Below are 55328 nucleotides of genomic sequence, written 5' to 3' on the forward strand. Positions count from 1 at the left end.
GCGCTGCCGTGATCACGACGCCTGACGGCAAGGGCCTGGTGAATCCGCGTCATCCGCTGTTTCGCGGCGTATTCGGTTTCGCCGGCCACGCTTCTGCCGAGACGGCCTTGCGCGACAAGTCGGTGGATTTGATCATGGCGATCGGCACCGGCATGGGGGAGTGGAGCAGCGGCGGCTGGAGCGACGGCTTGCTCAATTCACGGCTGGTGCATATCGACGATACAGAGGAGCATCTCAGCCAGAGCCCGATGGCGCGTTTTCACATGCGCGGACGGATCCTGTCGATCTTCAATCGGCTGATCAAGCATATGCAGGACGTTCGCCGCTCCGGCAATTTCGAGTATGAACAGAGACGCTTCGTTCGCAAGCAGCATAGCGACCATTGGGAGCCCGAGACGATGCTGATTGCGCCCAAAAAATACGAGAGCAGCGTCATACCGATCCTTCCGCAGCGGCTGATGCGTGAGTTAAGCAGGTTATTTCCGCCGACCACGCGTTTCCTTGCCGATACCGGCAATAGCGCTGCCTGGGCGATTCATTATTTGCAACCCCGCGACAGGCGCATATCCGAAAGGCGCCAGGGCGGAGGAGGCAGCGCGCGCGCGCCGGGACGGCGCAAGACCTATGGCGGCTGGTTGCGAGTCATCATGAATTTTGCGCCGATGGGCTGGGCTATCGGCGGCGCGATCGGCACCGCCATCGGCAATCCGAAAATGCCGGTGGTGTGCATTACCGGAGACGGCAGCTTCCTGATGAACGGTCAGGAAATATCGGTAGCCGTCGCCGAAAAGCTGTCCGTCATTTTCGTCGTCCTCAACGACCAGGCCTTGGGAATGGTCAAGCATGGCCAGCGGCTGGCCGAAGCGGAGCCTATCGGCTGCGATCTGCCGCCTACCGATTTCGCTGCCATGGCGCGCGCCATGGGCGCGGCAGCTTATACCATTCGCGCGCCTGAAGATCTGGTCAAGCTGGATATCGCCGCGATGTGCGTACGGCCGGGGCCGACGCTGCTGGACGTGCTGATAGACCGCGACGAGGAGCCCCCGATCAATCTTCGCATGCGGGTTCTGGCCGGCAATCTATAGGGAACAGACATGGGCAAACTGAACGGCAAGACAGTACTCATCACAGGCGGTTCCAGCGGCATCGGTTTGGCAAGCGCCAAGCTTTTCCTGGAGCACGGCGCCCGCCTGGCGATTACCGGGCGTGATCCGGATGGCCTGGCGCGCGCCCGGGATGAGTTAGGCGGCGACGTCCTGATGATCCGCAGCGATACCGGGAACCTGGCCGAAATCGCATCCTTGATGCAGCAGGTAGAACGCCGCTTCACGCGCCTGGACGTGCTGTTCGTCAATGCCGCCGTTGCCGCGGCGGCGCCCATGGAACTGGTCTCGGAAACCCTGTTTGACGACATCATGAGGACCAATTTCAAAGGCGCATTCTTCACTATCCAGAAAGCGCTGCCGCTGTTCAGCGCCGCGGCATCCATCATTGTCACCACCTCGATTGCCAACCAGCTGGGATCGCCGAATTTCAGCGTCTACGGCGCCAGCAAAGCCGCCTTGCGCTCTCTGGTGCAATCATTGGGACTGGAACTGGTCAGTCGCGGCATCAGGATCAATGCGATCAGCCCCGGACCCATCGCCACCCCGATCTTCGATCGTTTCGGCTTGCCGCCCGATGTCGCCGACAGCATAAAAGCCGAGATTGCGCAAAAGTCCCCGAGCAAGCGTTTCGGCCATCCTTCGGAAGTCGCCAAGGTTGCCCTGTTTCTGGCTTCGGACGACGCGGCCTATGTGCTCGGCGAGGAAATCGTCGTCGATGGCGGCATGAGCCTGCTGTAGGCGTTTCTTTCGAATAGGGGATCAGATGAGCGATAAAGAAAGCCGGCACAGCATTCGCAGCAGCGTCTGGCAAGAAGAAGCTGAAGCGGACAATCCTTTCGCCGCCGCAGCCTGCTATTGCCGAGGTTACGATGTCTACGGCGATTTGCTCGGCAAGATCACTTATGTCGAATATCTGTACCTCCTGTTCAAAGGCGAACGCCCGCAACCGGCCGTGACCGCAGTCCTGGAGATATTGGCCGTAGCTTTGGCCAATCCCGGCCCGCGCGATCCTTCCGTACACGCGGCGATGGCAGCCGGGGTCGGCGGCTCGACCGCTGCCTCCGTGCTCATGGCCGCGCTGGCGGTCGGCGCCGGTTCGCACGGCGGCGCAAGAGAAATCTTCCTGGCGCTGGAGGCATGGAAGAATAATGGGACCGAACTTGCAAGCTGGCGCTCCGCTCTTGCCAGTCCAGCCGCGCCGACCCGCCTGCAAGTATGGCCGGAGCCGGAGCACCCCCCTGGCTTCGATCTCTATGGAAAACGCTGCGCGAATCCGGTGCGCCAGACCCTCTCGCATCTGGTCGCGCTGATGCCTGCGGGGCGCCTGGCGTGGTTGTCGCAAGAAAGAGAGGCGCTGGAAACGATCGCCGGCCATCCGCTGGCAATGACCGGCGTGGCCGCCGCTGCGCTTGCCGATATGGATTTTTCCGCCAGCGAAGGTGAGATGCTGGCCTTGCTGCTGCGGCTTCCGGGAGCCGCCATCCACGCCCTGGAACAAGGCAGGCAGGGTTTCCGTCAGTTTCCTTTCTTTGAACTGGATCTGGAAAACGATCCCGGCCCCGCTTTCCGTGAGGAGCAAGCATGAGCAACATCCTGCTGGACTATGAAGGCCCTTTGCGCACCAGGATGGGCGCATGTTTTCCGGGCGAGCGAGCGGTATTTCGCGGACACGATCTGCATGCGGATCTGAAAGACATGGATTGGATCGCGCTGTATACCTTCGGTATTACCGGCCGTCGATACTCGCAGGAGCAAATAGCCGTCCTGCATGCTCTCTGGACTTATACCAGTTACCCGGATCCGCGATTGTGGAACAACCGTGTTGCCGCCCTGGCGGGGAGTGCCCGCAGTACCGGTGCGCTCGGCGTCGCCGCCGCCATCGCGGTTTCGGAAGCCAGCATCTATGGATGGCAGCCGGAATTTGCCGCGGCGGATTTCCTGGTCCGTGCCCATGGCCGCATTAATGCGGGCGAGTCGCTTGAAGCAGTGCTGCAGCAAGAGTTGCTGCAGCATCGACGCATCCTGGGATATGGCCGCCCTGTGGCGACATTGCAGGTGGATGAACGCATTCCGGCGATTCTGGCGCGCATGGAAGGCGAGAAAATACCGCAGGGTCCGCATCTTCGACTGGCCTTTGACATAGAACGGCAGCTGCTGCGGATGGGACGGCAGCTGCCGATCAACTATGCCGCCGTAGTCGTGGCGATTCCGCTGGATATGGGCTTCTCGCCGCGAGAGTGCTACTTATTCCTGCTGCCCTCGTTCATGGCCGGCATGCCTCCTTGTTACCTGGAGGCCAGCGAACGCCCTGCAGGAGCGACATTTCCGCTGCGTTGTTCACAGCTGCGTTATGAAGGACCCGGACGGCGGCTCTGGCAGCAAGAACAAGGTAGTTGATGGGAGGAGGCGAGGGATGGCGACGCGACATCTTCTGATGATATCCGAGCTGCATTAAATGGAGCAACAATGAAAAACCGCTGGCAATCTCGAATTCCATGTGCTGCCATCCTGTTGTTGAGCGCCGCAGCGGCTGCGGCACAGCAAAATGCCGACGAAGACGACCTGGTGCTTTCATACGGGAACAAAGCGTTCGTCAGCATAGCCACCGGCAGTCAGCAGGATATTTCCCGGGCGCCGGCGGTGGCCTCGGTGATCACCGCCCAGGATATCCAGGCCATGGGGGCGACCAATATGAACCAGGCGCTGGAAAGCGTGCCGGGCTTGCATGTGTCTTACTCCGGCCTCTACAACGATCCGATCTATTCCTTCCGCGGCATCACTACGCAATACAACCCGCAGACATTGATGCTGGTGAACGGCATCCCCATCAACGATGCTTTTCTCGGCAACCGCGACTTTGCGTGGGGCGGCGTGCCGGTCCAGAATATAGCCCGCATCGAGATTATCCGCGGCCCTGGATCCGCGCTGTATGGCGCCGATGCTTTTGCCGGGGTCATCAATGTCATTACCAAGACTGCGGCCGATATCAATGGCACCGGGTATGGCGCAAGGGCTGGATCGTTCGATACGCATGAGGCCTGGTTTCAGCATGGCGGGAAAATGGGGCCGCTCGATGTGGCTTTCTACCTTGGCGCGGGCCACACCGGCGGCGCGAATAAAACGATAGACGCAGACGCGCAAACCGGCCTCGACAAAATCTTCGGAACGCGCGCTTCGCTGGCCCCTGGACGCGAGCAACTCATGCGCAACAGCCTGGATATGCAGGTCGACGTCGCCTATGAGTTATGGCGTTTGCGCGCGGGCTACCAGGATCAGGAAACCGGCACCGGCGTGGGGCTGGCCAACAGCCTCGATCCCAGTGCGCGGGTGCGGGCGCAACGCTGGAATGCAGACCTGACCTACTCCAACCCCAATTTTTTCCGCAATTGGGATGTCACGGCGCAAGCGTCGGTGAAAGACGTCAACGAGCTGCCGGCGTCGCCGCCGACCGTGCTGTTCCCGCCAGGCGCTTTCGCGGGAGCTTTCCCGAACGGGGTGATCGGCAATCCCGGGCATGCTGAACGCGACAGTCAATTCAGCCTGTCTGGTTTTTATACCGGGTTCGACAAGCATCGGATCCGGCTCGGCGCCGGCTATCGGATTGAAAACCTGTACCAGACCAGCGAGAGCAAGAACTTCAAGATCGTGGCGGTTCCCGGGGTTGGGGTCGAATTCGTTCCGCTTGCAAGCGTCGTCGATGTCAGCGGCACCAGCGACGTTTATCTGACTCCCCACAAACGCACCATCAGCTATGTGTTCGCGCAGGACGAATGGACTCTGGCGAAAGACTGGACGCTGACTTCCGGAGTACGAGAGGATCGCTATTCCGATTTCGGCAACACCGTCAATCCGCGCCTGGCGCTGGTGTGGGACGCTGCGTACAATTTTTCAATCAAGGCCTTGTACGGCAGCGCGTTCCGGGCGCCGTCATTCACCGAGCAGTACAGCATCAACAATCCGGTCACCATAGGCAATCCTAGCCTCAGGCCTGAAACGATCACTACCCGCGAACTGGCGTTCTCTTGGCAGCCGACTCAGACGCTTCAAACCAATCTGAGCCTGTTTTACTACCGCATGCACAACATTATTCAGTTTGTGCCGAACCCTGACCCTTCGACCGGCTCGACAGCGCAAAATACGGGCGATCAAACCGGCCGCGGCCTGGAATTGGAAGCAACCTGGGATGCGACGCGCAATCTGCGCTTATCCGGCAGTTATTCGTTGCAACATTCCACAGACCAGACGACCGGCCAGGATGCCGGACTGGCGCCTCGTCAGCGTTGGTTCGGCCGCGCCGACTGGCGTTTCGCATCGCTATGGCAATTTGGCAGCACGATCAATCGCGTCACTGACCGCAAGCGGCAGCCGGGCGATACCCGTCCCCAGCTTCCCGATTACACCACGCTGGATTTGAATGTGCGTAAGGAAAAATTGATTGGCAACTGGAGTGCCAGCGCGATGGTGCTGAACGTGTTCAATCGAGATGCCAGGGAACCTAGCTTCGCCCCAGGCAACATTCCTTTCGATTTCCCGTTGCCAGGCCGTACTTTCTATGTGCAGTTTCAGCACAAACTGTGAGTCGTCCGTGCTGATTCAGACGCTCAGGATATCCTTGGCAGCCGCCTTGCGGAGCGCAGCCGGCCTGCTCCTTGCGCTGGCATGTGGATTCGGCTACGCCGCTCAGGGAAGCGCCGGCCAGGATCCTGGCCGGCGCGCCGGCGCGGTCGTCGACCGCTTGCCTGACTGGCGTGAAAATACTGCCGAGGCGCGCGTGGTGCGCCGCGAACTCCAGCCGTTGATCATCGCCGCCATGGCCACGCTGGATGCGCCAAGGCGACAGGAGATATTGGATGGCAAAGGTGCGATCGCCGTCATTTATCCGGATATCGGCGAGCCTTATCGCAGCATCTTTTCCAAGATAATCGAAGGCATTCAGGAGCAAGCCAAGGTACAGATAAGCATTTATCCCGTCGGGCCAAACAGCAATGCCGGCGATCTCAGCGCGCAATTGACACGCGGCGGCGTCAAGGTGGTGATTGCGCTAGGGCGTCAAGGATTGAAGGCTGTATCCGGGCTGACGCCGGACATAGCGGTGGTGGTCGGCGGTGTGCTGTCGGTGCCGGAAAGCGAAAGCCGCAACCTGACCGGCATCAGCCTGACGCCGGATCCGGCCCTGCTGTTCGCGCTATTGAAAAGGCTGCTGCCCGGCATAAAAAGGGTGACCGTGATCTACGACCCGCAGCATAACGACTGGCTGATCAAGCTGGCGCGTGAGGCAGCCAAGGCGCAGGGGCTGGAACTGGTGACCCGCGAAGCGCACGACCTGGCCTCGGCGGCGCACCTTTACGACGCTGCCTTCGCCGTCGCCGACAGCCGGCAGGACGCAATCTGGCTGCCTCAGGATGCCACCACGGTAGATGATGAAACCATCTTGCCGCTGGTCCTGAAGGAATCCTGGAGCAGGGGCTTGCCTGTGTTTTCCAGCAGCTTCCTGCATGTCAAGAAAGGCGTCATGTTCGCCTTGTATCCCAATAACCTGGGACTAGGGCGCGACCTGGCCAGTTCCGCATTGAGCGTGCTTTCGGGAGAGTCGCGCAAGCGCGGGGTGTCGCCGTTGCGCGAGGTGCTGACGGCGGTCAACCTGCGCACCGCCAGCCACATCGGATTGAATCTCGATTATCAGCAGCAACGCAGTTTTGATTTTGTCTTTCCAGAGCCTTAGTTGACGATATTGCTCATGCAATGCAGATGCAATCCGCGCGGCCAGCCAGTATGTGATGCCTTTTTTCCCTCATCTTGACGAGTTCATCATGCTGCAATCCTATTTACGTCGCACCGGATTTCGCCGTCAATTGATGGCGATTGTCACCATCTCGATCCTGGGCCTGGCATTGTTTTCTTCCTTGATGAATTCCTGGCAAACCAACCGCAGCGTGCGGGGCTATCTGATTGAGCAAGGGCTGCATATTGCAGAGAATCTGGCGCGCCAGAGCACCCTGGCCTTGCTTTACCATTCCGCGGACAATGTCCGTGAAGAGGTCGCCACCACGCTCGCGTTTCCTGACGTGATCCAGGTGGAAATTACCGACACTGCGCACAAAGTCTTGTTGTTGGAAACCAAGGCGGGACGGACAGTCAAGCCGACCGAAAACCTGCGGCCTGGTGTTGTCCTGAGCAGGGCCACGCTGGAACAGGAAAACGATAAGGAATGGCGCTTCGGCGCGCCGGTCTATCAAGGCCGTGAAGCAGTCTCGCCGTTCGAGCTGCAGGAGAACAAGCCGCAACTCCTTGGGTATGTCTATATCGTGCTCGGCAAGGGAACCATGAATCAGCTGGTGTTCTCCTTGCTGATCGTCAATCTGGCCATTACGCTTTCCTTTGCGCTCATCTTGCTGGGAGTCATGCGCCTTTTGGCGCGCAATCTGTTGCGGCCTTTGAATGCCTTGTCCGAGCTGATGGGACGCGCCGAGGCGGGCGAATCCGGCATGCGTGCAGTGCGCGAGGGGCCGCGCGACATCATCGACATGGCCCAGGCTTTCAATAAGATGATGGCGGTGCTGGAGGAGCGCGAGCTCGAATTGAAGCAGTCGCGCGACCAGGCATTGCACGCGGCAATGATGAAGGCGCAATTTGCGGCCACTGTCAGCCATGAAGTGCGCACGCCCTTGAGCGGCGTGGTGGGAATGCTGGACATGCTCAGGGAAATGCGGCTCAGCAAGCCGCAAATGGAATGCGTCGAGGTGGCCTGGAGCTCGGCCCATACGCTCATCGATCTGATCAACGACGTCCTCGATTTTTCCAAGATGGAGGCGAACAAGCTGGTGTTGGAAGAGATCGATTTCAACTTGCGCAAGCTGGTGGAAGAAGTCCTCGAGCTGCTGGCCAGGCAGGCCCAGGAAAAAGGGCTGGATCTTGGTTATCTGCTGGCAGCCGATGTCGCGGACCGGATCAAGGGCGACTCGATGCGCTTGCGGCAGGTCCTGATCAACCTGGTCGGAAACGCGTTGAAATTCACCGGGACCGGCCAGGTGGCGGTCCGCATCTCCCGCAATCCGGATAGCGGCGAACGCTTCGGCCTGAGGATCGAAGTCAGCGATACCGGCATCGGCATGGACCAGGAAGCGATTCGCCATGTATTCGATTCGTTTGCCCAGGCCGACAGCGCCACCGCGCGCCAATACGGCGGCACCGGCCTCGGCCTGGCGATTTGCAAGCAGCTGGTGGAACTCATGGGAGGCGAGATCGGCGTGGTCAGTGCGCCGGGCCAGGGCGCCACATTCTGGTTCACGATTGTCTGCCAGCCAGGCGAGAATCCAGTCATGGTCGCACCGGAGCCGGACTTGCATGGGATGCGGGTCCTGATTTCAGCCAAAAGCGAGATCGTACGCAGCTTCCTGGAGCAGAGCCTGGCCAGTCGCGGGATCCATTGCCGCATGGCCGGCAGCGCCGCGGAAGTCCGGAAAGAACTGGCGCGGGCGGCGTCAGCGCCATATACGCAACTCATCATTGAAGGCAGCCAGGTAGAAGAGCAGGATGCGGACTTGTTAAAGCATATCCGCGCCATACCGGCGCTGTCGGCGACGCGCCTGTTGCTGTTGCAGCACCATGGCGCATCGAAAGGCGTGCAGTTCGAGGAGGTCGATGCCTATCTGGATAAACCGTTGCGCCTGCAGCGCCTGTTGGAAGCGATCCGGCAGCCGCGGGCAGATCGACAGCCAGACGCCGCCGGCGACCTGGTCGCACATTTGCCGGACGCGCTGCCTGCCAAGACAAAAAAATACAGCGTGCTGGTGGTCGACGACAATCGCACCAATCAAGTGGTGGCGACCGGCATGCTTGTCATGAGCGATTGTCTCTGTGAATGCGTCGACAACGGCTGGGAGGCGATCGACACGGTTCAGCGCAACCGTTTTGATCTGATTCTCATGGATTGCAACATGCCTGAGATGGACGGCTATGAAGTCACTGCGCGCATTCGCAAGATGGAAGAGCTTGAAGGACGGCATACGCCGATCGTTGCCATGACTGCCAATACCCAGAGCGGCGACGTGGAAAAATGCATGGCGGCAGGCATGGATGATTATCTGGCGAAGCCGATCACCCTGATCGAGCTGCGGCGCAAGCTCGAGCGCTGGCTGATGCAAGCGGCCGGAAGCAAGGCCGGGGAACCTGAAACGGCATTGGCGGCGGTGAACCTGGCCGAGAGTGAAGGCCGTCCTTTGGATCGCCTGGTATTCGACAAGCTGCGGGAGATACTGGGGCCGAGCCTGCAGCATGCGATAACGCCCTACCTGGAAGATACGCCGCTTAATCTTGAACAGCTGACGAAGGCGGTCGAACAGAAGGATGCGGAGGCCGTGCGGTCTTTGGCCCATACCATCAAGGGCAGCAGCGGCAACCTGGGGGCAACCAGCATGACCATGCTGGCCAAGAAAGTGGAGGAGCTGGAGCAGGCCGGACAGATCGATGACATCCACCCTTTGCTGTCGCAGTTGCGTTCCGCGTTCGATGATGTGGCAGCCTTGCTGTACAGCGAGGTGTCAAGCGAAAACTATTTCAGCACCAAGCCGACGGAAGGCAGCGCCCTGGTGCTGGTGGTCGATGATGACCGCAGCACCCGCAGCGCCCTGCGCTACACCTTGTTAAGAGACGGCTTCCGGGTGGCGGAGGCGGAAAATGGCGCCCAGGCATTGCGTGTCCTCAAGCGTATCAAGCCGGACGTCATACTGATGGATGCGGTGATGCCGGTGATGGACGGCTTTACCGCCTGCGCTCGCATGCAAGAGCTGCCCGGCCGCCAGCATATCCCTGTACTGATCATCACCGGACTGGAAGACAACGTGTCGGTAGAGCGCGCGTTCGCAGCCGGAGCCAGCGACTATATCCCCAAGCCGATCCACTTCGCGGTCCTGCCGCAACGGGTGCGCCGCATCGTCGAAGCCAATCGCGCGGAGAAGCGGGTGCGCAACCTGGCCTTCAACGATTCATTGACTGGCCTGCCGAACCGGGCCATGTTTTTCGATCAGCTGAAGCGCTGCATCGAGCAGGCACGGCAAAGCGGAAATGGCGCGGCGGTGCTGTTCCTGGATCTGGATCGCTTCAAGTACGTGAACGACACCCTAGGCCACGATATCGGGGATCAATTGCTGATTGCCGTGGCGCGCCGAATCCAGCGCAGCGTGCGTGTGGTCGACTGCGTGGCCCGCTTGGGCGGGGATGAATTCACCGTCGTGCTGGCGGATGTCATGACAGCAAATACAGCTACTATCGTGGCGCAGAAAATCTGCCAGGCCTTGGCAAAGCCTTTTCTGATCGCAGGCCACGGTATTGTCGTCAGCGCCAGCATCGGTATTTCGCTCTATCCTCAGGACGGCGCCGATGTGGGCACCTTGCTGCAGCATGCCGATACCGCAATGTACCGCGCCAAAAAGGCCAGTTCCGGTTTCATGTTTTTCGAAGCCTCCATGGAACATTCAATATCGGAACGCATGCGCTTGGAAAGCGACTTGCGCGAAGCACTGCATCGGAAGGAATTGGATGTGTTTTATCAGCCCCAAGTCCAATTCGACACAGGTCGCATCGTTGGCATGGAAGCGCTGATACGTTGGCATCACCCGACCCGGGGCATGCTGGCTCCCAAGGAGTTCATCCCGCTTGCGGAAGAAACCGAGCTGATCAACATCATTGGCGCCTGGGTCATGCGCACCGCGTGCTTTCAATTGCAGAGCTGGATCAAAGCGGGCATGCCGGCCATGAGGATGGCCGTGAATTTTTCCGTTAGGCAACTAAGATCCGATTTCACTGCAGCCGTGGAGCAGGTCCTGGTAGAAACCGGTTTGCCGCCGCACCTGCTGGAGCTGGAGATCACTGAGAGCACGCTCATGGAAAACGCCGAAGATAATTTGCAGGCCTTGCATCGGCTGCATACCCTCGGAGTGCGCCTGACTATCGACGATTTCGGCACCGGTTATTCCTCGCTTGCTTACCTCAAACGCTTTCCTGTCGATATCATCAAGATAGATCAGTCTTTCGTGCGCGACATCCCGCATGACCTGGACGACGTCGCCATCGTTAAAAGCATTATTGCGCTGGCGCATAGCTTACGTCTGGAAGTTGTTGCCGAGGGAGTGGAAAACGAATCCCAACTTGATTTCTTGAGAGAAAATTCGTGCGACATGATGCAAGGCTATTACTTTGGAAAACCCATGCCGGCGGAGCAGTTCATTGATTTTGTCATGGGACAGAACAGTCTTCAACGGACGGAACTCATCGATTCTGAAACAGGACCCTCATGAAAAATTTGCTGCAGCTACCCGGCGCGACAAAGAGGTCGAGGCGTATTTGCCAATCGTGAAGCAAGACTATATTGCTCTTGTGGCAAATGACGACAATGACGAAAATGATGATTTTGAGAGGAACGCGCTGCGAGCGGCTGGATTAAATGCAAAAAAGCCCATCGTCTGGATGGGCTTCGTTGTTAAATCGTGTTTTTCGTTGTGAATTCCACGATATGAAAATCAAGCAATCGCATAACTGGTTGATTTCATTGAATTCTATGGGGTGGCTGACGGGACTCGAACCCGCGACAACAGGAATCACAATCCTGGACTCTACCAACTGAGCTACAGCCACCATTGCATTACTTCTGCAACACCTCGCCGCTTGTTCAGCAGTAAGGCAGCTGGCTATTATACAAACTAACCTGCTGCCTGGCAAATCAAATAATGCAGAATTACGATATTCCTTCCGGCAGGGCGATCGTTGCCACTTGCGACACCGGGGGATGCAGCTGCAACAGGCTGGCAAATGTCGTTTTGATCATCGACAGGCTGCCGGTGGCAAAGGCGGCGACGCTTCCGGGACGTGCCTGCGCTTGCAGCAGGCCGTTTTCGTTCAAGACCCTGGCCAGCTGGCGGCAGACGGCGTCGCCGGTATCGATGATGGCTATCTGACCGCTGCCCAGTTCCTGTACTACATCTTCGATCAGCGGACGGATAAAAGGATAGTGGGTGCAGCCCAGCACCAGGGTATCAGCCCCTTGTTCCAGCAGCGGCGCTACATAGCGGCGCACCAGCAAGGCGGTCTGGGGCGAGCGCAGTTCGCCTTTTTCGATCTGGTCGACCAGGCCGACGCAGGGTTGCAGGATAAAGCGGACGCCGCTGGCGGCGCCGATCTGTTCCTGCAGGGCCAGCAGGCGGGCGCTGGACAAGGTGGCCTTGGTCGCCAGCACGCCGACGATCTTGCTGCGGGTTTGCGCCGCGGCCGGCTTGAGGCCGGGCTCGATGCCGATCACCGGCAGCGCCGGGTAGGCTGCACGCACTGCCTTGATGGCGGCGGTGGTCGCGGTGTTGCAGGCCACCACCAGCGCCTTGGCGCCGCTTTGCAACAGGAATTCCGTCACCGCCAGCGTACGCGCCGAAATCGCCGCTTCCGATTTGTCGCCATAGGGCGCGTAGGCGGAATCGGCGAAATATAAAAGGTCTTCGTGCGGCAGGTTTTGATGGATGTGGCGCAGCACCGACAAGCCGCCGATGCCGGAATCGAAAATGCCGATGGGCGCGCTGGGCGCCATCGGCATGGTGTTACTGCTTGCGGTCATGGATGTGACGGATCAGATAGTGGTCACGGGGATTTTCGACAGCGCGGCATGCGCGATCTTTTCCTGCCATTCCTTCGGCCCGGTGTTGTGCACCGAGATGCCGTTGGAATCGACCGCCACCGTCACCGGCATGTCCTTGACGTCGAACTCGTAGATCGCTTCCATGCCGAGGTCGGCAAAGCCCAGCACCTGCGCCGACTTGATCGCCTTCGACACCAGGTAGGCGGCGCCGCCGACGGCCATCAGGTAAGCCGACTTGTGCTTCTTGATCGATTCGATGGCAACAGGGCCGCGTTCCGACTTGCCGATCATCGAGATCAGGCCGGTCTGTTCCAGCATCATGTCGGTGAACTTGTCCATGCGGGTAGCGGTAGTCGGGCCGGCCGGGCCAACCACTTCGTCGCGCACCGGATCGACCGGGCCGACGTAATAGATGACGCGGTTGGTGAAATCGACCGGCAGCTTTTCGCCCTTGGCCAGCATCTCCTGGATCCGCTTGTGCGCAGCGTCGCGGCCGGTCAGCATCTTGCCGTTCAACAGCAGGGTCTGGCCTGGCTTCCATGAGGCGACTTCTTCCTTCGTCAGCGTGTTGAGGTCGACGCGTTTCGATTTTTCGGTGTCCGGCACCCAGTGCACTTCCGGCCATTCCGACAGCGATGGCGGTTCCATATAGGCCGGGCCGGAGCCGTCCAGCACGAAGTGGCCGTGGCGGGTGGCGGCGCAGTTCGGGATCATCGCCACCGGCTTGGACGCCGCGTGGGTCGGGTGCATCATGATCTTGACGTCGAGCACGGTGGTCAGGCCGCCCAGGCCCTGGGCGCCGATGCCCAGCGCATTGACCTTCTGGAACAGCTCGATGCGCAGTTCTTCCGTCTTGTTTTGCGGGCCGCGCTTGAGCAGGTCGTACATGTCGATATCTTCCATCAACACTTGCTTGGCCATCAGCATCGCCCGTTCGGCGGTGCCGCCGATGCCGATGCCGAGCATGCCTGGCGGACACCAGCCGGCGCCCATGGTCGGCACGGTCTTCATGACCCAGTCGACCAGCGAATCGGATGGATTGAGCATCACGAACTTGGTCTTGTTTTCCGAACCGCCGCCCTTGGCCGCGATCTGCACGTCCACAGTATTGCCGGGCACCAGTTCCATGTGCACCACGGCCGGCGTGTTGTCCTTGGTGTTCTTGCGCTCGAACTGCGGGTCCGCCACGATCGAGGCGCGCAGCATGTTGTCCGGATTCAGGTAGCCGCGGCGTACGCCTTCGTTGACCGCATCGGTGATCGAGCCCTTGAAGCCTTCAAAGCGCACGTCCATGCCGATCTTCAGGAACACGTTGACGATGCCGGTGTCCTGGCAGATCGGCCGCTTGCCTTCGGCGCACATGCGCGAGTTGGTCAGGATCTGCGCGATCGCGTCCTTGGCGGCAGGATTCTGTTCCTGCTCGTAGGCGCGCGCCAGGTGCTGGATGTAGTCGACGGGATGGTAGTAGCTGATGTACTGGAGCGCAGCGGCTACCGACTCGATGAGATCTTCTTGCTTGATCGTGGTCAGGGTGGCTAGAGTGGTCATGGCGTATCTCTTTAAGATGCTCTGTCAGAAATTGTCTGGTGTGACGATGGTGATGTTAGTGTTGCAACAACGAGCTGCAACAACCTGCTGCCACTACGATGCAATAGCGGCGAAATAGCTGAAGCGCGCTATTTTACACTTCTTGCACCGCTTTCACGGACTGCGGCCAGCTGGCTATCGCAATTCCGGTCAGCACCAGCACCAGCGCCGCGAAGTGCGCCCAGCCCAGGCTCTCGTGCAGGAACACCACGCCGATGAAGGCTGCAGCCAGCGGCATCAGGGCGGTGAAGATGCCCGCCACGTTGGCTTGCACATGCTTGGTGCCGGTCAGCCACAGCCAGAACACGATCACGCTGGCCGCTACCGCATACCAGATGATCAGCAGCCACATGCCGGCAGTGACCACGCTGAAATCGAAAGACAGGGCGGCAGTCAGGCCGATGGGCAGCATCAGCAGCAAGCCGAACAGATGGCTGTAGGCGGTGATCCGCAGCGGCGACAGGGTTTGCGTCAGGCGCTTGGACAGCACCACGTAGGTCGCCTCGCACAGCACCGCGGCGATGATGAACAGGTTGCCCACCAGCGGGGTGCTGCCGCTGTCGCCGCTATCGCTCTTGCTCAGGTTGAGCACGGCGATGCCGGCGATCGCCAGCAGGATCGAGACCAGCGTGCGCGCCTGCAGCTTCTCCTTGAGGATCAGGCGCGACAGGATCGCCACCGCCGCCGGCAAGGTGCTGGTGATCACGCCCGCGGCCGTAGCGGTGGTGTGCTGCACACCGTACAGCATGCACAGCGTGAACAGGAAGGTGCCGAAGAAAGCCTGGCCGAACAAGGTCAGCCATTCGTGGCGCGCCAGCCGCGGCGCGGCCTTGAAGAACTGCGGCGCCATCACGATCACGGCGATGACGAAGCGCAGCAGGGCGAACACCAGCACCGGCACGACGGCGATGACGGCCTTGCCGAAACCGATGTTGGCGCCTACCAGCATCATGGCCAATGCCAGGTAAACGTAGGATTTTGTATGACGCATGGGCTGTAGAAATAAGCTGAATGTGCGATGATATCTGATTGTGGCGCCCTGGTAGCGCTAGCATCGCTGTGCGTGAGAGCACGTAAGGCTTGAGTAAGTGTAAAAGTTTATGTTTAGCTTCAACTATTAAAGCAGGAGACAGCATGGCGAACATCGAAACCTTTGGCCAGGAAACCCGCATTTTCCCGGCCCCGGCAGAATTTTCCAAGACTGCGGCAATTTCCGGCATGGACGCCTATCGCGCCCTGGCCGCCGAAGCTGAACAGGACGAGCAGGGCTTCTGGGGCCGCCTGGCCCGCGAAAACCTGCAATGGCACAAGCCCTTCACCAAGGTGCTGGATGAATCCAACGCACCGTTCTACAAATGGTTCGACGACGGCCAGCTGAACGTCTCCTACAACTGCCTCGATATCCATCTGACTAACGGCAACGCCGACAAGGTCGCGGTCATCTTTGAAACCGACGGCGGCGATGTCAGCAAGATCACGTACCGCGAGCTGCACCAGAAAGTCTGCCAGTTCGCCAACGGCTTGAAATCGCTGGGCATCAAGAAGGGCGACCGCGTCGTCATCTACATGCCGATGTCGGTCGAAGGCGTGGTGGCGATGCAAGCCTGCGCGCGCATCGGCGCCACCCATTCGGTGGTGTTCGGCGGCTTCTCCGCCAAGTCGCTGCAGGAACGCATCATCGACGCCGGCGCGGTCGCCGTGCTGACCGCCGACGAACAGGCGCGCGGCGGCAAGCGCCTGCCGCTCAAATCCATCGTCGACGAAGCGCTGGCGCTGGGCGGCTGCGACAGCATCAGGAACGTCGTGGTCTACCAGCGCACCGGCGGCAACATCAACTTCGTCGCCGGACGCGACCTCTGGCTGCACGAACTGGTAGCATCGCAAGCCGATGTGTGCGAACCGGAATGGGTCGATGCCGAACATCCGCTGTTCATCCTGTACACCTCCGGCTCGACCGGCACGCCGAAGGGCGTGCAGCACTCCTCCGGCGGCTACCTGCTGTGGGCGGCGCTGACCATGAAATGGGTGTTCGACATCAAGCCCGACGATGTCTACTGGTGCACCGCCGACATCGGCTGGATTACCGGCCATACCTATATCGCCTACGGCCCGACCGCGGTCGGCGCCACCCAGATCATCTTTGAAGGCGTGCCGACTTTCCCGAACGCCGGCCGTTTCTGGGACATGGTGCAAAAGCACAAGGCCACCATTTTCTACACTGCGCCGACCGCGATCCGTTCCCTGATCAAGGCCGCCGACGCCGACCAGAACATCCACCCTTCCAAATACGACCTGTCGTCGCTGCGCCTGCTGGGCACGGTCGGCGAGCCGATCAATCCGGAAGCCTGGATGTGGTACCACAAGAACATAGGCCGCGAGCGCTGCCCCATCGTCGACACCTTCTGGCAAACCGAAACCGGCGGCCACATGATTTCGCCGCTGCCGGGCGCCACACCGCTGGTGCCGGGTTCCTGCACCTTGCCGCTGCCGGGCATCCAGGCGGTGATCGTCGACGAAGCAGGGCATGAGCTGCCGGACGGCAGCGGCGGCATCCTGGTGGTCAAACGTCCATGGCCTTCCATGATCCGCGCCATCTGGAACAATCCGGAACGCTACAAGAGCGCCTACTTCCCGTCTGAGTTCGGCGGCAAGCTGTACCTCGCCGGCGACGGCGCGATCCGCAACAAGGACACCGGCTACTTCACCATCACCGGCCGCATCGACGACGTGCTGAACGTCTCCGGCCACCGCATGGGCACCATGGAAATCGAATCGGCGCTGGTCGCCAACCCGATCGTGGCCGAAGCCGCGGTAGTCGGCAAGCCGGACGACACCACCGGCGAAGCCATCTGCGCCTTCGTCGTCCTCAAGCGCAGCCGCCCCACCGGCGACGAAGCCAAGCAGATCGCCAAGGAGCTGCGCGATTGGGTCGCCAAGGAAATCGGCCCGATCGCCAAGCCAAGGGAAATCCGCTTCGGCGACAACCTGCCGAAAACCCGCTCCGGCAAGATCATGCGGCGTTTGCTGCGGGTATTGGCAAAAGGCGAGGAAATCACCCAGGATGTTTCCACTTTGGAAAACCCAGCCATCCTGGAACAGCTCAAGGAAGCGCAATAGTTGCCGGGTTTGATGAGTTGGACGAAGTTGCCGGATGAAGCTGTTGCTTTGCCGGCAAATCCACAAAAATGAATGGCTTGAAACAGAAACCTCTACTTCTGCCCGATTTGTTGCTATAATACGCGGCTTCGTGAAATTCAAATTTGACGAAATGTTGTAAAGCAGGAGAGATGGATGAGTGGTTGAAGTCGCACGCCTGGAAAGCGTGTATAGGTTCATAGCCTATCGGGGGTTCGAATCCCCCTCTCTCCGCCAAGTATTTATAAGGCCTCCCGAGCGGAGGCCTTTTTATTTGCGCTATAGATTCAAGTTGCGCTATTCAACTCAGTGGTTTCACGATTTCAGGCTTGCGCCGATACACGCGTTCTGTGATCTTGCTGTCGGCATGTGATAGTAGCGATCTGGCATGTTCCAGCGTTTCAGCGTCACTTGCGCACTTCGCCCTGAGATCGTGCTCGGTGAATTTTTCGGTGACCTTGGTTTCGCTCATCACTCGCTCGAAAAAGCCTCTCCACATCGATTCCCAGCCGCCGGCTCGGCCAGTTTCCTCGTCAAAATATCCTTCGCCCAGTCTGTTGCAAAAAAGAAATGATGAGAATTTCCTCGGCCTGGCATCTTTAGCCATCGCCACGGCCGCGCGAACATCGTTTGTCCAAGAAATGATAATGCGTTTGCCGGTGGTGTTATCGGTTTTACCTGGCGTTACGTGAATGCCGTCTTCTTTTAAGTCTGACATTGTGATTCTGAGCATATCCCCGAGACGCATTCCGGTGAGTAGCTTCAAGCGAATGTATGCCTGTATGGCCAACACGCTGCCGAGCTTGCGTCGTGGAACGATCGACAGACATTCGACGATCTCCCAATCTTCAACGTAGCGGGTACGAGGCTTTTCACCACTGAATCTGACTTCGCCTTTGAATGGATGGCGATCGATATAACCCCATTCGACAGCCTTGGTGAATGCGTGAGAGAGGATTTCTATCTCGCGCCGCGCACCGGTACCGCCGCCGCGTTTCTCGACATACTGATAGACATGCCGCGGCTTCAGGTCCAGCAACGGCATGTCGCAGAAGACTGCACGCACTGGCTTGATGGCGATCTTGTTTTGGCGTTGGGTGGTTATCTTCTTCAGCGGAATGACTTGTAGCAGATAGCGATCGAGTAGCGCACCAATGGTGCTGGCGTTTGCAATGACCCCAATGCGATCTGCCCAAACGCGATAGGCTTCCGGCAGCGTTTTCCCGAGCCGGAATTTTACCTTTCCGTCCCAAGCTGACTCACTGCCGGCGGGTACCTGATAGTAGTACGCGCCATGCTCCAATCGCCATCGTTTTGGCAACCCTTTGTTTTCTGGCTTACGCGCGCGCGGCATTCAATGCTCCCCAGTTGGGTTCAATCATCTTATTCTGTTTTCTCTCAGTAGTGATACCCATGCTTTGCTCCACATGTTGCCGCAAAACTGCAACACTGCCGTCCGGTCGGACCTTGTGCTCGATGCCCATTGTGCAAAGGACTTTGACTTGGGAAGTATGGTGCACCCGCCCTGTAAGTGACTTCAATTCGTCAACAGTCAGAAACATCTGCGTTGGACCTCTCATCAGTTCGCCTCCTCTTCCGTTTTCTCAAGCATGTGCGCTATGTGTCGGGCGTAAGTCGAAACTGCTCGCCAGTAAGCTGCCATCGGTCCCTTTCGTTTTGCCCATGATTTTTCAGCTTCGGTGTTGGCCTGGCGCCGCAGGGCGCGCATTACCTTCGCGATGCGTATTCGATCCTCGGCCGGAAGCTGCAGCAAATCTCGGCCGGCTGGGAGTTGAAGGAGCGGGTTCAAATAGCCCATTACGTTACCTCCTGGGTTTGCATGGCTGTATCGATTGCTTTGCGTAGCGAGATTCCCTCGCCAAGTGAAACTCGGTTACGATCGTAAAGGGATGTTTTGATCGGTGTGCCGCGGCCACCGCTCTGCCACTGCAGCGCATGGATGTGGTCTTGCGCATCAAGCCAGTCAATACGCGCAGTGTCGTCATTACGCGCTGGCGCTGTTGCTGGGGGCGAAGGCGCCGTCGCGAGCATAGCGCGATAGTTCGCGCGATTGTTTGCGTAGGATTGCCCGAAGGTGCACGCCTCGTCCATCTCCTTGGTAGGTTCCTTCGGGACGAGTTGCCACTGTTCCAGGGGACTGGCCTGCCTGTCATCGTTAAATCCCTCGGAACTCTTGCTAGGGTTGATTTTGGTGGTGACCTGTTGCGACTCCGACATTGGGTCGAAGTCTCGATATTCGATCCGCTTCAGCAACTTCGATTCCCTGACTATCGCGACCGATAGCATAGTCCGAGTTAAATCTGGATCGGCGGCTGCGCGAATACACTCTGCGCACCAATACTCGTGCGGTATATCTTTCAGGATTGAAAGCATCCTCTGTTGGTCATTCATAAAATTGGCTCCATAGAAGCGTTGAATAGAAGGGCGCCAATGCGGCCATCGTGAAGATTACGATCAGCGTATCGATGGTTTGGCCTGCGGATGGCTGGCGGAGTCCGTTGCTCATAGTTGTCTCTCTGAAAGCTTTGCATGTAGTCCAATAGGCCACCACTGGATCACCGCACCTTCATACGCTTTATATGAAAGAACTCTGCCTTCCTGTTCAGCGGCACGTAATAGTCGGCGAGCGCGATCCACTGGCAGTCCGGCTAGTTCTGCAATGCTGAGCGTAACTGCGCCATAGCGAACGGCGTTGTTATCTGATTTGATCCAGCCCTTTAAAATTGGTTGGAATGCTTGGTATAAGTCACAGCATTCCGCCTCCAGTGCGAGCGTGATTCGGTCGTCTTTGTTGAGGGTTGTACTCATGCAATGCTCCCAGGGCTTGGCTGCGGAATGGTGCGAATGGCGCCGTACTGAACACCGTCGGTCGGATGGCAATTGCTGATGTGATGGGGTTTGTTGCCATCGAATACCACGCCGATATAGTGGCCGGCATCAGCGGCTATGACGCCGTGTTTGCCGTACACGGTGACGCCTCGGCCAAGCTCGGCCGGCACGCCGTAGTGCTCGCGGATATATTCGCAGGCCATTACAGGCCGCCTTCCTGAAGACCCTGCAGCGAGGTTTCGCTGATTACCCGCATCGGGAGATCTTCGTTGTCAACCCAATGGCCCCGGTCGTGGTCGTATCGGCGGACGAAAAGCGCGCGCTCGTGAAACTGCTCGGTCGGTTCGCCTTCCATTTCAGGAATGGTGTAGCTATCGTACGGGCCGCCGTATGTCGGTACCATCCCCAGCTCCGGATGCCCGATCACCATGAAAAAGTCGCGGCGCGTGATAGGGCATTTGGCAGGGAATTCCGCCCACTGTGCGGCGCAAGAGACCGTATCCGCTACGACTTTGGCGTGTGCCGCCTTGAGGGCATCGTGTTCTTCGTGCCGGCAGAACAGCATCATTGCGAAGTTGGCGACGTCGACGGGGTCGCCCTTGGCGACGGCACCGAGGAGCAGTTCGGCCAGGCCTTCGCCGGAGCATTGGCTGATGTCATGCCAGCCGCCGAAGCCCTGCTGACGCTTAATCCGCAACTTTCCTTTCATAGCTTTGGCGACCAGGTCGACGGCATGATCGTCTAATAATGCGGCTTCGTCGGTGTGCGTTATAGGGTTTGTGGTCATGGTAGGATTCCTGCAATAAGGGGCTCAATATGAAAAAAATAATTTGGATGCTTGTTGGTGGTTTTGTCGCAGGTGTGCTGGCCACGGCATTTTTTACTCATCCGCCTAAACAAAGTGCTGATTGGGCGGCTTGGGTGCAGGCATTTGGTGCAATATCGGCGATCGCTGGCGCATATATTCTCGGGGAGCGGCAGGCGCGCGCTGCCCTTATCAACTCGCTGAAACTGCAACGGCAAGCAGCAGCTGATAAGCGAAAAGCAATATTTGCGATATGTACAGCAGCGCACAATCGAGCAAAGACCATCCACGCAATTTACGAAGGCGAAAAAATCAATAGAAACTTGCGCTACGCGACCTATGACGAGTCGATTGTCGCCAGCATTGTTGGTGCTTTGAGCGCAATTCCTGTACATGAGATTGGAACTGCAGGAGCGGTGATTGCCTTGCTCGATCTTCGCGACCAGTTCGGGTTTGTTAGTGCCGCTATACGAAAGTATGAGCAAGATTTTGCGGACCCTGGCGTGCAATTTCCGACACCAGAGAGAATATTTTGCCAAAATGTTAGACAACACCTCGCTGTAATATTTTCTAATTATGACGTTCTCAATGTTGAGATAGGGACCCCGTGATAGCGCATTCATGCGATCCTCGCAATCTGAACCTCTTGGATGCGGTCATTCTTGGCTAGTGCGACAGCAGCTATGGCCTCAGGAGGGGCTTCTTGGAAGATGATGATAGTCACAGGCCCTTTTCGCATTTCACCGGTCATCCGACCGTGTAATTCTCGGATTTCCTCGTCGTCGATGTTGCGCCATTTCGGAATGTCGAAATCGCCGAACATCAATCCGCGAGGAAAATCCCGTTGGCTTCGCCCAACCGAGAAGCCACGTTCTTTGAGAAAGGATTCCGCTGATCTCATGGCCTTGAAATCACCGGAATCCGTAAATGTCCTGGTGAAGTTCATGTTGCGGTGACTCCTGCCAGAGCTTTGATTTTCCGTGTGTTCAAACCGGTGTACTCATGCAGTCTGACCAGCATCGAAGAACCGAGCGGCAGCGCACCGTTGCGGATTTTGCTGATGACCGGCGGGGCCACTTTAAGGGCGCGGGCGAGCGCTGCATCATTCTTGAGTTTGGTATGCTCCAGCACCAGGTCCAGCATGCGGGCGACAGTATGTTTTTGATTTTTGGCGTTCATTGCATTCCTTCTAGTGGGTTTTGATATTGGTAATTGGTCAGCTTGAGGTACTGGTTACGCGCCGATGATCGGTTCGCCGCCAAGTGCAAAAACCAGATCGGCGAACATCTTGTTTAGCTCGGCTGTCATCAGCATCATGTCGGCGTCGAAGCGTTCGTCTTCGTTCTTGCTGCTCGTATCGTTGCCTTCCTTGAGCACTTCCAAGGGCGTGATGCGCTTGATCGCAAGCGATTCAGTCAGCACGAACGAAATACGGTCTGCCCAGGTCATCGCCAAGCGCGTGCATTGCTTGCCGGACGCGATATGGCGGCGGGTGTCGTCCGCCTCCAAGGTGTGACGGATGTACCGCACCGTGGCCTTGCCTTCGCCTGCAGCGCGCAGCTCGGTGTCCTGATCGACGGTGAAGCCGTGGGGTGCTTCGTCGGCTGCCAACCAGTTTGTCATCGAGGACAACGGCGAATGGACAGTGCGCAGGCCGGAAATCTGCAAGCCATCTACGGATGCCAGCATCAGCTTCAGAACATCGTCGACGACCGATGCGCTGCCGGCGTCGATCACCAGCCAGCCGTTGACCGGATCGATCCAGACCCAGGTGCTTCGCTGGATGCCGAAGGCGCGCGGAAGCAGCTCATCGGTGACTTGCTCCTTGAGGTCTTTCAGCTGCTTGCGGCCAGGCGCATAGCCTTGCTGATCCTCGATCTCGGCGGCGCGTTCCTTGACCACCTGGTTAATGACGGAGGTCGGCAGCAGCTTCTTTTCCATCCCCAGCAAGATCATCATCTGGCGGTTGACGGTGTGCACCAGCAAGCCGTTGTCGCGCGGCGACAACCAGCCCTTGCTTTGCAGTTCCAGGCTGCTGCACTTGGCGAATGCGTGCGGCGCCAGGAAGGCTTCCAGCTGCGCGGCAGAAATAGGCCACGGCGCGGGAATGCGGTAGATCTGAAGATTTTTGAAGAACATTGAATAATCCTTTGGTGATGGCTGAGCGCGATTAGCCGAAAACGCGGCGGCGCGCCAGGTGGACTGCTGTAAAAATTGAGTTGCCCGCGCGGCGGTACACGCCATAGAAGCGGAAGAAGTCGTCGAGCTTCATGTGACCACCCGATAGCAGGCGGCTTTCATCGGGGAGGAGCGAGCCGGCGGGGCGGTCGCTGCCAGGTACAGCACGGCCAGAAACATGGTCAGTGCGCCGAGGGCGAAGCCGATGCAGTAGCGCTTCATGACAGCACCATCACAGTGACACCAAGGGCGCCGCGATCGTAGGCGGCCTGTTCGAGTTGGGCGGGCTGGCCGATGGCCTGTATCACCACCACGTTGTTGTTGCCGTAATCGGCGCGGAGGCGGCAGATCATTTGGCCACCTTTGCGACTACGCGCTCGACGATTTGCATTGCGGTCATTTCGGCCGTGAACCATTCGTCGTCCGAGAAGCTGATCTTGAATTCGGACTCGACTTCCATCGTAAGTTCGATCGCATCGAGCGAATCGGCACCTAAGGTGTTGATTGGGACATTGACATCCAGCGGTTCGCCCGGATGAGCCAGTTCGTCCGCCAGGATCGACAGAACGCGCTCGCGAATGCGTATGATTGTTGTGCCGGTCGCGCTCATCGTGCAGCCTCGATCATTTTGTCGAGCTTGGCTTCTAGCTGTTTGCGCGATGGTGCGCTGCCATCCCAGCACATATCCGTTAGAAATTGCTGCGCATCCTTGCCTGTAACCAGGTCGATCAGCGCTTCGTAGCGGAGGGCGGTCAAATCGACGGCAGGGGCGCCCAGCGCAGCCACGCGGCCGTCGATTCGGGAAACTTCGCCCAGCGAAATCGGTGCGCGCTCCATTGCGATGTCAACAGCCCGGCGAAAGGTCGCTGCACTATCGGATTCGCCGGCATGGTCTTCGATGACAACTCGTGTCCCAATCCAGCCGCAGTGATTTAGATTTGCCTCGCACCAGTCCAGGCGCGCCGTGTCGGCGTCGTTCCTTGAGTGCTGGACCTGTTTCCGCTGAAATTCAGCGATTTGAGTTACATCCAATGCCGCATTGCTCATGTGGTTGCTCCGTGGGTTTGTGTCTGGTATCAAGATCAGCCTCAATCAATTACAACCAAAGGTTACACTTAAAAAGTGTTGATAGCAACTTAAAGTTGTAATTCAATTTATATTGAAACCGGAAACAAAATGAATGGCGGAATTGTGATGTCACTTCCTGTAACTAGATTGGATCGAAGGAGGGCGAGGCGTTGCTAATACCGACCGATTCGGGGGAGGGCATAGAAAGATGAAAAATGATGGTCTATCTAGGAGCCGCAGACGTGTGTGAAGGCGAGCAGTGTAAAAAATGCGATTTAAGAGTGATCCTGCCTTTTGGCTATATTGTCCGTGGAGACTACTTGATCCGTGATTTACCTCAGACACCTTGAACAAGAGCCCCCCCCCCACACACACTTCGACTCTTACAGGGCGATAAATTTAGTGTTAATCTTTAGTTTTCGGAGAAAAAAGCCGAAAACGACGTTTATAGAGGATTTTGGAGTTGTTATGATTATTGATTTCACTATAGAGAACTTCCGTTCGATCAAGAACGAGCAAGTGTTCAGCATGCACGTGGAGAACCCTAAACGACACTTGGCGGACAATGTTGTCTTTCCTGCCGAGGACAAAATTGGTGTCCTTAGGAGTGCGGCTATCTACGGTGCCAATGCCTCTGGTAAGTCAAATTTCTTGCGTGCTTTTAGCGCACTGAGATATGTCGCTTGCAGTAGTGGCGATCTAAAAGATGGAGAAAAGATTCGTTGCTATGAGCCGTATCTTTTGTCCACGGATACTTTAGATGCTCCAATTAGATTCTCTTTAGAATTTATTAATACCGACAAGAAACGTTATCGTTATTCAGTATCATTCAACAATTTTGAAATTTTGGATGAGATTCTAGAATTCTTCCCATCTCGCTCTAAAGCGATTTTGTTCAAGCGAGAACCTCACGCCGACTGGAATGATATGTATTTTGGTGGCTTGTATAAAGCTAAGTCACGAAAAATACCTTTCTTTAAGAATAATTCTTACTTGGCAAAGGCCGGTAATAGTGCTGGGTCGTCTGAAGTTATGCGGTCGATATATGACTACATATGGAGCAACTTTATGTTCCATGGCAGCATGGAGGACGTTTTTGGTCCTTTGTATGAAGATCCGCGTGTTTTGCGACTGGCTTCTGATTTTCTTTGCAATGTTGATACCGGAATTAATGAGATTGAACAAAAAGATGGCGACCCATTGCCTACGGATTTAATTCCTGAGAATTTTCCCAAACATCTCCGAGATAGAATTATTGCGAGAACCAAAAAAGATTATTTTTTTGGCCACAAAATGGAAGATGGGGCAATCAAGAAGTTTAAGCGCAGCGAAGAATCGATGGGTACCCAGAAGCTTTTCACAATGTTGCCATTTTTGTTAAAAGCATTTCAAACTGGCGCTGTACTAATTGTTGATGAAATTGATGCAAGCTATCATCCACATATTGCAGAGCTAATAATTAAATTGTTCAACGATCCAGAAGTTAACATCAATAATTCTCAATTGATATTTTCTACTCATAGCTTCAATTTAATGTCGCCCAGTATTATGAGGCGGGATCAAATTTGGTTTGTTGAAAAGCACGAAGGGCAAAGTGAAATTTATAGTCTCAATGAATATGATAAAAATGTTCTAAAGTCAACAAGTCCCTTCGCTGACTGGTATGACGATGGCCGCTTTGGGGCTTTACCATCAGTGAACTATGGAGCCATTTCTCGCTTGCTTCGTGAAAGCAGTGCACTTCTTAATATTGAAAATCACGCTTCGGAGGCGTCTTAATGCCAAAAGAGCTAAATAAGCCCAAACGCAAGGTACTTCCGCAGATGCACATTTATTGTGAAGGTGAGAAAACTGAACCAACATATATAAAAAAATATCTAAATAAATTTTATGATGGGGATCGTCGTCGAGAACTAATCGTATTAGAGGAAACGAAAAAGAATACGCCAGTCCAATTGGTTCAGGAAGCTGTCGACCATAAAAATCGGAGAAATTGTCCGACTGATGACGTATTCTGGGTAGTTTATGATAGAGAATCGATTGCGAAGTATTCTAATGAATTACACGGAAAAGCTATGCGCTTAGCAAGGCGGCATGGGATAAATGTTGCAATTTCGAATATATGTTTCGAATTATGGATACTTTTACATTTTGTGCAGAACTCCGCTTCTTACGCAAGCTATACTGATCTGATGAATAGTAGCCCACTTAAAAAAGAGCTGACGAAGATCGGGATTCCAAAATATGACAAGGGAGAAAAGAAGATTTTTGACTTAATTGATGGAAATATTGGGATTGCAAAGATGAATGCCATAGATATGAATAAGCAGACCAAAGCTGCGGCTCAAGCAAACATGCTTGAGCCATATCTTCTCAATCCTTATACTGAAGTGCATATATTATTAGACGCAATTGATGCATTTGATTGACCGTCATCAACAAGTCAGTTGATCCGCCGTCATACTTATGTGCTAGACCTTCAGCACGTAGGTAGGCGTATCGTTTTAACACATCTATTGTTTTATACCCTGTAATTGTCGCTTACTCCATAACACTCCCCTTTTTTTGAAAAATGCGACGTGTAGCTTCGTGGCACAAGTCATGGAAACGGGTACCTTAGGGGAAATGTATTTGTCTTGGGCCAGTTGATGTAAAAATGCCCACCGATCTTGGTGGGCAGAATTTTTTCGACAATCCTAAATATTTTCTCGTTGCAGCAAGACGACCTTACCAATAATGATGCAGGTCCCAGTGCTGCACTCCTGACGATTGTATCGGCGTTGATCTGGGTTGTCTGAAGATAAAAACCAACGACCGAAATCACGCGCCATGCGTTTCACGACACCTTCTCCCTCATAATTAACGGCAAACGTCTCTCCGTTTTTAGGAATAGTGTCGGCAGTATTGATCACTACGGTATCACCATCGGACATGGTTGGCTCCATGCTGTCACCTTTGACATCAATCGCAATTAATTTTTCTGCAGAGTAGCCTTTCTTAATGAGCCATTCGCGCCGGAAACTGATTGGTCGACCGAAATCCTCCGCTGTTTCAGTTGCAAATCCCGTTATTCCAGCTGACAGTTTCAATTTCACTTTCCGAATTTCAACGTGATCTTGATTATCTGGATCGAAGACCACTACGTCTCTATAGTCCTTTGGGAACGCCTGACCCACTACGTCGCCAAATTTTAGCGTTGCAGGTAATGTACCCAAGAACTGCGCGGCCAACTCGAGATTCTTCCCTCTAGGTTCGGATTCGCCCGCAATCCATTTCTGAACTGCTTGAGGACTCACGCCGACGTATCTAGCCATCTCGGACTGATTCCCGCCGTTTTTCCTGTCAAGAGCTTCTGCAATTCTGTTGGCCATTGTGTTCATCTTCGCGAGATTACAAGCAAACGTTGTAACACGCACTGCAATTTTAAGTTGTAATTACTTTGGTATTTCTGTAACCTGTAGTTGTAAAATTTAATGGGCGAAATTATGGAACGTGGAATTGCTAAAGCGGTGCGTCTTGCCGGCAGCCAAACAGCTCTTGGCGAGCTCGTTCGTGTCAGCCCTCAAGCGGTTCAAAAGTGGGTTGCAAGAGGCATCGTCCCAGCACGACGCTGTAGGGCAGTTGAAAAAGCTCTATCAGGAGCAGTAACACGTTACGAACTGAACGAAGAAGCTTTTGGCCCGCCCGACAAATAGGAGTTTGATCAAACGCAAAATTTCACTGATGGGCGGCCACAAGTCCCTTTGTGACTAGTGCGTTCGCGCCGGTGTTCTGTTGTGCCTGGTCTTCAGTCAATTCTCAAGTTCTATAAGCGATTTCCCTTAACCAAAGTCTAGCTCCTGTAAGAGAAAAAATCATGTTCCTTGATCCACATGAAAGCGCGATTGCCTCCTTGTCCCGCCACATCAATGTATGGAAGAAGCGATCCGGTATGAGCAACGCGACGATTGCTGACGAGATAGTGAAAGCGCACGATCGCATCGGCGGTCCGATCCGTACTGGTGTCCGCTTTGATTCGCACAGCTCCGATGAGTACAACCGAATGAAGGCCAATGCGACACGGATCTGGCGCTGGCTGGACGACGTGACGGACGACAAGAACCTGCTGAACGCCAATTTCCTCCCGTCTGTGGTTGCAGCGTTGCCGGCCGATCTGAAAATCAGTTTCTGGAATGAGTACCTGGCGCACGACGGCCTGTGTGTCACAGGCGTGGATGCGGCGGAGCAGGGTGAGTTTCACATCAACGACCTGGCCAGCATCATCAAGGAAGATTCGGAGGCGCACCAGGCGTGTGCGAAGGTCATCGAGAATCCCGATCTGGTGACGCTCCAGCTGGCGAAGAAGGAAATCGATGAGGCCATCGAGATGAAGAAGCACGTTGGCCGCATGATTGGCGCCATGATCCGCGCCAAGTCGTTCCTCGGCAAGATCTGCCATCCACGTCGCGCGCGGGAGGTTCAGCGATGAGGGGTTTGCTGCATGTTCTTCGGGCCGCTGCGGCTTACGGTTTGTTATTGCTAATGCTTTGCATGGTGGCGCCAGTATGAGTAACTATATCCCACCGATCACCGACCCAATTGGCCGCCACTGGCGTCAGCCGGCAGCAACCTCGATTCTGCTAGATGACTCTCACGCCGTGATGAGCGCGGCCACATTCGCCGGCCTCGCCGAATATTCCGGATCGTTCCCGAGCGGAGTGTATGTCGGGAAAATGTGGCGCCGGTACGACGGGCTATGCGATTCGAAGTGTGCAGCTCCGGATCGGGTTTGGCTTCTGTGCTGGTTCGGCGAGTGCGATATTCCGACAAAGTGCTCGTTCAATACCCGACGGATATTGGTGGCCGAATGATTGGCGCGAACCCATCGAGCACATACCTGTTCCGACAGGCCACGGCCACGAGCAAGCCGCCGATTTCGCTCAAACGCAGACATTGCGTCTGCGGCAAGCGCATCACTGTTAAGCAATTGACCCAGTACGGCAAGTGTATTCAATGCCTGAAAGCAGTGGCCTTGACCGAGCAAAGGCGCGCATGAGTGGCGCATTTTTATGTTTCAAAATGCAGAGGCGCGCGGCTGCCGTGCCAGTGCTATTTCCTGCGTCGATATGTCGCTACGGGCTTTACAGGAGAAAACTTGCGCATGTGCATCTGGAACGTTACGCCGCTATCGGTCGTGAGTTTGCCGAGTGTCGTCAGTCGATTGCAATAGGGGCAGCTAAGCCGCTTTTCCTGTATAGGACGCGAACTGGTAGCGAGTTGAAGAACAGGTTGCCTGCATTTCGGGCAAGCCAGAGCGATCTGATCCATTTTCATACCGGCTTAGTTTGTCATGGTGCGGATGATTATAGCCAAGTGCCAGCGTCCGACAGCGCACGAATCAATTGTTCACATTCTTGGCAAATTCGCCTCATTTCCGACTGGAGTAGGGCGAATGAAGCGTAGCGCCATCAAGCCAAGCACCAAGCCCATGAGGCGGTCGCCGATGTCCCGCGGTATGACGGGTTTGTTGTCGCGGAATTCGTTCAAGCGATCCAAGAAGAAGCCAAAGCGGCTGAAAACTCACGCGAAGGTTACGAAGGCAATCGAACTGGCGCACTACAAGCGGGTTGCTACCTTGCCGTGCGCGCGCTGCGGAATTGAAAGTTTCTCCCAGGTTGCCCATAGCAATCGATACCAGGACGGTAAAGGGGCCAGAAAGAAGGCTCATTACCTTGCAACTTTTCCGCTCTGTTGTACGCGGCCCGGCATTGTTGGCTGCCATTTTGAACATGACCAATGCATCGGTGGCAGTCGGCAGGAGATGGACCGAAGGACTGTTGACTATATCGATGACACCCATCGAAAGCTTGGAATTCCCAAATAACGACCATTCAAAGGATGAACATGGAAATGAAACCAGCTGTATCCCTCAAAGTCATGGCCGAGAACAAGCTTCCCGGCGTGAGCAAGACTACAAATTTCGCAGTTGATCCGCGGATCATGGAAGTGGAGGAGGGTTTCAACGCTCGGCCGCTAGATCTTGATCGTGTCGCATCGATCGCTCAGGCATATCGAAACGGCACGACGCTACCGGCGCTAGACGTGCGGGTAGACGCTGGCCGCATTGTCGTGGTCGATGGCCACCATCGGCGCCAGGCTGCATTGGATGCCATTGCTGCCGGCGCAGAGGTTGTCGCGTTGGACTGCCGACAGTTCCGCGGCAATGATGCCGATCGTGTGGCGCACATGATCACAAGCGCCTCGGGTTTGCCACTTACGCCGTTGCAACTCGGGCGCCAGTATCGCAAGCTTATCGGGTTTGGTTGGACAGAGAAGGCGATCGCGGATCGCGTCGGGAAATCTGTGCAGCATATCAAGGACATGTTGGCCTTGGCCGAGTCCAATAGCGATGTCCAGGCGGCTGTTGACGGCGGCATGGTATCAGCGAGTAACGCAGTCAAAATCGTCAAGACACATGGCGAGAAGGCCGGCGAGGTGATTGCCGAGCATGTTCACACTGCTCAGCTGGCGGGGAAGAAGAAAGCGACCGCCAAGCATATTGAAGGCGCCACGCCAAAGAATCTGCCGGATGCCATTCGACTTGAGATGACTAGCGGTGGCTCGTTCCGGGCAGAGACGCTTGTTCCGAAATATGCCGACTTGATTGCATATCTTCGTGGAACGGCAGCTGCGCTATGAGTGTCGAGGCGATCACATGGGCGCTCAAGCTGAAGGTTGAGCGCTCCACAGCGAAGTTTGTGCTGGTCGCGATGGCGAACTGCGCCAACAACGATATGACCTGCTGGCCGTCGGTGCAGTATCTATCTGAAGCGACATGCCAGGATCGTAAGACCGTACTTGAGAACATCAAGCGCCTGAAGGAGGCCGGCTATATCGTCGACACCGGCCTGCGCCGTGGGCTAAGTGCGCAGGTGATCGTGTACATGCTGAAGAATCCCGAAAACGGGACTATCCCAAAAACGGGACTGTCTAACAGCCCAGAAAACGGGTCTGTCAAAGAGTCCCAAAAACGGGACGGTTCCGAAAACGGGACAGTCCCGAAAACGGATGACGACAGTCCCGTTTTTCCCGTTGAACAGTCCCGTTTTTCCGTGGAGACAGTCCCAAAAACGGGACACGGAACCGTAAGGAACCAAAAAGAACCATCAAAGAATCGTCAGGTGGCACGCGGTTCCCGCTTGCCCTCCGACTGGAAGCTTTTGGGAAAGCATGCCAAGGCAGCTCTGGAGATCGAGCCGCAGTGGTCGGAAGCCGAGATTCGGATGATTGGTGACAAGTTCAGGGATCACTGGATCGCGATTCCGGGGCAGAAGGGTTGCAAGAGCGACTGGGACGCGACATGGCGCAACTGGTGCCGCAACGAGCAGCAGCGTGGCAATGTTGCTAAGCCTGCGTCGCACGGTGCTTGGTTCGCCAGCGAGCAGTCGGTGGCAGCCAAAGGTGCTGAATTCGGGCTGAAGGCCTATCCGGGCGAGTCAGCTTTCACATTCAAGGCACGGGTGCAGGCGGTGATCGACAACGGGGGCGTCGTTCCCATCATTGTCTCTGGCCAAGCGGTCACATCGAAGCCGCCAGCGGTCTCCGAACCGAAAGCGCAGGTTTCACCTGAAAACAGGAAGGCCGCGCTGGACGCCGCCCGCAACATGAAGGCAAAGCGTCTGGATGGGCCAGCACCATGAAATTGCCGATCAAGATGGATCCAAAGGGCAAATGCCAATTCGCGCATCAGGCGCCGGCAGCCAACAAACGCCCGCGCCGGCCGCGCGCGCCATCCGCCATTGAGGAGCTGTTCAATTTTCAGGTGCGGGCACTGAAGTTGCCGACGACAACACGGGAGCATAAATTTCATCCAGTGCGCAAATGGCGAATCGATTTCGCCTGGCCTGGTCGGAAGCTGGCAGTTGAGATCGAGGGCGGTATCTGGACACAAGGTCGACATACCCGCGGCACCGGCGTACGTGCCGACATGGAGAAGTACAACGCGCTGGCGTGCCTGGGCTGGACGTTACTGCGATTCGACGGGTTTGCGGTGACGAGCGGCGCGGCAATCCAGCAGGTCAAACAGTTTCTATCGGAGAAAAGTAATGGCGGCCACGAAGAAGCGTAACAAATCCTATCGGGCCAAGCCGTTGGGCGACAACATCAAGCTGAAGATGCAGCCGTGGAAGGTTAGGGCGGTGTTCGATCCGCTGCTGGCCATTGTCGACCAGTTGGAGCAAGACGGCACCATCGACACGACCACCCGCGGCCAGGCTGTGTTCCGCGATCACAACGATGGGGTTTGGTACGACTCGCCGGTTGCCATCATGGGCGTCGTCGATGCGTACGAGATTCACGAGCGGCGCGCCGGTCGGCAGCTGGGCTTGGAACCGTTGCGCCAGCTAGCGAACAAGCTCAAGTATGCGGCGCCGGTATTCGTAGCTGATACCGAGGCGGCCCGGAGCTGCTTGATGCGCATGCGCGCCGAGACCATTGAGATGACGGCCGCCTATGCCCGCGACTTGATCAAGGACTTCCGGATCATGGAAGAACTGCAAAAAATTGCTGCGTAAGTCACCTGAACCAATATAGACAAGTACCGACCAATTACGAGGTAATCAATGAGCGACGCCACCCAATTATTCAAAAACAGCCATGAAGCGCTGATATTCGCATTCAATTATTCATCACAACAGTATGCGCTGTCGCCAATGTCGAAACTCATGAGGACTGGCATTGTTGGGTCAGGAAAGGGTTTGGTTTCAAACGATGGAGCAGGTCAGTCTGGAATGATTCGCGCGCAGGTCGAAAAAATCGACTCCCTGCATCGCGCATGTATCGTTGCGCGCTATTCGCCCCGATTCGAAGAATGCCAGTGTTGTGGCAGTCCAGGGAAGATGCTTCAGGAGTATCGAGAAGCGATTGCAACTCTGGGACAATGGGCGCTCTGTACCTTTACGGGGTTGTCGACCCGCATCGCACGTGAGATGGTCATCAGGTCGTATTTTGAGCGGGGAATGTCGATCAAAACTGTCGCGGAGAAAACCAATATCAGCAAAAGCACCTTGCACGACTACAAGGCAAAAATCATCACAAAGCTGAAAGATTTAGATCATTTCGCTCAGGTTGCAATCGATGAGTTGCTAATAGAGCAATTTTCAGCGGAGTGAAATTTTGCTTGGTTTACCAGCAATGATCTATGATGGTAGTTGCTGTAAGGTATTTCTTGCTTCGAATTAAAACAACAGTTTTTTTCGGGAGAATTACTATGAGTATTACACGTGTCCGAATCGCCATATTCGCGTTGCTTTTTTTGTTCGCCGGGGGAAGCAGAGCTGGCGACTACGGTGTCTTTATCGGAGATGTTGTCGCGAAATGGCTGGGCGACAATCGGCGGATGGAGTTGATGGAGCCCTTTGCGTACATTGATCAGACCTCAGTTCGATGGGATGCTCCAAAGGGATGGATAGTCGATGGCGCTTCGATTCCGCAAGCGGCGTGGTCGTTCATCGGTGGCCCATACGAGGGAGCGTATCGGCAGGCCTCGGTTATTCATGATGTCGCGTGCGATCAAAAAATGCGGCCTTGGCAACAGGTACATCTTGCCTTTTACAATGCAATGCTCGCTGCCGGAGTAGACCCTATCAAGGCCAAAGTGATGTATAGCGCAGTTTACTTAGGCGGCCCTCGTTGGCCACGGATTGAACAAATGAAGGATGCAAAATATGCTAATTTCAACAGCATTTTTGAGGGACTAAAATTATCACAGAAGCAGGATGAAACTGCCAATGCGACTCTTAAGATAGCTACTACGAGCGGGGGCATCAAGTCCTGGGAGGGGCCCATAGCCGCTGTGCCATCGACTGTCAATGCTAATACGCGGGTCGATGTAATTGTAAAATTTGAGCCAAAATCTCAAGTTCTCAAGGCGGAAGATTTTGATAAGCTAAAAGTCTACATCGAAAACAATAATCCGTCGTTGGCGGAGATTGAGCAGTACGTTCCATAAGTGGCATCAGCTCACTCCAAAATAACTTGACATGAATATCTCCGACAAGGCACCGAGTGTGCCGCCGCCTCAGAGACAGGCCCAGCTCACGTTGCGCTCTATCGATGGTGAGGTCCTTTGGGTTTCGCAGCGCCACTTGATTCGGGCAATATACACTTGGGCAGATGGGGCACCCATTGTTGGTCATCCTGTCACGTGGCAAATCGTACCGTCCGATAAGGTCCAGTTTTCCGCCAGTACGACCAACACTGACAGCAATGGCGTGGCAGCCAACGAACTGCTTTGCTCCACTACGTTTTCTGACATACTTCTACCAGCCACGATTACGGCGCATGCCTTCAACTCAAATATCGACGTAAACGATGTGGGACATCTAGCCGTTATCTTGTCAAAAGAATCGGTTTCCAATTGAAAATCGTTTGATTGCACTTTTACGGAGAGCGATGGATCCCATAACTCAGCTCGTTACAGCAGCGCAAAAGGCGTTGAGTTTTTTGCCATCTATTTATTATCATTATTTTCCGAAGAAATTTGGCTATCGGGCAGCGCCACGCAACATATTAGAAATGATTCAACCCTATACCTTCCAGGGTAAAGTTGTTGAGCTGCTGGGGCAACCTAATATGAAATACAGTAACGTAGCTGCCTATAGATTTCGAAATGCGCTTTTGCAGATCAATTATCGTGACGAGTATATCGAGTCTCTTTCGCTGGCTGCACTCAGTACAAATTGGCCAAATCGATTTACCGTCTTTCCATTATCGTATGTCCTTGGAAAACATAAATTTTCAGACGTCGACTGGTCTGAAGCAAATCATCTTTCTGGAATGCATAAAGAGATGAGTTCCAAATTTTACGCCCTGTATCGTCAGGAGTATTTTGGATTTCCCGGAAGATATTTGTATTTCAATTTTGGAGTCATTTCGGCAGCAACATTTCCTCAATTGGAACCTGCGAAAAAGCTGCCGGACGGAGTGCACGAAGAGGATCCAGTATCAATGTCCATGGTGTCTAGCTTGAAATTTAATATCGTTTCAATGAGCATTCAAGATTTGGAATACGTTCCCTTTAGCTGGAGTAATTTTACGTAGATTGGTCGGTTTGAATTCTATTGTTTGCACTTACTTTACATAAACTATAACGGCATCCGACAAAGTGAAAGGTCGGGGATATGGCAGCCTCTCAGAAAAGTGAGTCGACGCCCCCCTCACGTTGGAGTGCGTTCGCGCGCTGGTACCCAAAAATTTTAACTATGTATCCGTTAAGTTGGCAGCTCGAATCTCGTGCCATTTTGGCATAAAAATACCAAATTTACAGGGAATGAACTCGTGACAAAACCGCTCCCACCGGATTGCTGTGTCCCGCCCACCGACAACGTCATGCTGTGGCGATATATGGATTTATCCAAATTTGTGTCGCTGTTGCAAACGAAGCAGATTTTTTTTCCGCGCGCAGATCACTTGGGTGATCCGTTTGAAGGGTCTGTGGGCGCACTTAATGCAAACGAGGCCGATCGAATCCTCGCATTTCGGCAGCAATACCCTGACCTTGAGGGGTGGAGGCAAGTGCCGGACGACACAATACGCGAACTATTCAAGTTGAGGGCAGATCACCGAAGAACCGTTATCAAACAGGTGTATGTAAGCTGCTGGCACATGAACGAACACGAGTCAGCAGGAATGTGGAGGCTCTACAGTCAATCGAGTGAGGCGATTTGCGTTCAAACTCGATATGAACTTCTCAGGGAGCAACTCCCCGAATGGGTCTACCCCTCGATGGTGAATTACGTCAACTACGACGAACATTACATGTCGACTGCGAACGTGATAACGCCGTTCATTCACAAGCGCGCATCATTTTCTCATGAGCGTGAATTGCGTTTTATCGTCTGGCCGGCAAGGGTCGACGGTAAACTTGTTACTGATATTCGTGACGAGGGCCCTCCTGTGGTGCAAGTGAAAGTTGATATTTCAAAAGTAGTCGAGAGTATCCGTGTTAGTCCAACAGCACCAGAATGGTTCAGGAACGTAGTGCAAGGACTTGTCGAAATCTATCAACTTCCTGTTGAGGTTCAGCAGTCAAGTCTTAGTGCCTCGCCCCTTTACTGATAGCAGATCAGTGGCCATTGCAAATAGAGAGCAGCATGCAATATCCGAAAACGAAAAGACTCGAAATGCCGCAGAAGGGTAACCCTCACAGGCTCACGATCAATCAGCATATTTTTCCTCGAGCGAGCATGAATCGTTTCGTGAATGAGCGGAGCGGAGTCCAAGTGCGTAGATTGGGTCAATCTGGATGTGTTGAGTTCGGCACTAAGAATCCGTACTTTTGTGCGAGTCGAGTATGGGATCAAAAAGCAGAACATGGATTGATGGTAGATATAGAGAACAGATTTCAGGAAGTGGCTGAAAAAATCGTCGACCGATCTGTTATGAATTTGACCGACACCATGAATCAGGCAGTAACCGATTTATATTTGCTTTGGCATCTTAGGTTCAGCCGGAACGCCAATCCGATGCAGGATGTGCCCATCTATGGGATCCTGCCCGAGCAAGATCTGGGAAAGGATAGTCAAGAGATACTCGAATCTAAGGGAGTCGTATTCGTTAAGCCGGATGGTACCCTGCCAGGGCGCATGATGGCCGGGATTAGTATCACTATGGGAATGGATCGCGAACGGTTCAGAATGCGCGGAACTTCTTGGGGAATATTGACAGCTGAATGTGGAGAGTTTGTCGTGCCAGATAATTTCTCCAAATATTCGGTCTTACCCTTGGCTCCCACTATCTGTTTGGCAGCTGGTTTGACCAATCAGCGTATCGACTTGAAACTACTTGCCGAGATTAATGCCTTGGCGATTCAGGGAAGCAAGCGCTATTACTTCGCAAAGGACTTGACCCAATGCCCTGTAAGGAAGTGGATGCCGCTTCAATTGGATGAATGTATTAGGTTGGGCGGTTTTGATCAAAATCGTGGGCGACTTTGAGAACACTTCTAAAAATTTGATGTGAAAAATATGCAAAGCTCCTTGCGCCGGAAAATTCCGTCCGGTAGAATTCATTTCTAGATACACGTCATTACTGCGACTGCAGAATATTGATGGCGGATATTTGAGTAGATTCTTTCGCGGCGCGGTCACTTTGCAGATAGCACTGGAATGCGCGAATCTCCTCAAGTATCAGATGTAGTAGTTCCGACTTGATCGGACAGTAAGGCCTTGCCAAAGGGTGGGGTTACCCGGTTTGATAGAGGTGCGAATCTTTATTAAACCAGCGCGTAAGCGCCAAGGAGTAACCCCATGCGTAGTGTTCCTCAGAATGTCATCAAGCACAAGGTCGGCCTGCTCAATCTTGCTGCAGAACTTGGAAACGTGTCTCGTGCCTGCAAGGTGATGGGATTTTCCCGCGACACGTTTTATCGCTATCAAACGGCAGTAGAAACAGGCGGTGTGGATGCCCTGATTGATGCCAACCGTAGAAAGCCCAATCTCAGAAATCGCGTTGAAGAAGCCACTGAAGCGGCCGTAGCTCAATTCGCCCTGGAGCAGCCGGCGTTCAGCCAAGTCCGTGTATCGAACGAACTGCGTAAGCGTGGTATTTTTGTTTCCCCATCCGGTGTACGGTCCGTCTGGCTACGGCGCGACTTGGAATCGTTCAAGAAGCGTCTTTCAGCGCTGGAGCGGCACGTTGCCGAAACTGGCGAGGTTCTGACCGAAGCGCAGGTCGTCGCGCTGGAGAGGAAGCAGGAAGACGACGTGGCGCACGGAGAGATCGAGACGGTTCATCCAGGCTATCTTGGCAGCCAGGACACCTTCTATGTCGGCACCATCAAGGGCGTGGGGCGTATCTACCAGCAGACCTTCGTTGATACGTATTCGAAGTGGGCGGCGGCCAAGCTCTATACAACGAAGACGCCAATCACCGCAGCCGATCTATTGAATGACAGGGTGTTGCCGTTCCTGGCAGAACAGGAAATGGGCTTGATCCGCGTGCTGACCGACCGTGGCACTGAATATTGCGGCAGGCCGGAAGCGCATGATTACCAGCTCTACTTGGCCCTCAATGACATTGAGCACACCAAGACAAAAGTTCGGCATCCGCAGACTAATGGGATCTGCGAGCGCTTTCATAAAACCATTCTGCAGGAGTTTTATCAGGTCACGTTCCGGCGCAAGATCTATCGCTCGATTGAAGAGCTGCAAAGCGATCTCGACGACTGGCTGGTTTATTACAACAACGACCGCACACATCAAGGAAAGATGTGCTGCGGTCGGACGCCCATGCAAACACTTATTGACGGAAAGGAGGCCTGGCAAGATAAAATCACGACACTGAACAACTGAATTTGACCTGACAACTGCACACGTCAAACCGGGGAATGTCAGATCAGATCGCGACTACTACATATCAGAAGTTAGCAAGCCTCGTACCGTCACCGGTTCGAGGCTTTTTACATTTCAGTTTAATTCCGAACATGGTCAATTGCAGTTCTTCGCGGCTCACTCAGCCGGAATCTGCGAACGTCACCGATGGAGTCGTCGCAGGGCTGGCCTGAATACTCTGTTCCATTGAATTTCACTTCGACTCGAGCGTTTCGTTGGTCGGATGGTGCGACTATCGGTGTAGTAGCTCCCTGAGAGAAAATCGCAACATGGGTTGATGGGATGCCTTCATTATTCAGTTGGCGTTCAATATATAGAGCTCGTTTCTTTGAAAGTTCTTGAATCTCTTTCTGATTGCCTTCGCTTATATCGGCATGCCCGATTACGATTACTACCTCTAGCGGGCAGCTTCTAGATTTCCGGACTATGTCGACGTCGTCGAGGAAGCGTTGTAATTGTGTACTTGAGGCAGTTGTTGCCATGTGCTTGAAATACACATTCATGGCAAGTCGTTGGTCGCGGCCATCGATGTCTTGAGCATGCACGCTTTGAAGTAGAAGTGCCGTAAATATGAAACCAATTAACTGTGTCATTTTGTTAAATATTTGATTGGGATAAGTTGCTCTATCTCACGGGAATAATCTTGTGGCTGTAAGTTCAACAGATGAAGATCGATTCCTATAGCAGCAGGAATTTTCTCATGACCTACGTTGTCCAGTTTTCGTTTTTGACGCCTATTTAAATTGAATAGTGGCAGCGGCTTTTTTATCCGAGAGGTTTTTATGGTGATTGGCGTCCATGCCGCGTAGGCCCAAGTCGATATGCCGGCAGGGTTGCGGCGTGTTAGTTGATTCACCTGGCTTCTGTGCGAGGCATGCGGCCGCCAGACAAAAGGCGGATGCAGAGCGACGTGGCACCGCACACGAGCGAGGCTACACCAGCGCCTGGACGCGCGCGCGGGGGCATTACCTGCGGGCGCATCCGCTCTGCGCGCATTGCGCGCGCGATGGCGTCGTGACTGCCGCCACGGTCGTCGATCACATTACGCCGCCGCGGCTTCGAGACGCGCTGGATAGTGGCGACGCCGGGCTTATCGCCAGAGCAAAGGCGCTGTTCTGGGACAGTTTGCGCAACTGGCAGTCCTTGTGCAAGCGCCATCATGACATCAAAACCGCGACTGAAGACGGCGGGTTTGGACGGAAAGCAAAGCACTAATACATGGAAGCATGGAAACGGAAGCGCTGGTCGCGCAATGTTGGCGCGCTTGACGTCGTCGGGCGCGGTCGCCTATGTGCGATCTGCCGCGGCGGCGACCATCACGAAGAGCACTGCGAGGAAGCGCAAGAGCCGGTGCACGAACGGGCGGCTTCGGTGTCCCAGGACGGCGACGCTGACGCCGCCACTGACCCGTCGCAGGGGTAGGGGGAGTCAAAAGTATGGGGGCGAACGTCCGCCAGACCGTCAGCTTAGTATTTTTTTCATTTCCACAAAATAAAATTTCCAAAGGGGCGACTTATGGCAAGGCCAAGAACCCCATCTAACGTGCTGCAAATGCGTGGCGCATTCGACAAAAATCCCAAGCGCGGGCGGGATCGGGAGGGCGAGCCGGAGGCCAATGGCGAAATCGGCGAGCCGCCGGAGAGCCTGAGCGAGGACGCGAAGAAATGCTGGTTCGAAATTGAGGGCCTGCTGGCGCCCGGCGTCCTTTGCCGTTCGGATCGTCTTGCTCTCGAGATGGCGGCATCGTTGCTTGCCCAGTTGCGAGAGATGAAGTGGATGGTGCCGGCAGCGATGATTGCACGTTACGAGGCACAGATCGGTAAGTTTGGCATGACGCCCTCCGATCGGTCCAAAGTGTCAGTGCCGAAGACGGCGCAAGCGAATCCATTCGCCAAGTTCATCAAGAAAGGAAAGTAAGCGTGTTCAATGGCCAATCCACATGTAACGGCGGCAAATCGCTACGCGCGCGAAGTCGTGGCGGGAAAGATAGTCGCGTGCAAGTGGGTCCAATTGGCGTGCAAACGCCATCTTGATGACCTGGAAGCGGCGAAGAGGAAGACGTCCAAATACTTCTTCGACGCCGGCGCCGCGGACGACGTCTGCGCGTTTATCGAATTGCTGCCCCATACCAAGGGCAAATGGGCCAAGACTAAAGAGCTGATTGTGCTGCAGCCGTGGCAGAAGTTCATTTTCTGCGTCATTTTCGGCTGGAAGCTTCGCAAGAATGAGCGACGGCGCTTCCGCAAAGCCTATATCGCGGTTCCCCGCAAAAACGGCAAATCCATCCTGGCAGCCGGCATCGCGCTGTACATGTTCGCCGCCGACGGTGAGTTCGGCGCCGAGGTCTATTCCGGTGCGACTACCGAGAAGCAAGCCTGGGAGGTGTTCCGGCCCGCCAAGCAAATGATCGAGCGCACGCCGGAGCTGGCGGATGCCATCGGTGCCGAGGTATGGGCAAAGATGTTGCTGACGCCGGCCGACGGCTCGAAATTTGAGCCGGTGATCGGCAAGCCGGGGGATGGCACGTCGCCATCCTGTGCAATCGTTGACGAGTATCACGAGCATGACTCGTCCGAACTGGTCGATACGATGGAAACTGGCATGGGCGCGCGCGATCAGCCGTTGCTGGTGGAGATCACGACGGCAGGCTACAACATTGCCGGACCTTGCTATGACCAGGAGCTGGAGGCCAAGAAGATGCTGGAAGGCGCGTTGGAGCAGGATGATCTCTTTGCCATCATCTACACGGTAGACGAAGAGGACGCTTGGGACGACCCGAAGGCCCTGCGCAAAGCCAATCCGAACATGGGGATCTCGGTCGATCAGGATTTCCTGCTCAGCCAGCAGCGCCAGGCAGTGCAGAGTGCCGCGAAGCAGACCAGATTTAAAACCAAGCATCTGAATATCTGGTGTTCCGCTAAAACCGCCTGGATGAACATGATCGAGTGGGGTAAGTGCGCGGACCTGACGCTGCGCCGAGAACAATTTATCGGCGAAAAAAACTGGAAGGCGCTAGATCTGGCGTCCCGGTCGGATATTTGCGCAGATGTCGATTGCTTCACCCGTCAGATCGATGGAAAGACGCACTATTACCTGTTTGGTAAATACGCGTTGCCGGAGACGGCCGTCGAGTCCAGTACCAAGTTCAAGAATTCCTATATGAAGTGGGTAATCGAAGGATTCCTTGATCAGCACGAGGGCGCCGAGATCGATTTCGCCATAGTGCGCGACTTGGTGCTGGCAGATATGGATGTGTACGCGCCGGAAGAGGTCGTATTTGATCCCTGGCGCGCCGCCCAGCTGGCGCAGGAGCTCATGAAAGAGGGTGCGGTCGCTGTTGAATTTCGACAAACGGTGCAGAACATGTCGCTGCCGATGAAGGAGCTAGAGAGCGCAGTCAAGGCCGGCCGGCTCCATCACGATGGCAATCCGGTGTTGACCTGGATGATGTCAAACGTAGTGGCGAAGCTGGACGCCAAGGACAACATCTATCCGCGCAAGGAAAAGCAGGAAAACAAGATCGACGGCGTTGTTGCCGCAATCATGGCAGTCGCCCGCGCAATGGTCGGCGCCGAATCCTCTCAATCAATCTACGACCAAGGTGTGGGCATATGAAGTTGATCGATTACCTGACGGTTGTTGCGGGAATCCTCGGATTTTCCCTATGCGTGGCCGGCATTGCGCTGTTTTCAGTGCCTTGCGCGCTGATTGCGGCCGGCGCCGGTCTTTTGGCCTGGTCATATGTGGCTGCGCGTGCAGCGAGTAAGGGATAACAATGTTTTATCGTGGAATGTTCGATGGCCCGGCGTTTAGCGGAGGCGGCGGCTGGCATTCTGGGCTCGGCGGCACAAAATCCGATTCTGGACAGCTGGTGACGCCGACGAGTGCGCTGTCGCTGACGGCGCTGCAGGCTTGTGTGTCCTTGATCGCGGAGAGCATCGCCCAGCTGCCGCTGGAGTTGTACCAGCGCACCGGCGACGGCACACGCATTCCAGCAAGGAAGCATTCGCTGTATTCAATTCTTGCCGAGACTCCGAATGGGTGGCAGACGTCTTTTGAATACCGTGAGCAAAGCCAATTAGGGCTGGGCCTGCGTGGAAACAGTTTCAGTCTGATCGATCGCAATAGCGACGGGTCTGTGAAGAGCCTGTATCCGGTGAGTCCCGATTCGATGCAGGTATTCAAGGGGCCCGACCTGATGCCCTACTATCAGATCAATGGCGCCGAGCCGCTGCCGCAGCGGATGGTGCACCACGTCCGGTGGCTCAGTCTGAACGGATATGTCGGGTTGTCGCCGGTCCTGTTACATGCCAATTCCATCGGGCATGCGCAGGCTATTCAACAGTATGCCGGCAAATCGTTTGCCAACGGCACGGCGCTGGCCGGGGTGATCGAGCGCGCGCGAGAGGCGCCAGCGATCAAGGATCAGGCGTCAATCGACCGGATTGTCAGCGATTGGGAGACAAAATTCGGCGGCAGCGGAAATGCAAAAAAGGTCGCCTTGCTGCAGGAGGGCATGACGTTCCGCGCGCTCTCGATGACCAACGCTGATGCTGAGCTGATCAGCGTGCTGAAATTGATGGCACTCGACATTGCGCGCATCTACAAGGTCCCGCCGCACATGATCGGCGAGTTGGACAAGGCGACGTTCAGCAATATCGAGCATCAAGCTATCCAGTTTGTCATCTACACGCTGTTACCTTGGATCCGTCGTCATGAGCAGGCGATGATGCGCGATTTTCTGTTGCCGAGCGAGCGGTCTGAGTATTACATCGAATTTAACGTCTCGGGCCTGCTGCGCGGGGATCAGAAATCCCGATACGACGCTTACGCCATCGCGCGGCAATGGGGCTGGCTGTCGGTCAACGATATTCGGCGCCTGGAGAATCTGCCGCCGATTGCTGGTGGTGACGTCTACCTGCAGCCTCTGAACATGCTTGACGCCAGGGCAGCCCCTAGCGACAAAACTCCGCCGACCAAGGCACAAATCGCAGAAATCGAAGGAATTATCCAATGAGAGACTACTTCCGGACGGCCGGCCTGATCTTCAATCAGCCCTTGATGGTCCATGAAGGGATGCTGGACCGGGCGGCGCACTGGGCAAATCAGGTGATGAGCCTGAATATCGTCAACTTGAGCGTCCAGAACGGCGACGCCAAGATGATGGACGATGACTATCGCCATAGCGCCGACACGCGCGCGGCGCGCGCCGAAGAGCAGCGGCGCCAGGCAATTGCCTCTACCGGCGTGGCAGTCATTCCAGTGCACGGCGTGCTGGTGAGCCGCGGCACGCAGATGAACCCTTGCGAGACCATGACGAACTACGAGGATCTGCGCACGCAGCTGAATCAGGCGCTTGCCGATCCTGCGGTCGAGCACATCGCGCTGGACCTAGACTCACCTGGTGGGAGCACCAGCGGCGCCTTCGAGCTGGCGGACGATATTTTTGCCGCCCGGGCGATCAAGCCGATTACCGCCATTGTCAATTTTAACGCCTACTCGGCGGGGTACCTGATGGCGGCTGCCGCCTCGGACGTCGTCCTCAGCCGTACATCTGGCGTCGGCTCCATCGGCGTCATCGCGAAGCATGTCGATATGTCCAAGCGGCTGGAGCAGCAGGGCGTCAAAGTGACGACAGTGTACGCGGGCGCGCACAAGAACGACCTGACGCCGAACGAGCCGATCTCCGATCAGTCCATGGCGTTCCTGCAAGATCTGGTGCAAGGATTCTACGAGCAATTCGTCAACGCTGTGGCGCAATACCGCGGGTTGACGGTCGACGCGGTGCGGGCAACCGAGGCCGGAGTGTACTCCGGCCAGCGCGGCATCGATATGGGATTGGCGGACCGGATTGAGACGCCGCAGGCGGCGGTCAATCGGATCGCCGCTTCAGTTCAGCAGCGCCGGGCGGAGCGTGTACCACGCACAAAAATTACCGCAAGGGCCTCTGCGATGGCCATGCAAATCACACTTTAACCGCGTTCGCGGGAAAAGCAACCAAGCCGCCTACGGGCGGTTTTTTCATTTCAGGAGCACACCATGTCGAAAGTAAATGAGTTACGCAGCGAACGCGCCAAAGTCAATGACGCCGTTCAAGCCTTGGCCGCCATCGAAAGCGCCGGCGGCCAATTGTCGGTGGAGCAGCTGGCCGAGTTCGGCACGCTACAGGCAAAATTCGGTGAAATCACGGCGCAGCTGGATCGCGCCATCGCCGCTGAGCGCCTTGCCGCCGCATCCGCGGTGCCGGTGGACGCGCCAACCAATCCAGCTGCGCCGGCGCAGGGACCACCGGTCTACGCGGCGGTACCGAAAGCGAAAGAGCTGCCGGGCGCCAAAGTCGCGCAGATGGTCCGCGCACTGGCTGCCGCCCAGGGTGATGGCCGGCGCGCTGCACAAATCGCGATTGATCGTGGCTTCGGCGAGGAAGTCGCCATGTCGCTCAATACGCTGACTCCGGGCGCTGGCGGTATTCTGGTTCCGCAAAACCTTTCCAGCGAAATCATCGAACTGTTGCGCCCGAAAGCGGTTGTTCGCCGGTTGGGAACTCGCACGATGCCGCTGAATAATGGCAACGTGACAATCCCGCGCCTAAAAGGTGGTGCGATTGTTGGTTACATCGGCTCTGACGCCGATGTGCCGGTGTCAGAACAAAGCTTCGGCGACCTGAAATTGAGCGCCAAGAAGCTGGCCGCATTGGTCCCAATTTCGAATGACCTGCTGGCTTATTCGGGTACTAATCAGAATGTGGATCAGGTCGTTGTCGGCGATTTGACCAGCGCACTGGCGACGCGTGAAGACAAAGCCTTCATTCGTGACGACGGCAGCGCAGACACACCGAAGGGTCTGCGTTTCTGGGCATTGAACACAAACCTGATTCCGGTCTCCGACGGTGCTACCGTGCAAAAGGTTGACATCGATTTAAGCAAGGCAATTTTGGCGCTGGAAGATGTCGACGCAAATCTGGCAACCCCGGGCTGGATTATGGCGCCACGTGTATTCCGTTTCCTGGAAAGTCTGCGTGATGGCAACGGCAATCGGGTGTACCCAGAAATGGCGCAGAAGATGCTGAAGGGTTATCCGGTCGGCGTAACTACGCAAGTTCCGAAAAACCTTGGTGCTGGGGGCAATGAGTCTGAAATCTATTTCGTTGATTTTGGCGACTGCTTCATCGGCGAAGACGAAACGCTGATGATCGACTATTCGAAAGAAGCCTCCTACGAGGATGGCTCCGGAAAGACCGTCAGCGCCTTCCAGCGCGACCAGACGCTGGTGCGCGTGATCGCCAAGCACGATTTCGGTCCACGCCACGTGGAATCCATCTCGGTACTGACGAAAGTCACCTGGGGCGCGTAATCATTGATTGCGCCTCGTTGTCGCCGGCGCTCGTCGGCGGCAATTCTCACAATGCAGCACAACGCAGGAGTTACATATGGCAGATAAAAAAATCGTCACCTTCGTCAAGGCATGGAAGGCTTACAGCCCGGATGATGTAGCGGGCTTCGACGAGGCAACAGCTGACGCACTGATTGAAGGCAAGGTGGCTGTTGAATTCAGCGATCCAAGCAAGAGCAAGGACGGCAAGTCGCAGAAGGATCAGAAGTAACCCATGGCTGCCACCTTGTTGAATTGGGTCGATGACAAGGAGCCTGTCACCTTTGAGGATGTGCGGGTTCAGTGCTTTATCGATGCCGACGATGAGAATGCTAAATATCTGATCGAAACAAACATTATTCCGGCCGCGCGCCAGCTGGCAGAGACACGTACCGGCTCAGCGATCCGGAAGGGCAATTACAGGGAAACGTTGAAAGTGCTGCCGGCGGACGATTTCACCCTGTCCAAGGGGCGCGCCACCAAGATACTCAAAGTCACCTGTGGCGGGCGAGACGTCATCGTCAGCGATTTTCTGTTGCTTGATATTGGTGGCGACATGATTGTCTCTCCAGTTTCTGGGAGCGCCGGCACCGGACCGGCGTACATCGAGTTTGAAGCCGGCATCGACATTGCAGATTTTCCCACGGTGAAGCAATGGATTTTACTGGCTTGCGGGTGGGCATTTGAGCAGCGCGAGCTGTTGTTGGTCGGCCAGGCAATTCAGGAGATGCCCCCGTCCTATGTCGATTCGCTCCTTCAACCCATCACCACACCACCGAGGTTCTGATGCGATCAGGTCAATTACGCCAGTACCGAATCACCGTTCAAGCTCCCCCAGAAGGGCAAGACAATGACGGTAGCCCGCGCACAGAATGGCGGACGGTATGTCAACCCTATGCCAAGAAGGAAGACTTGAGCGGGCGCGAGCTGTTTGCCGCCCAGGCGGCGCAGAGCGAGGTGACAACGCGCTTTCGGATCCGTTACCGAACTGGCCTCAGTGCCAAAATGCGGCTGCTGTGCGATGGTGTGATTTACAACATTGAAGCCGTGCTGGACCGGGATGGCCGCAAACGCGAGCTGCAGCTGATGTGTTCATCTGGGCTGAACAATGGCTAAGATCCAATGGAGTGGGCTGGATCAGATCCAACAAAATTTACTCAGGCTGCCAGCCATGTTCGCGGATTCGTTGCGGTCGGCGGCCAATACCGGCGCCACGGTCATCAAGAACGAGGTGATGGCGCGCGCGCCGGAAGACAAGGGTATTCTAAAGTCTGCCATCTACCAGAAGCACATCGGAGAATTGTCCGGTACCGACAGGCAGGTCTATTACGTGTCCTGGCGCAAGGGAAAATCGTCCGAGCTGGACGCTTTCTATGGCAAATGGGTGGAATACGGTCACTGGTACGTGCCGCAGAAGCCCAAGGGCGTGCGCAGCAAGGACCATCGGGCGGCCAACCGTAACGTATTTGTGCCGGCGCATCCTTTCCTGAGGCCGGCGTTCGATACGCAGAAGGAAGCTGCGCTATCAGCCATGCGCAGCAAGCTGGCAGAGAACGTGCGCAAGGCCATCGCGGAGATCAACCGATGATTGAAAAACAAATATGGGGCGCGATCAAAGGCATGTTCGCCGGCGGCGTGCATTACGACGTGGCGCCGGACAGCAATACGCTGCCCTATGCCACGCTGCAGCAGGTCGGCGGCACCAGTGTCAACGACCTCGATGGTCCGGATACGTTAAAGAATCCCCGGATTCAGATTGATGTGTTCGCCAAAAGCCGTCTGGAGGCAAATGAGTTGCTGGAGACCGCCGCGGCGGTCCTCTGTAACGGCCCGCTGAAAGGGGTGCCGCTCGGCGCACCGATCAGCACCTATAACAACGATCTCAAAATATATCGGCGTAGTCAGGATTTCAGCTTCTGGCTGTGACCTGCGTTACACGATTTTCATTTTTTATTTTGCCACCTGCGGGTGGCTTTTTCTTTGGAGAACAGCATGACTTCGGTTGCAATATCCGCACAAGGTAGTAAGCTGGAAATCGGCGCCGCCGGCGCCGATCCCATCTTCACGCAAATCAAGGGCTTCAAGTCCTATACCGGCTTTGATGGTTCTGCGTCCGAGATCGACACCACCGATCTGAACAGCACGGCCAAGGAATACCTGCTCGGCCTGCAGGACAATGGCAATTTCAATTTCGAACTGCACATCAATCACGCCGATCCGGGCCAGCTGGCGCTCACCGCCGCCAGGAAGACCGGCGCGCTGACGCCGTTCAAGCTGACCTTGCCGGATGGCTCGATCGCCACCTGGAAGGGGCTTGTCAAATCCGTGCCGCTGCAGGGCGCCGTCGACGGCATCCAGTCCGGCAGCGTGACCACCCGCATCAGCGGCGACGTGGATTGGAAATAATGATGACCATGATCCTCAATCGCGATGCCATCCTGGGCGCCCAGGACATACCCACTGAAGATATTCCAGTACCGGAGTGGGGCGGGTCGGTCCGAATTGGCCTGATGTCGGGCGCTGCACGCGACCAGTTCCTGTCCGGCCGCGAAAAAAACACTTCCCTCAGCTGCTTTCAGGCGTCCATCCTGGCCGCCACCATCATCGATCCCGACGGCAAACGCCTCTTTACCGAAGCAGACATCGAGGCACTACAGCAGAAGAGCGGTCAGGTGTTGGGCCGGCTGGCCGATGCAGCTTTCCGGATTAATGCCGTTGGGCCGGCTGCGGATGAGGCTGCCACAAAAAACTCCAAGACCGACCAGAGCGACGCGTCTGGTTCCGGCTCGCCAGAGACCTCGGTAAAAGCGTCCGGCAAGTCCAGTGTGAAATAGATTCGGCGGAATTTGCTGAATGGAAGGCGTATTACGCAACAACGCCGGACCGGGAGCGTGACGACGATTGGCGGCACGCGGAGCTCATGAGCCTGCTGGCCAATATCAACCGCAACAGCAAGATGCGGCCGGAGCCATTTTCCACGACAGATTTTATTGCGTGGTGGGAGACGTCGCCGGCCGGCGCCGCGGCGAATGCGCCGGTCGACCTGGGCGATGCGAAGGCCCAATCCGACCTCATCAAGGCCATGATGTTCGGTAAAACGAAAGGAAATAGTGCATGAGCGATGACGTACTCGGTAAAGCCACCATCATGATGGTGGCCGATCAGAGCGGTTTTAATGCCGACATCGTCAAATCCGCGCAGACGGTTGCTCAATTCGCTGACACGGCTGTTGATGCGGCGAGTAAATCGTCGGTGGCGCTGACCTCGATCGGCGATGCGTCGACCCAATCTGCCAACACGATGAGCGCGTCGCAGAAGCGTTTTGTCGAGTCGCTGCAGCGGCAGGTTGTCGCGATGGAGGGCGGCAAGCTGGCGGCGCTGTCGCTGAAAGCCGAGCAGATGGGGTTGGCCGGCGCTGCCGCGCCGCTGATCGACCGCATGCGGCAGGTGGAGGCGACGCAGCGCGCCGCTGCCGCGGCAAACGATGCCGTGTCAGGCAGTTTTACGGGGGCATCAGCTGCTGCGACCTCCTTTGCTGAATCGGAAGATCAGGCGACCGCGCGTATCCGCGCCATGGTGGCCGCCTCGGTGGCGCAGGCGGAGGCGCTGAACAAGCAAACCGCCGCGGCACGGGAGGCGGCCACCGCTGCCAGAGAGATGAGCATGACCAGCGGCGCTGGATCCACTAGCGGCGCCAAGGTCGACTACTCGGCGCAGCAGCGTGGCATGCAGGCGACCGCCGACCAGATTGCCGAGGTCAACCGTGCGCTGGCATCGATCGGCCGCGGTGCCAGCTCCATGAAAGAGGTGCAAACGCAAACCGACAAGCTGTTCGGCTTGTGGCAGAGCGGCCGGATCTCGGCCGAACAGTATGATCTTGCGGTAAAACGTCTGGACGCCTCGGAGGCGGGGTTGGCCAAGTCGACGGCCGATGCGGCTGCCAAGGCGGATGCGTTTGTTGCCAAGCTGAAGGATCAGGCGGCCACGGCCGGCATGACGACCAAGCAGCTGATGGAGTACCGCGCCGCCCAGCTGGGGGTGACGGTGCAGGCGGCGCCATTCATCGAGAAGATTGGCGCCGGCGAGAAGGCGCTGCACAGTTTTAGCCTGGAGAGTGGCGGCGCCCGCCGTGAGCTGGGCGTGGTGGCGCGCGAGCTGGCGCGGGGCGACTTCGGCGCAGCCGCCCGATCCATGTCGATCCTGTCCGAGCAGACGGGCCTGACCGCCATGATGATGTCGCCGCTGGGGTTGGCGGTGGGTGCCGTGGCGGGTGTGTTCGCCGTGCTGGGTTACGAAGCGTATGCCAGCCATCAGCGCCTGGAGGAAGTGAATAAATCGATTGCGGCGTCCGGCAGTTTTTCGGGGCTCACCGCGGATCAGATCTCCGGCATGGCCACGCAGCTGGCTGGCAGCTCACGCTTCATCGGCCAGGCCAATGAAGCCTTGGTCGGCCTGGTCAATACGGGGCGCATCGGCGGCGACCAGCTGGGTAGCTTTGGCCAGGTGGCGCTGGAGATGGCCAAGGATACAGGCAGGAGCATTGCGGATGTCACGGCCGATCTTGGGGCGCTGGCGGACGATGCGGTGGCGTGGGCTGAGAAATACCAGAAGCAGCATCATTTCATGAGCGCCGCTCAATACCAGCTGGCTGTCCAGTACGCGGACACCGGGGACAAGGCCGGTGCCGCCAAGGTCGTGATCGATGCCTTGCACGATTCGCATCAACGCATGACGTCAGATGCCGGCAAGGACATCGGGCTAGTGATGACGATCTGGCAGGGCTGGAAGAATGTCATTATCCAGGTCGATCAGTTGCTCGGGCGCGCCACTGGCCCAAGCACCTACGCCAGCCAGATGGAGTCGGCACAAAAACGGTACCTGGGCAGCACGACGCGCCTGGAAAATCTCAAGGCGACCAAGGGCGGCGCTAATCAACAGCTCATTGAGCAGGTGCAAGCCGCTGTCGACGCCGATCAGAAAGAGCTCAGCCGCATCAACGACTTGATTCTGAAGGAGCATGCGAAGACCAAGGAAAGCCAGGCGCTGGGCAAGAGCGGCGATCAGGCGATGGCGCTGCGCAGCTACTTGAACGACACGAAATATGCGGACAAGGACAATCGCAAGCGTATCGACAAGGAAAAAGAGAAAAAGGATTTTAAGGACGCCACCGCCGGCCTGGTGGAGGGTTCGAAGGAATACGAAACCGCCTACGCACGCCATCAGGCTAACCTGAAAAAGATCGATGAGCAGTACCAGGACAAGAAGGCGGCCAGGCCGAAGGCGTATCACGATGATGCCGGCACCAAATTGCTCCAGTCCTTGCGCGAGCAGGAAGCGACGCTGCAGGCGCAGCTGGGCGGTGAAAATAAACTAACCGAGGCGCAGCGCGAGCGTGTGAAATTCGAGCAGCAGATCGCCGATCTGAAAGAAAAGAAGATCTTAACAGCCGATCAGAAGAGCTTGCTGAACGACGAAGCGGCCATCCGCGCACAGCTGGACAAGAACGTCGCGGTTGCCGAGGAAGTGCGCCTCAAGCAGGAAAGGCAAAAACTCAGCGAGCGATCGGCGCAAATTGGCGAATCGATCACCTCGCAGCGCGACGGCCAGCGGGAGCAATACGGCCGCGCGCTGGGTGCCTTCGGCATGGGCCGCGCCGAGCAGGAACGGGTTGCCGCCTACAACCAGATCCAGAAGGAATACCAGCGCTATCAGGAGCAACTGACCAAGGCGACGCCGAAGGATCTGCTCGGCTCGCAACAGTTTCAGGATGCGCAGGGTGCGATTCAAGCCGGCCTGGCCGGTTCGCTGAAGGACTACGAAGCCTATTACGACGAACTGCAGGCCAAGCAGGGCGACTGGCGCAACGGCGCCATGCAGTCCTTCTACGACTATCAGGATGCGGCCAGGAATGTCGCAGCGCAGGCCGGGTCGGCATTTACCAATGCGGCCAAGGGTATGGAAGATGCGCTGGTGAAATTTGCGACGACCGGAAAGTTGTCGTTTTCTGATCTGGCCAAGTCGGTGATCGCCGACATCGCCAGGATGCAGGCCAAGGCGGCGATCTCCGGCCTGTTCAATTTCGCCATGAGTGCTGTTGGGAGTTATTTGGGCGGCGGAGGCAGTTCGTTTGGTGCCGTCGACGGCGCGCAGGCGGCATCCGGTGGCGGCTTCAGCCTGAGTCCTCAGTTTAAGGCCGGTGGAGGATTCATCAGCGGCCCCGGCAGCGGTACGTCTGACAGCATCGCTGCTTGGTTGTCGAATGGCGAGTTCGTCAACACTGCTGAGTCGACCAAGAAGAACCGCGGTCTGCTGGAATGGCTGAACAATGGCGGCGACGGCTCCAAGCTGGGGCGTTTCGCCGCCGGCGGCCTGGTCGGTTCCAGTCCCGCAGGCGTGGGCATGCCAAGTCCTGCTACTGGTGGCGGCATGAACATCGTTACGCACGTGACCGTCAGCGACGCCGGCACCAAGACGGAGACGACCGGTGATAACAACGGGGTTGGCAAGCAGCTCGGCGCCATGATCACGCAGGTGGTCAAGGAGGTGATCGTCAAGGAATCGCGCGACGGCGGCTTGCTGTCGAAACAACGGATGGGATATGCCTGATGGCCATTGAAACATTTAGCTGGGTGCCGAAGATCGAATCGAGCGGCGTCGTGAAGTTTCGCGTGTTGAAAGCGCAGTTTGGCGACGGCTATGCGCAGACGGCGCCGGATGGCATCAACAACCGCTCCGGATCCTGGCCATTGAGCTTTATCGGTACGGCTGCCAAGGTCGGCGCCATTGCCGCATTTCTGGACCGGCACGCCGGCAGCCGCTCGTTCTACTGGACGCCGCCACTTGGCAGGCAGGCGCGGTTTAAGGCCGGCGAATACCAGCCGACGGACCACGGTGGCGGGATTTTTACAATTGCAGTGACTTTTGAGGAGTCTTTCAGCCCATGATTACAGCCGACATCCAATCCCTTGAACCTGGCGCCCGGGTGGAGCTATTCGAGCTCGATGCCACAGAAATTGGTGGTGACGTGCTGCGGTTTCACGGTTATCAGCAAACCGGTCCCATCTGGTGGCAGGGCAATGAATACACCCCCTGGGCGATTCAGGCAACCGAGTTTGAGATCACCAGCGATGGCCAGCAGCCGTCGCCGACGCTCGCCGTCGGTAATATCGGCATCGACGCCAATGGCGAGCCGGTTGCCGGCGTGATCTCCTCGATGTGCATCTATCTTGCCGACCTGGCCGGCGCGAAGGTGACCAGACGCACAACCCTCGGTCAATACCTTGATGCCCGCAATTTCGAGGGGGGCAATCCCAGCGCGGATCCGGCGGAGGAGTTCCCGTCCGACCTGTATTACATCGAGCAAAAGAAGAGCGAGACCAGTGAAACGGTTACGTTTTCCTTGCGCAACGCGCTTGATCTGAATGGCGAAATGTTGCCCGGTAAGCAGATTATCGCCGGCCTGTGCTGGTGGGTGCGCAACAACGGTTATCGGGGCGCCTATTGCAACTATACCGGTGCGGCGATGTTTGACAAGGATGGCAATCCGACCGACGACCCCGCCAAAGATGACTGCGGCGGTCTGACCTCCGACTGCAAGAAGCGCTTTGGCGAATTCGAGGTCATCAACTGGGGCTCGTATGCTGCAGCCGGGCTGGTGCGATCATGAATAGGGGGACTGAACGCGCTATGCGGGCGCATGCGGTTCGCGAGTATCCGCGTGAGTGCTGCGGCCTGGTCATCAGGGTTGGGCGGATGACTAGGTATGTTCCGTGTACCAACATCGCCAGGAACGATCAGGATTTCAGGCTGGCCAAGGAGGATTACGTGGCGGCCGCCGACGTGGGCGAGATCCTGGCGGTGGTGCATAGCCATCCAGACCGACCGCCGCTGCCGTCGCCGGCCGATCTGGACGCCTGCGAAGAAGGGGGCATACCGTGGCACATCGTCCATGTAAGCAAGGACGATGCCGGCGCCGTGGTCGCCGGCGAGATCCACACTTTCGCGCCGTCCGGCTATGAAGCGCCCTTGCTGGGCCTGCCGTTCGTGCACGGTGTCCATGACTGCTACGCGCTGATCCGGCGCTGGTACCAGCAGGAACGCGGCATTGTCCTGCCTGACTTCGAGCGGCGGGACGGCTGGTGGGATGACGGCGTCCAGAACCTATATCTGGACAACTACGCGAAGGCCGGGTTCGAGGTCGTGCCGGACGGCGTCGCTAATCTTCAAGTTGGCGACGTCATCCTGATGCAGATCCGTTCCAAAAATCACCCGAATCACGCCGGCGTTTATATCGACGGCGGCTGGCAATGGATGATGCACCACGAGTACGGTCAGCTTTCCTGCAAGGTCGTCTATGGCGGTCATTGGCTGCAGGTGACGCGCGCCGTGCTGCGGTATCGCGGCGAGATGATTTAGCACGCAATCCGGAATCAGTCCGCGCAAGCGGTTTTGTCTATAGCTAGCCACGCGCTGGCATTTTTTTTGGCTATGCAATGGGAAAAGTACGCACTATCCGGCTCTACGGAAAACTCGGTGCTCAGTTCGGTCGCGTCCATCGTTATGCAGTCAGCAGCACCGGCGACGCCATCCGCGCGCTGTGCGCGATGCTTCCTGGCTTCGAGCGGGAGCTGATGAGTAGCGCTGATCGTGGCATTGCCTATGCGTGCTTCATCGGCACGCGCAACATTGGCCTTGATCGGCTTAATGATCCGGCTGGCGCTGATGACATCCGTATCGCCCCCATTCTCCAGGGATCCAAACGCGGCGGCATTCTCCAGACGATTGTCGGGGCGGTGCTGGTCGTGGTCGGGACGTATTTCGCGCAGGGGTGGGCGGTCCAGCTCGGCGCCAGCATGATGCTCGGCGGCGTGATGCAAATGCTGTCGCCCCAGCAAACGGGACTCGGCTCAAAGGACAACATCAACAACGGGGCATCGTACAACATGAATGGCGCGGTCAACACGCAGGCGCAGGGGAATCCGGAGCCGCTGCTGTATGGCGAGGCGATCGTCGGCTCCGTGGTGGTCTCAGGGGGTATTTACGCAGAGGATCAACAATGACAACAATGGTACTGGAGCGGCGCGATATTATCGGCTCCGGAGGCGGTAAATCGGGCGGCGGTGGCAGCGCGCCAAGGGAAACGCCAGACAGCTTGCATAGCATTTCCAAGGCCAAGACCCTGGATCTGATCTCGACAGGGGAAATTGTCGGGCTGGTCAACGGCTTGCAATCGGTGTTCC

The 55328-nt window shown here is 56.3% G+C and carries 63 protein-coding genes and 2 tRNA genes (2 of these 65 only partly in view); 45 read left to right on the plus strand and 20 right to left on the minus strand.

What is annotated here, in order from left to right; all coding sequences use genetic code 11:
- The 7 genes from AC07V8_RS20825 to AC07V8_RS20855 all read left to right on the plus strand — a co-directional run.
- Positions 1-1085 carry the 3' portion of a thiamine pyrophosphate-binding protein gene (locus AC07V8_RS20825; protein WP_494680031.1) on the plus strand. The gene continues 775 nt to the left of window position 1, outside the view, so only the last 1085 of its 1860 coding nucleotides appear in the window; the start codon falls outside the window, past its left edge; it ends in the stop codon at positions 1083-1085.
- Between the two features lie 9 nt (positions 1086-1094).
- Positions 1095-1844: an SDR family oxidoreductase gene (locus AC07V8_RS20830; RefSeq protein ID WP_494680030.1), complete on the plus strand. Its 750-nt coding sequence runs from the start codon at positions 1095-1097 to the stop codon at positions 1842-1844.
- A 25-nt stretch (positions 1845-1869) separates the two neighbouring features.
- Complete coding sequence (locus AC07V8_RS20835) at positions 1870-2691, plus strand: citryl-CoA lyase (protein WP_494680029.1); 822 nt, start codon at positions 1870-1872, stop codon at positions 2689-2691.
- Complete coding sequence (locus tag AC07V8_RS20840) at positions 2688-3503, plus strand: citrate synthase family protein (protein ID WP_494680028.1); 816 nt, start codon at positions 2688-2690, stop codon at positions 3501-3503. Before AC07V8_RS20835 ends, AC07V8_RS20840 begins: the two co-directional genes overlap by 4 nt.
- Before the next feature lie 69 nt (positions 3504-3572).
- Positions 3573-5684 carry a TonB-dependent receptor plug domain-containing protein gene (locus AC07V8_RS20845; RefSeq protein WP_494680027.1) on the plus strand — a complete coding sequence of 704 codons (2112 nt, stop codon included), beginning with the start codon at positions 3573-3575 and terminating at the stop codon, positions 5682-5684.
- 34 nt (positions 5685-5718) lie between these two features.
- Positions 5719-6828 carry an ABC transporter substrate binding protein gene (locus tag AC07V8_RS20850; protein WP_494680026.1) on the plus strand — a complete coding sequence of 370 codons (1110 nt, stop codon included), beginning with the start codon at positions 5719-5721 and terminating at the stop codon, positions 6826-6828.
- A gap of 88 nt (positions 6829-6916) precedes the next feature.
- Positions 6917-11401, plus strand: coding sequence for an EAL domain-containing protein (locus AC07V8_RS20855; RefSeq protein ID WP_494680025.1), 4485 nt, complete (start codon positions 6917-6919; stop codon positions 11399-11401).
- Between the two features lie 261 nt (positions 11402-11662).
- On the opposite strand, the gene AC07V8_RS20860 is transcribed toward AC07V8_RS20855, so the two are convergent.
- The 4 genes from AC07V8_RS20860 to AC07V8_RS20875 form a co-directional block, all read right to left on the minus strand.
- Positions 11663-11738, minus strand: a tRNA-His gene (locus tag AC07V8_RS20860).
- Positions 11739-11838: 100 nt separating this feature from the next.
- Positions 11839-12705, minus strand: coding sequence for a glutamate racemase (gene murI, locus AC07V8_RS20865; protein ID WP_494680024.1), 867 nt, complete (start codon positions 12703-12705; stop codon positions 11839-11841).
- A gap of 12 nt (positions 12706-12717) precedes the next feature.
- A complete protein-coding gene (locus AC07V8_RS20870) occupies positions 12718-14256 on the minus strand; it encodes a fumarate hydratase (protein ID WP_494680080.1) in 1539 nt (512 codons plus the stop codon).
- A 151-nt stretch (positions 14257-14407) separates the two neighbouring features.
- The gene (locus tag AC07V8_RS20875; protein ID WP_494680023.1) at positions 14408-15304 is read right to left on the minus strand and encodes a DMT family transporter; all 897 of its coding nucleotides are present in this window, start codon (positions 15302-15304) and stop codon (positions 14408-14410) included.
- A gap of 143 nt (positions 15305-15447) precedes the next feature.
- Between AC07V8_RS20875 and acs the strand changes: the two genes are divergently transcribed.
- Together acs and AC07V8_RS20885 are read left to right on the plus strand one after the other, a co-directional pair.
- Positions 15448-17430, plus strand: coding sequence for an acetate--CoA ligase (gene acs / locus AC07V8_RS20880; RefSeq protein WP_494680022.1), 1983 nt, complete (start codon positions 15448-15450; stop codon positions 17428-17430).
- A gap of 164 nt (positions 17431-17594) precedes the next feature.
- A tRNA-Ser gene (locus AC07V8_RS20885) sits at positions 17595-17685 on the plus strand.
- A 64-nt stretch (positions 17686-17749) separates the two neighbouring features.
- Here the strand turns inward: AC07V8_RS20885 and AC07V8_RS20890 are convergent.
- The 7 genes from AC07V8_RS20890 to AC07V8_RS20920 all read right to left on the minus strand — a co-directional run bounded on the left by AC07V8_RS20890 (position 17750) and on the right by AC07V8_RS20920 (position 21085).
- Positions 17750-18802 carry a tyrosine-type recombinase/integrase gene (locus tag AC07V8_RS20890; RefSeq protein ID WP_494680021.1) on the minus strand — a complete coding sequence of 351 codons (1053 nt, stop codon included), beginning with the start codon at positions 18800-18802 and terminating at the stop codon, positions 17750-17752.
- Positions 18786-19028: a DUF4224 domain-containing protein gene (locus AC07V8_RS20895; RefSeq protein ID WP_494721489.1), complete on the minus strand. Its 243-nt coding sequence runs from the start codon at positions 19026-19028 to the stop codon at positions 18786-18788. The genes AC07V8_RS20890 and AC07V8_RS20895 overlap by 17 nt, the downstream gene beginning before the upstream one ends.
- Positions 19028-19267 (minus strand): hypothetical protein, encoded by a 240-nt coding sequence (locus AC07V8_RS20900; RefSeq protein ID WP_494680020.1) that lies wholly within the window; start codon positions 19265-19267, stop codon positions 19028-19030. Before AC07V8_RS20900 ends, AC07V8_RS20895 begins: the two co-directional genes overlap by 1 nt.
- The gene (locus tag AC07V8_RS20905; protein ID WP_494680019.1) at positions 19267-19860 is read right to left on the minus strand and encodes a hypothetical protein; all 594 of its coding nucleotides are present in this window, start codon (positions 19858-19860) and stop codon (positions 19267-19269) included. The genes AC07V8_RS20900 and AC07V8_RS20905 overlap by 1 nt, the downstream gene beginning before the upstream one ends.
- A 111-nt stretch (positions 19861-19971) precedes the next feature.
- Complete coding sequence (locus tag AC07V8_RS20910; protein ID WP_494680018.1) at positions 19972-20277, minus strand: hypothetical protein; 306 nt, start codon at positions 20275-20277, stop codon at positions 19972-19974.
- Positions 20274-20501 (minus strand): hypothetical protein, encoded by a 228-nt coding sequence (locus AC07V8_RS20915; RefSeq protein ID WP_494680017.1) that lies wholly within the window; start codon positions 20499-20501, stop codon positions 20274-20276. The genes AC07V8_RS20910 and AC07V8_RS20915 overlap by 4 nt, the downstream gene beginning before the upstream one ends.
- Positions 20501-21085: a hypothetical protein gene (locus AC07V8_RS20920; protein WP_494680016.1), complete on the minus strand. Its 585-nt coding sequence runs from the start codon at positions 21083-21085 to the stop codon at positions 20501-20503. Before AC07V8_RS20920 ends, AC07V8_RS20915 begins: the two co-directional genes overlap by 1 nt.
- A gap of 29 nt (positions 21086-21114) precedes the next feature.
- On the opposite strand from AC07V8_RS20920, the gene AC07V8_RS20925 reads away from it, so the two are divergent.
- Entirely contained in the window at positions 21115-21714 is a 600-nt protein-coding gene (locus AC07V8_RS20925; RefSeq protein WP_494680015.1) for a hypothetical protein, read from the plus strand.
- Positions 21715-21722: 8 nt separating this feature from the next.
- Here AC07V8_RS20925 and AC07V8_RS20930 read toward each other — a convergent pair whose 3' ends face one another.
- From AC07V8_RS20930 to AC07V8_RS20960, 7 genes are all read right to left on the minus strand, one after another.
- Positions 21723-22049, minus strand: a complete 327-nt coding sequence (locus AC07V8_RS20930) for a hypothetical protein (RefSeq protein WP_494680014.1) — start codon at positions 22047-22049, stop codon at positions 21723-21725.
- Positions 22046-22282 (minus strand): hypothetical protein, encoded by a 237-nt coding sequence (locus AC07V8_RS20935; RefSeq protein WP_494680013.1) that lies wholly within the window; start codon positions 22280-22282, stop codon positions 22046-22048. Before AC07V8_RS20935 ends, AC07V8_RS20930 begins: the two co-directional genes overlap by 4 nt.
- 54 nt (positions 22283-22336) lie before the next feature.
- Positions 22337-23242 carry a recombination-associated protein RdgC gene (locus tag AC07V8_RS20940; RefSeq protein ID WP_494680012.1) on the minus strand — a complete coding sequence of 302 codons (906 nt, stop codon included), beginning with the start codon at positions 23240-23242 and terminating at the stop codon, positions 22337-22339.
- A gap of 129 nt (positions 23243-23371) precedes the next feature.
- Entirely contained in the window at positions 23372-23503 is a 132-nt protein-coding gene (locus AC07V8_RS20945) for a hypothetical protein (protein WP_494680011.1), read from the minus strand.
- Positions 23500-23634 carry a hypothetical protein gene (locus AC07V8_RS20950; RefSeq protein WP_494680010.1) on the minus strand — a complete coding sequence of 45 codons (135 nt, stop codon included), beginning with the start codon at positions 23632-23634 and terminating at the stop codon, positions 23500-23502. The genes AC07V8_RS20945 and AC07V8_RS20950 overlap by 4 nt, the downstream gene beginning before the upstream one ends.
- Positions 23631-23891, minus strand: a complete 261-nt coding sequence (locus AC07V8_RS20955; protein ID WP_494680009.1) for an acyl carrier protein — start codon at positions 23889-23891, stop codon at positions 23631-23633. Before AC07V8_RS20955 ends, AC07V8_RS20950 begins: the two co-directional genes overlap by 4 nt.
- Positions 23888-24328, minus strand: a complete 441-nt coding sequence (locus AC07V8_RS20960; RefSeq protein WP_494680008.1) for a hypothetical protein — start codon at positions 24326-24328, stop codon at positions 23888-23890. Before AC07V8_RS20960 ends, AC07V8_RS20955 begins: the two co-directional genes overlap by 4 nt.
- A gap of 489 nt (positions 24329-24817) precedes the next feature.
- On the opposite strand from AC07V8_RS20960, the gene AC07V8_RS20965 reads away from it, so the two are divergent.
- On the plus strand, positions 24818-26128 hold the full coding sequence (locus tag AC07V8_RS20965; protein ID WP_494680007.1) for an AAA family ATPase: 1311 nt from the start codon (positions 24818-24820) through the stop codon (positions 26126-26128).
- A complete protein-coding gene (locus tag AC07V8_RS20970; RefSeq protein WP_494680006.1) occupies positions 26128-26778 on the plus strand; it encodes an RloB family protein in 651 nt (216 codons plus the stop codon). The genes AC07V8_RS20965 and AC07V8_RS20970 overlap by 1 nt, the downstream gene beginning before the upstream one ends.
- Before the next feature lie 267 nt (positions 26779-27045).
- On the opposite strand, the gene AC07V8_RS20975 is transcribed toward AC07V8_RS20970, so the two are convergent.
- The gene (locus AC07V8_RS20975; protein ID WP_494680005.1) at positions 27046-27720 is read right to left on the minus strand and encodes a LexA family transcriptional regulator; all 675 of its coding nucleotides are present in this window, start codon (positions 27718-27720) and stop codon (positions 27046-27048) included.
- A gap of 102 nt (positions 27721-27822) precedes the next feature.
- Between AC07V8_RS20975 and AC07V8_RS20980 the strand changes: the two genes are divergently transcribed.
- From AC07V8_RS20980 to AC07V8_RS21040, 13 genes are all read left to right on the plus strand, one after another.
- Positions 27823-28044 carry a transcriptional regulator gene (locus tag AC07V8_RS20980; RefSeq protein ID WP_494680004.1) on the plus strand — a complete coding sequence of 74 codons (222 nt, stop codon included), beginning with the start codon at positions 27823-27825 and terminating at the stop codon, positions 28042-28044.
- A 161-nt stretch (positions 28045-28205) separates the two neighbouring features.
- Entirely contained in the window at positions 28206-28817 is a 612-nt protein-coding gene (locus AC07V8_RS20985) for a toxin YdaT family protein (protein WP_494680003.1), read from the plus strand.
- 963 nt (positions 28818-29780) lie between these two features.
- A complete protein-coding gene (locus AC07V8_RS20990) occupies positions 29781-30212 on the plus strand; it encodes a hypothetical protein (protein WP_494680002.1) in 432 nt (143 codons plus the stop codon).
- A gap of 20 nt (positions 30213-30232) precedes the next feature.
- A complete protein-coding gene (locus AC07V8_RS20995; RefSeq protein WP_494680001.1) occupies positions 30233-31027 on the plus strand; it encodes a ParB/RepB/Spo0J family partition protein in 795 nt (264 codons plus the stop codon).
- Entirely contained in the window at positions 31024-32028 is a 1005-nt protein-coding gene (locus tag AC07V8_RS21000; RefSeq protein WP_494680000.1) for a helix-turn-helix domain-containing protein, read from the plus strand. Before AC07V8_RS20995 ends, AC07V8_RS21000 begins: the two co-directional genes overlap by 4 nt.
- Positions 32025-32456, plus strand: coding sequence for an endonuclease domain-containing protein (locus AC07V8_RS21005; protein ID WP_494679999.1), 432 nt, complete (start codon positions 32025-32027; stop codon positions 32454-32456). The genes AC07V8_RS21000 and AC07V8_RS21005 overlap by 4 nt, the downstream gene beginning before the upstream one ends.
- A complete protein-coding gene (locus AC07V8_RS21010) occupies positions 32434-32901 on the plus strand; it encodes a hypothetical protein (protein WP_494679998.1) in 468 nt (155 codons plus the stop codon). The genes AC07V8_RS21005 and AC07V8_RS21010 overlap by 23 nt, the downstream gene beginning before the upstream one ends.
- 48 nt (positions 32902-32949) lie before the next feature.
- On the plus strand, positions 32950-33498 hold the full coding sequence (locus AC07V8_RS21015; protein WP_494679997.1) for a hypothetical protein: 549 nt from the start codon (positions 32950-32952) through the stop codon (positions 33496-33498).
- A 98-nt stretch (positions 33499-33596) separates the two neighbouring features.
- Positions 33597-34337 (plus strand): DUF1353 domain-containing protein, encoded by a 741-nt coding sequence (locus AC07V8_RS21020; protein WP_494679996.1) that lies wholly within the window; start codon positions 33597-33599, stop codon positions 34335-34337.
- Between the two features lie 443 nt (positions 34338-34780).
- Positions 34781-35428 carry a hypothetical protein gene (locus tag AC07V8_RS21025; RefSeq protein WP_494679995.1) on the plus strand — a complete coding sequence of 216 codons (648 nt, stop codon included), beginning with the start codon at positions 34781-34783 and terminating at the stop codon, positions 35426-35428.
- Between the two features lie 303 nt (positions 35429-35731).
- Entirely contained in the window at positions 35732-36445 is a 714-nt protein-coding gene (locus tag AC07V8_RS21030) for a hypothetical protein (protein ID WP_494679994.1), read from the plus strand.
- A gap of 35 nt (positions 36446-36480) precedes the next feature.
- Entirely contained in the window at positions 36481-37323 is an 843-nt protein-coding gene (locus AC07V8_RS21035; RefSeq protein WP_494679993.1) for a hypothetical protein, read from the plus strand.
- 312 nt (positions 37324-37635) lie between these two features.
- Entirely contained in the window at positions 37636-38679 is a 1044-nt protein-coding gene (locus AC07V8_RS21040; RefSeq protein WP_494679992.1) for an IS481 family transposase, read from the plus strand.
- 119 nt (positions 38680-38798) lie between these two features.
- On the opposite strand, the gene AC07V8_RS21045 is transcribed toward AC07V8_RS21040, so the two are convergent.
- Positions 38799-39311, minus strand: a complete 513-nt coding sequence (locus AC07V8_RS21045; RefSeq protein WP_494721490.1) for an OmpA family protein — start codon at positions 39309-39311, stop codon at positions 38799-38801.
- Positions 39312-39558: 247 nt separating this feature from the next.
- On the opposite strand from AC07V8_RS21045, the gene AC07V8_RS21050 reads away from it, so the two are divergent.
- The 20 genes from AC07V8_RS21050 to AC07V8_RS21145 form a co-directional block, all read left to right on the plus strand.
- Positions 39559-39933 carry an HNH endonuclease gene (locus tag AC07V8_RS21050; protein WP_494679991.1) on the plus strand — a complete coding sequence of 125 codons (375 nt, stop codon included), beginning with the start codon at positions 39559-39561 and terminating at the stop codon, positions 39931-39933.
- A 336-nt stretch (positions 39934-40269) separates the two neighbouring features.
- Positions 40270-40635 (plus strand): hypothetical protein, encoded by a 366-nt coding sequence (locus AC07V8_RS21055; RefSeq protein WP_494679990.1) that lies wholly within the window; start codon positions 40270-40272, stop codon positions 40633-40635.
- Between the two features lie 9 nt (positions 40636-40644).
- Positions 40645-42333, plus strand: a complete 1689-nt coding sequence (locus AC07V8_RS21060) for a terminase large subunit (RefSeq protein WP_494679989.1) — start codon at positions 40645-40647, stop codon at positions 42331-42333.
- Between the two features lie 160 nt (positions 42334-42493).
- Complete coding sequence (locus AC07V8_RS21065; RefSeq protein WP_494679988.1) at positions 42494-43735, plus strand: phage portal protein; 1242 nt, start codon at positions 42494-42496, stop codon at positions 43733-43735.
- Entirely contained in the window at positions 43732-44694 is a 963-nt protein-coding gene (locus tag AC07V8_RS21070) for a S49 family peptidase (RefSeq protein WP_494679987.1), read from the plus strand. The genes AC07V8_RS21065 and AC07V8_RS21070 overlap by 4 nt, the downstream gene beginning before the upstream one ends.
- 63 nt (positions 44695-44757) lie before the next feature.
- A complete protein-coding gene (locus AC07V8_RS21075; RefSeq protein ID WP_494679986.1) occupies positions 44758-46071 on the plus strand; it encodes a phage major capsid protein in 1314 nt (437 codons plus the stop codon).
- A 76-nt stretch (positions 46072-46147) separates the two neighbouring features.
- The gene (locus AC07V8_RS21080; protein ID WP_494679985.1) at positions 46148-46321 is read left to right on the plus strand and encodes a hypothetical protein; all 174 of its coding nucleotides are present in this window, start codon (positions 46148-46150) and stop codon (positions 46319-46321) included.
- Positions 46322-46324: 3 nt separating this feature from the next.
- Positions 46325-46876 carry a head-tail connector protein gene (locus AC07V8_RS21085; protein ID WP_494679984.1) on the plus strand — a complete coding sequence of 184 codons (552 nt, stop codon included), beginning with the start codon at positions 46325-46327 and terminating at the stop codon, positions 46874-46876.
- Entirely contained in the window at positions 46876-47205 is a 330-nt protein-coding gene (locus tag AC07V8_RS21090) for a phage head closure protein (RefSeq protein ID WP_494679983.1), read from the plus strand. Before AC07V8_RS21085 ends, AC07V8_RS21090 begins: the two co-directional genes overlap by 1 nt.
- Positions 47198-47677, plus strand: coding sequence for an HK97 gp10 family phage protein (locus AC07V8_RS21095; protein WP_494679982.1), 480 nt, complete (start codon positions 47198-47200; stop codon positions 47675-47677). Before AC07V8_RS21090 ends, AC07V8_RS21095 begins: the two co-directional genes overlap by 8 nt.
- A complete protein-coding gene (locus AC07V8_RS21100; protein WP_494679981.1) occupies positions 47674-48015 on the plus strand; it encodes a DUF3168 domain-containing protein in 342 nt (113 codons plus the stop codon). The genes AC07V8_RS21095 and AC07V8_RS21100 overlap by 4 nt, the downstream gene beginning before the upstream one ends.
- 66 nt (positions 48016-48081) lie before the next feature.
- Positions 48082-48495, plus strand: a complete 414-nt coding sequence (locus AC07V8_RS21105) for a phage tail tube protein (RefSeq protein WP_494679980.1) — start codon at positions 48082-48084, stop codon at positions 48493-48495.
- Positions 48495-48923, plus strand: coding sequence for a hypothetical protein (locus AC07V8_RS21110; RefSeq protein ID WP_494679979.1), 429 nt, complete (start codon positions 48495-48497; stop codon positions 48921-48923). Before AC07V8_RS21105 ends, AC07V8_RS21110 begins: the two co-directional genes overlap by 1 nt.
- Positions 48920-49207 (plus strand): phage tail assembly protein T, encoded by a 288-nt coding sequence (locus tag AC07V8_RS21115; protein WP_494680077.1) that lies wholly within the window; start codon positions 48920-48922, stop codon positions 49205-49207. The genes AC07V8_RS21110 and AC07V8_RS21115 overlap by 4 nt, the downstream gene beginning before the upstream one ends.
- Positions 49204-52695 carry a phage tail tape measure protein gene (locus tag AC07V8_RS21120; protein ID WP_494679978.1) on the plus strand — a complete coding sequence of 1164 codons (3492 nt, stop codon included), beginning with the start codon at positions 49204-49206 and terminating at the stop codon, positions 52693-52695. Before AC07V8_RS21115 ends, AC07V8_RS21120 begins: the two co-directional genes overlap by 4 nt.
- On the plus strand, positions 52695-53033 hold the full coding sequence (locus AC07V8_RS21125; RefSeq protein WP_494679977.1) for a phage tail protein: 339 nt from the start codon (positions 52695-52697) through the stop codon (positions 53031-53033). Before AC07V8_RS21120 ends, AC07V8_RS21125 begins: the two co-directional genes overlap by 1 nt.
- Positions 53030-53755: a phage minor tail protein L gene (locus tag AC07V8_RS21130; protein WP_494679976.1), complete on the plus strand. Its 726-nt coding sequence runs from the start codon at positions 53030-53032 to the stop codon at positions 53753-53755. The genes AC07V8_RS21125 and AC07V8_RS21130 overlap by 4 nt, the downstream gene beginning before the upstream one ends.
- Positions 53756-53775: 20 nt before the next feature.
- Positions 53776-54504, plus strand: a complete 729-nt coding sequence (locus AC07V8_RS21135) for a C40 family peptidase (RefSeq protein WP_494721492.1) — start codon at positions 53776-53778, stop codon at positions 54502-54504.
- A gap of 77 nt (positions 54505-54581) precedes the next feature.
- Positions 54582-55148 (plus strand): tail assembly protein, encoded by a 567-nt coding sequence (locus tag AC07V8_RS21140; protein ID WP_494679974.1) that lies wholly within the window; start codon positions 54582-54584, stop codon positions 55146-55148.
- A protein-coding gene (locus AC07V8_RS21145) for a TipJ family phage tail tip protein (RefSeq protein WP_494679973.1) crosses the window boundary here: on the plus strand, positions 55145-55328 show its 5' end (the start). Its footprint extends 3137 nt past the window's final position; 184 of the gene's 3321 nt are visible here — the first part of the coding sequence; the start codon lies at positions 55145-55147; its stop codon lies beyond the right edge, outside the window. Before AC07V8_RS21140 ends, AC07V8_RS21145 begins: the two co-directional genes overlap by 4 nt.

It is taken from the genome of Collimonas sp. GW821-FHT02H07, assembly GCF_059421505.1.

Excerpts from the sequence above, each read along its gene's own strand:
- AC07V8_RS20830 (WP_494680030.1), top strand. The coding sequence starts at position 1,095 with ATGGGCAAACTGAACGGCAAGACAGTACTCATCACAGGCGGTTCCAGC.
- AC07V8_RS20835 (WP_494680029.1), top strand. The coding sequence starts at position 1,870 with ATGAGCGATAAAGAAAGCCGGCACAGCATTCGCAGCAGCGTCTGGCAA.
- AC07V8_RS20840 (WP_494680028.1), top strand. The coding sequence starts at position 2,688 with ATGAGCAACATCCTGCTGGACTATGAAGGCCCTTTGCGCACCAGGATG.
- AC07V8_RS20845 (WP_494680027.1), top strand. The coding sequence starts at position 3,573 with ATGAAAAACCGCTGGCAATCTCGAATTCCATGTGCTGCCATCCTGTTG.
- AC07V8_RS20855 (WP_494680025.1), top strand. The coding sequence starts at position 6,917 with ATGCTGCAATCCTATTTACGTCGCACCGGATTTCGCCGTCAATTGATG.
- murI (WP_494680024.1), bottom strand. The coding sequence starts at position 12,705 with ATGACCGCAAGCAGTAACACCATGCCGATGGCGCCCAGCGCGCCCATC.
- AC07V8_RS20875 (WP_494680023.1), bottom strand. The coding sequence starts at position 15,304 with ATGCGTCATACAAAATCCTACGTTTACCTGGCATTGGCCATGATGCTG.
- acs (WP_494680022.1), top strand. The coding sequence starts at position 15,448 with ATGGCGAACATCGAAACCTTTGGCCAGGAAACCCGCATTTTCCCGGCC.
- AC07V8_RS20890 (WP_494680021.1), bottom strand. The coding sequence starts at position 18,802 with ATGCCGCGCGCGCGTAAGCCAGAAAACAAAGGGTTGCCAAAACGATGG.
- AC07V8_RS20895 (WP_494721489.1), bottom strand. The coding sequence starts at position 19,028 with ATGAGAGGTCCAACGCAGATGTTTCTGACTGTTGACGAATTGAAGTCA.
- AC07V8_RS20900 (WP_494680020.1), bottom strand. The coding sequence starts at position 19,267 with ATGGGCTATTTGAACCCGCTCCTTCAACTCCCAGCCGGCCGAGATTTG.
- AC07V8_RS20905 (WP_494680019.1), bottom strand. The coding sequence starts at position 19,860 with ATGAATGACCAACAGAGGATGCTTTCAATCCTGAAAGATATACCGCAC.
- AC07V8_RS20910 (WP_494680018.1), bottom strand. The coding sequence starts at position 20,277 with ATGAGTACAACCCTCAACAAAGACGACCGAATCACGCTCGCACTGGAG.
- AC07V8_RS20915 (WP_494680017.1), bottom strand. The coding sequence starts at position 20,501 with ATGGCCTGCGAATATATCCGCGAGCACTACGGCGTGCCGGCCGAGCTT.
- AC07V8_RS20920 (WP_494680016.1), bottom strand. The coding sequence starts at position 21,085 with ATGACCACAAACCCTATAACGCACACCGACGAAGCCGCATTATTAGAC.
- AC07V8_RS20925 (WP_494680015.1), top strand. The coding sequence starts at position 21,115 with ATGAAAAAAATAATTTGGATGCTTGTTGGTGGTTTTGTCGCAGGTGTG.
- AC07V8_RS20930 (WP_494680014.1), bottom strand. The coding sequence starts at position 22,049 with ATGAACTTCACCAGGACATTTACGGATTCCGGTGATTTCAAGGCCATG.
- AC07V8_RS20935 (WP_494680013.1), bottom strand. The coding sequence starts at position 22,282 with ATGAACGCCAAAAATCAAAAACATACTGTCGCCCGCATGCTGGACCTG.
- AC07V8_RS20940 (WP_494680012.1), bottom strand. The coding sequence starts at position 23,242 with ATGTTCTTCAAAAATCTTCAGATCTACCGCATTCCCGCGCCGTGGCCT.
- AC07V8_RS20945 (WP_494680011.1), bottom strand. The coding sequence starts at position 23,503 with ATGAAGCGCTACTGCATCGGCTTCGCCCTCGGCGCACTGACCATGTTT.
- AC07V8_RS20950 (WP_494680010.1), bottom strand. The coding sequence starts at position 23,634 with ATGATCTGCCGCCTCCGCGCCGATTACGGCAACAACAACGTGGTGGTG.
- AC07V8_RS20955 (WP_494680009.1), bottom strand. The coding sequence starts at position 23,891 with ATGAGCGCGACCGGCACAACAATCATACGCATTCGCGAGCGCGTTCTG.
- AC07V8_RS20960 (WP_494680008.1), bottom strand. The coding sequence starts at position 24,328 with ATGAGCAATGCGGCATTGGATGTAACTCAAATCGCTGAATTTCAGCGG.
- AC07V8_RS20965 (WP_494680007.1), top strand. The coding sequence starts at position 24,818 with ATGATTATTGATTTCACTATAGAGAACTTCCGTTCGATCAAGAACGAG.
- AC07V8_RS20970 (WP_494680006.1), top strand. The coding sequence starts at position 26,128 with ATGCCAAAAGAGCTAAATAAGCCCAAACGCAAGGTACTTCCGCAGATG.
- AC07V8_RS20975 (WP_494680005.1), bottom strand. The coding sequence starts at position 27,720 with ATGGCCAACAGAATTGCAGAAGCTCTTGACAGGAAAAACGGCGGGAAT.
- AC07V8_RS20980 (WP_494680004.1), top strand. The coding sequence starts at position 27,823 with ATGGGCGAAATTATGGAACGTGGAATTGCTAAAGCGGTGCGTCTTGCC.
- AC07V8_RS20985 (WP_494680003.1), top strand. The coding sequence starts at position 28,206 with ATGTTCCTTGATCCACATGAAAGCGCGATTGCCTCCTTGTCCCGCCAC.
- AC07V8_RS20990 (WP_494680002.1), top strand. The coding sequence starts at position 29,781 with ATGAAGCGTAGCGCCATCAAGCCAAGCACCAAGCCCATGAGGCGGTCG.
- AC07V8_RS20995 (WP_494680001.1), top strand. The coding sequence starts at position 30,233 with ATGGAAATGAAACCAGCTGTATCCCTCAAAGTCATGGCCGAGAACAAG.
- AC07V8_RS21000 (WP_494680000.1), top strand. The coding sequence starts at position 31,024 with ATGAGTGTCGAGGCGATCACATGGGCGCTCAAGCTGAAGGTTGAGCGC.
- AC07V8_RS21005 (WP_494679999.1), top strand. The coding sequence starts at position 32,025 with ATGAAATTGCCGATCAAGATGGATCCAAAGGGCAAATGCCAATTCGCG.
- AC07V8_RS21010 (WP_494679998.1), top strand. The coding sequence starts at position 32,434 with ATGGCGGCCACGAAGAAGCGTAACAAATCCTATCGGGCCAAGCCGTTG.
- AC07V8_RS21015 (WP_494679997.1), top strand. The coding sequence starts at position 32,950 with ATGAGCGACGCCACCCAATTATTCAAAAACAGCCATGAAGCGCTGATA.
- AC07V8_RS21020 (WP_494679996.1), top strand. The coding sequence starts at position 33,597 with ATGAGTATTACACGTGTCCGAATCGCCATATTCGCGTTGCTTTTTTTG.
- AC07V8_RS21025 (WP_494679995.1), top strand. The coding sequence starts at position 34,781 with ATGGATCCCATAACTCAGCTCGTTACAGCAGCGCAAAAGGCGTTGAGT.
- AC07V8_RS21030 (WP_494679994.1), top strand. The coding sequence starts at position 35,732 with ATGGATTTATCCAAATTTGTGTCGCTGTTGCAAACGAAGCAGATTTTT.
- AC07V8_RS21035 (WP_494679993.1), top strand. The coding sequence starts at position 36,481 with ATGCAATATCCGAAAACGAAAAGACTCGAAATGCCGCAGAAGGGTAAC.
- AC07V8_RS21040 (WP_494679992.1), top strand. The coding sequence starts at position 37,636 with ATGCGTAGTGTTCCTCAGAATGTCATCAAGCACAAGGTCGGCCTGCTC.
- AC07V8_RS21045 (WP_494721490.1), bottom strand. The coding sequence starts at position 39,311 with ATGACACAGTTAATTGGTTTCATATTTACGGCACTTCTACTTCAAAGC.
- AC07V8_RS21055 (WP_494679990.1), top strand. The coding sequence starts at position 40,270 with ATGCGTGGCGCATTCGACAAAAATCCCAAGCGCGGGCGGGATCGGGAG.
- AC07V8_RS21060 (WP_494679989.1), top strand. The coding sequence starts at position 40,645 with ATGGCCAATCCACATGTAACGGCGGCAAATCGCTACGCGCGCGAAGTC.
- AC07V8_RS21065 (WP_494679988.1), top strand. The coding sequence starts at position 42,494 with ATGTTTTATCGTGGAATGTTCGATGGCCCGGCGTTTAGCGGAGGCGGC.
- AC07V8_RS21070 (WP_494679987.1), top strand. The coding sequence starts at position 43,732 with ATGAGAGACTACTTCCGGACGGCCGGCCTGATCTTCAATCAGCCCTTG.
- AC07V8_RS21075 (WP_494679986.1), top strand. The coding sequence starts at position 44,758 with ATGTCGAAAGTAAATGAGTTACGCAGCGAACGCGCCAAAGTCAATGAC.
- AC07V8_RS21080 (WP_494679985.1), top strand. The coding sequence starts at position 46,148 with ATGGCAGATAAAAAAATCGTCACCTTCGTCAAGGCATGGAAGGCTTAC.
- AC07V8_RS21085 (WP_494679984.1), top strand. The coding sequence starts at position 46,325 with ATGGCTGCCACCTTGTTGAATTGGGTCGATGACAAGGAGCCTGTCACC.
- AC07V8_RS21090 (WP_494679983.1), top strand. The coding sequence starts at position 46,876 with ATGCGATCAGGTCAATTACGCCAGTACCGAATCACCGTTCAAGCTCCC.
- AC07V8_RS21095 (WP_494679982.1), top strand. The coding sequence starts at position 47,198 with ATGGCTAAGATCCAATGGAGTGGGCTGGATCAGATCCAACAAAATTTA.
- AC07V8_RS21100 (WP_494679981.1), top strand. The coding sequence starts at position 47,674 with ATGATTGAAAAACAAATATGGGGCGCGATCAAAGGCATGTTCGCCGGC.
- AC07V8_RS21105 (WP_494679980.1), top strand. The coding sequence starts at position 48,082 with ATGACTTCGGTTGCAATATCCGCACAAGGTAGTAAGCTGGAAATCGGC.
- AC07V8_RS21110 (WP_494679979.1), top strand. The coding sequence starts at position 48,495 with ATGATGACCATGATCCTCAATCGCGATGCCATCCTGGGCGCCCAGGAC.
- AC07V8_RS21120 (WP_494679978.1), top strand. The coding sequence starts at position 49,204 with ATGAGCGATGACGTACTCGGTAAAGCCACCATCATGATGGTGGCCGAT.
- AC07V8_RS21125 (WP_494679977.1), top strand. The coding sequence starts at position 52,695 with ATGGCCATTGAAACATTTAGCTGGGTGCCGAAGATCGAATCGAGCGGC.
- AC07V8_RS21130 (WP_494679976.1), top strand. The coding sequence starts at position 53,030 with ATGATTACAGCCGACATCCAATCCCTTGAACCTGGCGCCCGGGTGGAG.
- AC07V8_RS21135 (WP_494721492.1), top strand. The coding sequence starts at position 53,776 with ATGCGGGCGCATGCGGTTCGCGAGTATCCGCGTGAGTGCTGCGGCCTG.
- AC07V8_RS21140 (WP_494679974.1), top strand. The coding sequence starts at position 54,582 with ATGGGAAAAGTACGCACTATCCGGCTCTACGGAAAACTCGGTGCTCAG.